The sequence below is a fragment of the Rothia sp. P5766 genome (assembly GCF_048513555.1).
Taxonomy (GTDB): domain Bacteria; phylum Actinomycetota; class Actinomycetes; order Actinomycetales; family Micrococcaceae; genus Rothia.
This window is the reverse complement of sequence record NZ_JBLXXS010000018.1, coordinates 1-44,613: the sequence shown is the minus strand read 5'-3', so window position 1 is coordinate 44,613 and position 44,613 is coordinate 1. Positions and strand designations below refer to the sequence as shown.

Sequence of the window (44,613 nt, the reverse complement as noted above, 5' to 3'; positions counted from 1 at the left end):
CATGCCCTGGGTCGGTGCGAAGGGGTTGTTGCCGGGGCGGGGGCCAGCAGGTTTGCTGGTTTCTGCCTTGTCGGCAGCAGGCTGTGTGGCAGCTTCTGCCTGAGGTTTGGCGACTGGCGCTGCGGCTGACTTGGGCGTTGCGGCAGGCTTGGGAGCTGCGGGTGCAGCGGCAGCAGGCTTGGGTGCAGATGTCTTTGCTTCGGTCTTGGGGCCGGGAGCGGCAGGCTTCTTGGCCTCTGCCTTCTTTTCTGAGGCTTCTGCCTGAGCAGCTGCCTGAGGGAAAGCTGCGCGTAGTTTTTTAACTACCGGAGCTTCCAAAGTTGATGATGCTCCCTTGACGAATTCGCCAAGTTCTTGAAGCTTTGCGACGGCTTCTTTTGAGGGGATTCCGAGCTCTTTAGCGATCTCGTGAACGCGGGGCTTAGCCACTTTTCTCCTGTTCTGGTTCGCACCAGGACAGGGGCGAACCTTCAGTTTGTGTGAGGTTTGAGCTTATATAAAGCTATTTTTTTGCCGGTTGGCGAGCACAGGTTAGTACTCATTGCGCGGCACTCATTGGGTTTCCATCAGTTTTCTGACTCGCTTTCTTACAAGGTAAGTCGTCAAACCCGTTGACTTATATGGTTCGCCAGCCCGAGAAACGGGCCGTGAACCGGTGAGGTCGGCTTATGCTTTGATCACCAGTTCGGCGGTATCCACCCGGGTTCTGAATGCTCTGGCAAAGGCACCCTTTTTGAGTGCTTTGGTCAGACATGCTTCGGTCAGGTGGAGCCAGGCTCCACGCCCCGGGAGGCTTTTGTCCCTATCAAAGACTGCCCTGGGTGGGGCGGTGCCTCTGAGGGCAATTCGTGTGAGGTCAGCTTGTGCTGCGGTGGTTCGACAGCCGATGCAGGTGCGGACGGGGGTGTGCAGCTTTGGTTGCTCCCTTCATGTGTTCGCCCGGCTGTACGCCCTGGGGCCTGGCCGGTTAGCTAGCTGTTACGAGACCAGCATTAAGCACTGGGTCTTGTGACCTCTATAGCCAGTTTAGCCCCCTTGCGGGGGCTAACGGCAATTATGTTAGTTAGCTCTCGTCCGAGCCGTCTCCCTCGGCGGGGGTAGCAGCTGCTTGAGCTGCTGCCATAGCTGCCTCATATTTGGAGGCCGAGATGATGTCAATACGCCAGCCGGTCAGTTTTGCGGCCAGTCGAGCATTTTGCCCTTCCTTACCGATAGCAAGTGAGAGCTGGTCATCGGGAACGATGGCGCGTGCAGAGAAAGTCTTACGTTCGGTCACGGTGACCTCACTAACCCGTGCGGGTGACAGGGCAGCTGCGATGAACTCTTCGGGTGAGTCTGAGTAGTCAACGATGTCTATTTTCTCGTTGTTCAGCTCCCCCATGACAGCGCGCACGCGGGCACCCATTTCACCGATGCAGGATCCCTTAGGGTTAATGCCGGGCTTAGTTGCCCGAACTGCGATCTTGGTGCGGTGCCCGGCTTCGCGGGCAATGGCCATAATCTCTACTGATCCGTCGGCAATTTCGGGCACTTCGTGCTCGAAGAGGCGGCGCACAAGGTTGGGGTGCGAGCGTGACAGAACAATGGAGGGGCCCTTAGGCCCGCGGCGGGCCTCGAGAACATAGGCACGCAGGCGGGTGTTGTGGGTGTAGCGCTCACCGGGAACCTGTTCAGCGGTCGGGAGGACGGCTTCGAGGGTGCCCAAATCAACGTGAATCATCCGGGGGTTGGGGCCCTGCTGGATGACACCGGAAATCAGCTGGCCTTCGCGGTCCTTGTATTCGCCCAGGACGGCGGAGTCCTGTGCATCACGCAGGCGCTGCTGAATGACCTGGCGGGCGGTAGAAGCCGCGATACGGCCAAAGTTTTTAGGAGTATCGTCAAACTCACCGATTATCTGGTCGTTTTCATCGAGCTCAGGTGCCCAGATGGTGACGGTGCCGCTGGAGCGGTCAATCTCTGCTCGTGAACCGCGAATCGCGCCGATCTGCTTCTGGTAAGCCAAAAGAAGGGCACTTTCGATCATTGGGATCAGGTGGTCGATCGAGATATCGCGCTCTTTTTCGAGCAGGCGAAGGTTGCTCAAATCAATGTCCATGGTGGGCCCTTCCGTGTAATACGGTGCCGGGGCTCATAGGCTCCGGCACCGCTTTCGGTGTATGTTCGCACGGCGTACCGTGCGGCCTCAATATGTTGAGAGGTGGTCGTTTTGTTTTTATTCTACCGAGTACTTGCTAACGGTTGAATTCAATTTCTACTTTTGCGGAAGAAATTGTGGCCCAGGGTAGGGTCTGCGCGTCGCGGTAGCTTTCGGGCTGACCCTTTTTGGTCTCTTTCTTGCGGCGCACCACGGGGCCTTCTTCGGTGACGAAGTCGAGCCGGGCTAAGTAGGTTTCCCCGTCGGTCTGGCTGATTGCCAGGAGCCTGTCAATGGAGCGTTTCCAGTGGCGGGTTTCGGTCAGCGGGCTGGTCACTCCCCGTGAAGATACTTCAAGCAGGTAGGGAACCTCGCCGTCATCAGCTGAGTCAAGCGCTTGGGAGAGAGCCTGTGAAACCTCAGCGATAGTGTCAAGGGAAAGGGCGTCTGTGCGATCTTCGGGGTAGTCAAGCACGATTTCCAGGGTGCGGTTAGCTCCTTTACCCCTGAGGGCCAGTTTCTCCAGCACCAGCTTGAACTGACCTTCAACGACTTCGGTTACTACCGGACGAACGCTTTCAAGGCTTACAAAGCTCTCTGCTGGGGCTCTTTGGGTGATACCTTCTTGGGCTCGGGCCGCTGCTCGACGTTCCCGCGCATTGGGAGCCTCTTTCTTACCGGCTTTTGGTCCTGCCATGATCCTTCCCTTTCTGCGAGCGTATCTGGGTCTTCTAAATCCCTAAGCCTACCAGGGTGAGCTGAAGCCAGAATTTTTTTGGCACAATGGTGGGTAGACTCCCCCTCTTGAAAGGCCCGCTCTATGTCTCGTTTTCTCCGCCCGCTCATTACCTTGCTGGCCTGCCTGCTAGCTGTTTTTCTGGTTATGGGCTGGCAGGGCATACAGCGGCAGGAAGGAATCAAAGCTGATCTAGCCGGCCAAATTACTATTGCCCTTGAGCTAAAGACGCTACGTGAGGCCGCTGAAGCCGAAGGCCAAGATATTTTGGTTACTGCCCTTGATGATTCCCTGGCGCAGCTAGCTCCCGCCGCACGTGATTTTGCTGAAAGTTCGCAGGCTGAACCGCTCCCCCAGCAACTTACAGCAAGCGCCGACGCTCTTGTGCAATTTGGTCTTGAAACAGACTCCCTTGAAGACAGAGCTCGCGCGCTGGCTGCTGTCACCCGTTTATGGAGTGCAGCTCTTAGCGAGGGAATAACCGACAATAAGTACCCGGCTGCCCTAGCCCAAAAGATCAAGGAGCTGGAGAACTTCACCTGCACTAGCCCCCAGGGCGAAGCGCCGGAACCGTCATCTTCCCTTGAGCAGATGCAGGAGGTGCTTTACCGGATTAACTATGCCTCTGAGGTCTACGCCGCCCGCGCAGACAAGGGCTACACCGGTCTAGCAGCAAAGGCCCGAGCTCTAGCCCAGCAGAGCGCCGCCCTACGCGATACAGTGACCCCCGTCCTCATCTGTAGCCAGCGCCTTGAAGCAATACAGCCCTCCTACCCCACGGTTGCCCCAGAAGAAGCAGAGAGCCAACTCCGTGACCTGACCGCAACCCTGCCAGCCCTCTCTATGGAGGTTTTTTCCGATCCCGCAGTGAGTACCGCAGAAGACTCCATCGAAGTCCTTGCTCTAGCTCTAGCGCTCCACACCTTGGATTAGCGACCAGCCAGAATATCTGCCCCAAGCTTCAGTATCAGTGCGCTGACCACAATCACCATCATGAAGCGAATAAAGCTGTTACCGCGCGCCATAGCTGTACGCGCGCCCAGGTAGCCGCCGACCATATTTGCTATGCCCAGCATGAGACCAAGCGCCCACACTTGTTGACCTGACGCAGCAAAAAGCACCAGGGCACCTAGATTGGTGGCCGCATTAATAATCTTTGTTTGAGCACTTGCTTGCAGGAAGCTATACCCCATCAGACCAACCAGAACGACCATCAGAAAAGAACCTGTACCCGGGCCTAAGAGCCCATCGTAGAAACCAATAGCCGCACCGGCCCCCAGGCCCACCATCAGGTGTTTAAGGCCCCGGTATTTCAATTCTGTTGAACCGCCTAAGGAGGGCTTAAAAACGGTGTAGAGCAGGACCGCTAAAAGGGCCACCACAATAATAGGTTTGAAGAACTCCTGCGGTAGAGCGGTCGCAAGCACCGCACCGGCCATACTGGTCACAAAAGCTAGGCAGGCAGCTGGCACAGTAGTACGAATATCAATGGGGGTTCTTCGCACATAGGTCACCGCACTGGTCAGGGTACCAAAAACCGACCCCAGCTTATTGACAGCAAGCGCTTGGACCGGGCTTAAGCCGGGCACCAGAAGCAGGGCGGGCAGCTGTATCATGCCACCGCCGCCTACTAGAGCATCAACCCAGCCTGCGCCTAGGGCCGCTACCAGAAGCAAGCAAATGCTCAGGGGGTTAAGCCCCAGCCCATCAAGCCCCAGAGCACCAAGGATATCCACGGGTCGGCGTCCTCTCTACCCCACCGGCATCGGGGCACTTACAGTGCGGGCGGGGCAAAGTTTGCTTTACCCCGCCCAGCAGATTCCTCATAGGCTTCTAGCGACCGACCTCAGCTAGGATTTCAGCAACTGCTTCGTCCAAAGCTACTTCACGGGCTTGCCCACTCCGGCGGTCCTTGATTTCAATCTTGCCATCGGCAAAGCCGCGGCCCACCACAAGGATGGTGGGAACACCTAGGAGCTCAGCATCGCCGAACTTAACACCGGGTGATACCTTGGGGCGGTCATCAAACATGATGTCCAGGCCGGCAGCTTCAAGCTCAGCTACTAGCTTCTCAGCGCCTTCAAGCACCTCAGCGCCCTTACCTGTGACCACCAGGTGCACATCGGCAGGTGCCAGGTTGCGGGGCCAGATCAGGCCACGGTCATCGTGGTTGCCCTCGGCGATAGCTGCCAGTGCGCGGGTGACACCCACACCGTAGGAGCCCATGGTCACGGTCTGGAGCTTGCCGTTCTGGTCCAACACTTTCAGGCCCAGGGCTTCAGCGTACTTGCGGCCCAGAGCGAAGATGTGCCCCATCTCAATACCGCGAGCGGCAATCAGCGGACCGGAGCCATCGGGGGCGGGGTCGCCTTCGCGGACCTCGCAGGCCTCGATGATGCCGTCGGCCTCAAAGTCGCGGCCAGCGACCAGGTTGTAGACGTGCTTTTGGTCTTCGTTTGCGCCGGTAATCCAGGCAGAGCCCTCAACGACGCGGGGGTCAAGGTAGTAGGGAATACCGGTGGCAGATTCTACGCCCAGGAACTTATGATCTAGCGACAGACCGGGGCCGATGTAGCCCTTAACCAGCTGCGGAAACTTCTTAAGGTCCTCCTCAGTGGCGGCCTCAACCTCTACCTCACCACCAACGCCCAGTAGAGCACCCACGTTGGCCTCTAGGCGGCCCATATCAACTGCACGGTCACCGGGTAGACCGATAGCAACTAGCTGACGGCTACCGTCAGGCAGGGTTACGGCAACGATAACGTTCTTGAGGGTATCAGCCTCAGTCCAGGGGCCCTCAGGGCGGGGGTGCAGTGCGTTGGACTGTTGGACAAGAATCTCAATGGTCGGTGAATCAGGGGTATCGAGAACGCTAGCAGCCGGGGTATTGCTTGCATCAACGGGTTCAGGCGCAACGGTAGTGACTGCCTCAACGTTGGCAGCATAGCCGCCTTCAGAACGCACGAAGGTATCTTCGCCAATCGGGGTGGGGTGCAAGAACTCTTCAGAACGCGAACCGCCCATAGCGCCGGACTGGGCCTGGACGATCTCAATTTCAAGACCCAGGCGCTCAAAGATTCGGATGTAAGCTGCGCGATGAGCCTGGTAGGCCTCGTCAAGCCCCTGATCATCGACGTTAAAGGAGTAGGAGTCCTTCATAATGAACTCACGACCACGCAGTAGGCCTGCGCGGGGGCGGGCCTCGTCGCGGTATTTGGTCTGAATCTGGTAGAGGTAGACCGGCAGATCCTTGTAGCTGCTGTAAAGGTCTTTGACCAGCAGGGTGAACATCTCTTCGTGGGTGGGGGCCAGCAGCATGTCTGCCCCCTTGCGGTCTTTGAGGCGGAAGAGGTTATCCCCGTATTCGTCCCAGCGGTTGGTTGCTTGGTAGGGCTCGCGCGGGAGCAGGGCCGGGAAGTGGACTTCCTGAGCACCAATGGCGTTCATTTCCTCACGGACAATGGTCTCAATCTTTCCCAGGACTTTCAGGCCCAGGGGTAGCCAGGTGTACACGCCGGGGGCTGCGCGCCGGATATAGCCGGCACGAACCAGTAGCTTGTGGCTGGCGACTTCAGCATCAACAGGGTCTTCACGCAAAGTGCGTAGGAAAAGGTGGGACAGGCGCTGTACCAAGGTGGCTTGCTTCCGTTTCTCTCATAGGGCAACCTCGTAGAGTTATAGGCTGCGCTAGGCTTCGGGCTCGTCGCCCGCTGACTGGTCCTACCCTAGGATTAAGGGCAGGGCATACTCTCTACCAGCTTACCGCTTCTTGTGAAGCTAAGACATCTCTGCTACCGGGGGACCTGCCGGGCATCGATGGTGACCGGCTACCCCCAGTTGGTCTCTTCCACAGAAGCGAGCTCCGCTTTGTACAGAGGGTAGGCTACCGGGGCGGTTCTTGACGGATCGATCTGCGATCGCCTTAGAAAAGCACAGTAGAGAAAGTGCCTGTTTGCTGCCAGCCGGTGCTCCGGTAGAGAGCCCTGGCCGCACTGTTGTAATCGTTGACGTAGAGAGAAAGCTGGGGAAAACGCCGGCGAATTAGCTCTGCGCCCTGAGCTAGCAAGGTGGGGGCAAGACGGTGCCCCCTGTAGGCGGGGTGGAGCCACACGCCCTGAAGCTGGCAGATTGAACCGTGCGCCAACCCGATATCCGTCTTAAAAATAACGATATTCTCGGAGTTAACACCGACCACGGTGCGACCGGTTCGGGTGAGTTCATCAATGCGGTGGGCATACCCGGAAGGGTCCCGCGTCATGGGGTCATAGCCTACTTCTTGGGTGAACATGGCGATAGAGGCTCTGAGCAGGCTGGGCCTGTCATCGGTGCGGGCCCAGCGCACAGGCTCAATGATAGGTGGAGCGCCCAGCCGCGGGCGAGCCAGCGACTGTTCAGCAAGCGCTGTGAGGTCAGCGTCCACGGGGAGCTCAAGCAAGGGCTGGCTTTCGCGGATGCCGAAGGGGGTTGGCATGCGCCCAGCTAGGTGCCCCCATATACCCAAGACTGCTTGGCGGTGGCCGAAAATTGATGCAATTTTGCGGTTGTGCCGCCAAATATAGTGGGCAACCGTCTCGTAGTAGGGTTCCGGTAGCGAAAGCGGAACGCAGTTAGCTCCAAGCCAGAAAGCGCCCACTAGGCAATCTCTGGGTTCCGCTTCAGGCCCCTCCCCCGGGGCAAGTGTCTCAGCCAGTCCCGGCATGGGGGCCAGGTTCCGCTCAGCCGGGTCGCTAAAGTGCGCCCCAGCCGATCGGCTCACCCAGTCGCTGGTCTTGCCCAGCAGAGTATCTAGGGTGTTTCTGAGGCGTTCCGGAAGCGGCATCTCGATGCCACCGTACCCACCTCCTACTGCGGGTGGTGCCCCCTTGTAGCCGCTCTCTTTCCCGCTGGCATTTCGAGGCACAAAAATACCAATGAAGCCGCTGGGCGTTTTGCGCGAGGTCAATGCGCTCGGGGCAGGTAACCCAAAATGGTGGAGGTGTTCAGCAGCAAAGAGAAAACCCACCGGGTCTGAACTAATCATGGTTTCCAGTTCTACCCGGTCATCGAGGGTGAGGGGGCGGATTATGACATCATCGCTGATGCGCTGGAAGCGTGAAAAGAGAGACACGATGGGTTTCTTCTGAAGGCTTTAGGAGACTGAAACGGTCGGCTCGCCTGACAGGTCAATTTCGCCGCGGTCTTCCATCTCGCGGGCGATACGGTTGGCCTCTTCAATCAGGGTCTGAACGATCTCGTCTTCGGGAACGGTCTTGATGACTTCACCCTTAACAAAGATCTGGCCCTTACCGTTACCGGAGGCGACACCCAAGTCGGCTTCACGGGCTTCGCCGGGGCCGTTGACAATGCACCCCATGACGGCCACGCGCAGGGGAACTTTCATACCTTCAAGGCCCTTGGTGACGTTCTCGGCTAGTTCCCATACATTGACCTGGGCACGGCCACAGGAGGGGCAGGAAACAATATCAAGTTTGCGGGGGCGCAGGTTCAGGGACTCAAGAATCTGGGAGCCTACTTTGACCTCTTCAACGGGAGGCGCGGAGAGGGACACGCGAATGGTATCGCCAATGCCCTCGGAGAGCAGGGCACCAAAGGCTGTTGCCGATTTGATGGTTCCTTGGAAAGCTGGGCCTGCTTCGGTAACGCCTAGGTGTAGGGGCCAGTCACCAGCAGCTGCCAGCTGGCGGTAGGCCTCAACCATGATGACGGGGTCGTTGTGCTTAACTGAAATCTTGAAGTCCCGGAAGCCGTGTTCCTCAAAGAGGGAGGCTTCCCAGACAGCGGATTCCACCAGGGCTTCTGGGGTGGCTTTGCCGTACTTTTCGAGTAGGCGCTTATCGAGTGAGCCGGCATTAACACCGATACGGATTGAGGTACCGTGGTCCTTAGCGGCAGCAGCGATCTCCTTGACCTGATCATCAAATTTACGGATGTTGCCGGGGTTAACTCGGACGGCACCGCAACCGGCTTCGATAGCGGCAAAGACGTACTTGGGCTGGAAGTGGATATCGGCGATCACAGGAATCTGGGACTGCTTAGCGATAATGGGCAGGGCCTCTGCATCCTTATCGGTGGGGCAGGCTACGCGTACAATATCGCAACCGGTGGCCGTGAGTTCAGCAATCTGCTGAAGGGTGGCGCCGATATCGTGGGTCTTGGTGGTGGTCATGGACTGCACGGAGACCGGCGATTCTGACCCTACCCCTACGGAACCGACCTTGAACTGGCGGGTCTTACGGCGTGGTGCCAGAACGGGGGGTGGTGCGGCGGGCATTCCAAGAGCAACCGAGGTCAAGTTTTCCTCCAAAAGTTTCTTACACCTGCCGGTGGGCGCAGGCGTACAGTGTCATCCTCTATTGTGCACCAGTTAGGCCATATTTACTAAGACAGGCCGGGGACTCTTTCGACACAGCTCAGCTAGGATAAACCGTATGGGTACCACTGTGATGACCTTTTCTGCTAGGCCTCGGGTTCTTTCAACCAATATCGCTCAGCCATTTACCTTAGTTGGCAGAACCCCGCGTCAGACCGGTATTGGTAAGGTCGCTGTGAGTTCCCTCGATGTTTTTGCTCCCGACCCGAACTACGGCGATGGCTCCGGTGTTGCCGGTGATTTTATGGGTGATAGTAAGCACCACGGCGGGGCTGAAAAAGCTGTCTACCTTTATGCTCGTGAAGAATTGGATTACTGGGGTGAGCAGGCAGGAAGGAGCTACCCTAACGGCATGTTTGGCGAGAACGTCACAACTGAAGGCGTTAGCTGGTCTGAGATCTTGGTCAATCAGCGGTTCAGTGTTGGCTCTGCTGTACTTGAAGTCAGCTCCCCGCGCCAGCCCTGCAGAACTTTTGCTGACTGGCTGGGGCGTAAAGGGTGGGTTAAGACCTTTACTCAGCACGGTGACTGCGGCACCTAGGCCCGTGTGATTGAGCCGGGCACTATCAGGCCTGGAGATAGTATCGCATGCTCAGTCGAGCTTAGAAGAGGCTGATGGGTTTGAAGATATCGGCGGCCACCAGAATGACGGTCATAAGCAGGAAGGCACCGGCGACCACATAGGTCAGCGGCAGGAGCCTAACCGGGTCGAAGGGGCCGGGGTCTTTTCGACCCAGTAGCTTGGCGCTCTTGCGGCGCAAGCCCTCCCACAGGGCGCCCAGGACGTGCCCGCCATCCAGAGGTAGAAGCGGAATCAGGTTAAAGGCAAAGAGCATGAGGTTCATCTGGGCAATCAGCGACACCAGCGTGGCCGCCTTATCGCGCAGGCTAATTTCATCCTGCGCAGCAATATCACCAGCGATCCGGCCAACACCAACAACCGAAACCGGACTGTTTACATCACGATCCCCGTTGGTCACCAGAGTAACTGCCACACCGTAGACGCGGGCCGGAAGCTTAATCAGAGTTGCGCCAATACGTTCCAGGGACTGCCCAACTGTGGGGAGCACCTCCCCCACGGTGCCGGGGGTCAGCTCAGTAGCGGGGCTAATACCGATAAAGCCCACTTCCTGGGTTTTATAGCTACCGTCGGGGTTGGTCTGGTAAGTGCTGGTGAGCGGATCAACTACCGGGCGTTCAGTCAGCATGGGCGTGATAGTCAGCTCTAGCGTCTGGTCACCGCGCTGGACGGTTAGCGGGACTTCTTTCTCGGCCTTGCTACGGATCAGTTCAGTGAGCTGCTCCCAGCTGGTCACGCTCTGGCCAGCAAATTCGAGAATGGTGTCACCGGGCTTGAGACCTGCGGCACTAGCGGGCGCTAGCGGATCATCAGCCCCACACTCTGCGGAGTTAGCGCTCTTAGCCTTAGTAGCATCAAGGGTTTGGACGCAGTGCGAGACGCTTTGAATGCCGGTGGTTGGCTGGTAGGAACCAAAGCCCGTTACCAAAATTGTGGTAGCTACCAGCCCAATCAGCAGGTTCATGGCGGGGCCACCCAGCATAATAATGATGCGCTTGTAGACCGGAAGCTGGTAGAAGAGCCTGCCTTGGTCCTCGGGGCGGATGCGCTCAACATCAGCCTGGCGAGCTTGGCGGGCTAGCTGTTGCAGAGGGCTAGTTCCACCTGCCTGCCCCTCACTTTGCCCATCTTGACCGGGCGGGTACATGCCAATCATGGAGATGTAGCCACCCAGCGGTAGCGCTTTAAATCCGTATTCGGTTTCACCGCGTTTCCAAGAGAAGACCGTTTTGCCAAAGCCAATCATGTACTGGGGAACCCGTATACCAAAGAGCTTGGCGGGCACCAGGTGCCCCACCTCGTGGAGGGCAATAGAGAAGGCAATACCCAGGGCCATGAGCACTACGCCCACCAGGAAAAGCAAGATTGTCACGCACAACTCCTTGAAACCGGACGTCCGGCTAGAATCAGCCGGATTTAAAGATACAAGCCAGCGTACGCTAAGCCCATCCCAGCCGCCAGTTCAGACCTCTTGGAGTTTGCCCCTAAAACACGCCGGGCTTACTGTGCCCCCCATAGGGGCGCTAAGTGCTATGAGATATTCTGTGGCTACAAGACTGTTTGGGTAACAGCTCTCTCCCTCTCTCCCTCATCTTCTCCCCCCTGGCTACTCGACGAGGTCTCGGGTGCAGTAAAGATACGGCCACGACCCAGACTTTATAGGCTGGGCCCCACCCCGTCTTTGAGGTAGTTTCCACCCTTACTTTTAGGTCAAAAATGCCCTAACTTCACACTTGCGTTATATAACCGGTAATTATGCTTTCCCTAGGTCACACGCCCAGCAGCAAAAGCCCCCAGAAGCCACCCATAAATTTGACTTGACATGGGAAAACATCCTGAGCTATGCAGATTAAATATAATCAAGCATATTTTATGCAGATTTTATTTTTGCCGCACTTTAAGCCACAATCAAAGAGTGAAAGATCATCGAGCGCCCGCTCCCGTGCGCCCGCACCGTCACTTCTGACAAGGAGTACCATTTATGACCGCACAGGTTGAAGCTCCCGCCACCGCTGGAGTCTTTGTCAACGAACATTCTGCGAGCGCCTGGGAGGGTTTTGCACCCGGCCCCTGGCAGGACAGCATCGATGTGCGAGGGTTCATCTTCGCTAACTTCACCCCCTACGAGGGGGACTCCAGTTTCTTAGCTGGCCCCACCGAAAAGACCCTGCGTGTCTGGGACACTCTTGAAAAGAACTACCTCTCGGTAGAGCGCAAGAACCGTGTATACGACGTAGACACCAAGACCCCCGCCGAAATTGATGCTTTCCCCGCGGGCTACATCTCTGAGGACGACGATGTTGTCGTTGGTCTACAGACCGATGTTCCGCTCAAACGCGCCATGATGCCCAACGGCGGCTGGCGCATGGTTGAGACCGCTATCCGCGAAGCTGGCAAGGAACCCGATGAAAACATCAAGAAGATTTTCACCGAGTACCGCAAAACCCACAACGATGCCGTCTTTGATATCTACACCCCCCGCATTCGCGCGGCTCGCTCCTCGCACATCATCACCGGCCTGCCCGATGCCTACGGCCGTGGTCGCATCATCGGTGATTACCGCCGTGTAGCGCTCTACGGTGTCGATAACCTGATTGCCGATAAGGAACGCGCTAAGGACGCTGTAGCTGACCGTGGCTTCAGTGAGCACTGGGCTCGCTACCGCGAGGAACACTCAGAGCAGATTAAGGCTCTGAAACGTCTCAAGAAGATGGCAGCGCTCTACGGCTTCGATATTTCCCACCCTGCCCGCACCGCCCAGGAAGCCGTTCAATGGACCTACTTCGCCTACCTGGCATCGGTTAAGTCACAGGATGGCGCCGCCATGTCTATTGGTCGCCTCTCCGGCTTCCTAGATATCTACTTTGAGCGTGACCTAGCCGCTGGCCTGATTACCGAATCCGATGCTCAGGAAATGATTGATGCCCTGGTCATCAAGCTGCGTATCGTTCGCTTCCTACGCACCATCGACTACGATCAGATTTTCTCCGGCGACCCCTACTGGGCTACCTGGTCCGACGGTGGCTTCACCAGCGACGGCCGCACCCTGGTCACCAAAACCTCCTTCCGTCTGCTCCAAACCTTACGTAACCTGGGCCCCGCCCCAGAACCCAATATCACCATCTTCTGGGACGAGAATCTACCCGCCGGTTACAAGGAATTCTGCGCCGCTATCTCCATTGAGACCTCCTCCATCCAGTACGAGTCTGACCCCCAGATTCGTGAGCAGTGGGGCGACGACGTAGCCATTGCCTGCTGTGTCTCACCCATGAAGATTGGTAAGCAGATGCAGTTCTTCGGCGCTCGCGTCAACGCCGCTAAGGCTCTGCTCTACGCCATCAACGGTGGTCGCGATGAGATGACCGGCAAGCAGGTTGTTGAGGGCTACGAACCTGTCACCGGCGACGGCCCCCTGGACTTTGATGATGTCTGGCTCAAGTACGAAGAGATGCTGGACTGGGTCGTTGCCACCTACGTTGAGGCTCTGAACATCATTCACTACAGCCACGACAAGTATGCCTACGAGTCCATCGAAATGGCCCTGCATGACTCGGATATTATCCGTGCCATGGGTTGCGGTATCGCCGGTCTGTCCATCGTTGCTGATTCCCTGGCTGCTATCAAGTACGCCAAGGTCACCCCGGTTCGTGACGAAACTGGCCTGATTGTGGACTACATTACCGAAGGCGACTTCCCCACCTACGGTAACGACGATGACCGCGCCGATGATATCGCCGCAACCATCGTTCACACCGTGATGGAGAAGATTAAGGCTATCCCGCTCTATCGCGATGCTATCCCCACCCAGTCGGTTCTGACCATTACCTCTAACGTGGTCTACGGTAAGGCAACAGGTTCCTTCCCCTCTGGCCACCGTGCAGGTACCCCCTTCTCCCCCGGCGCCAACCCAGAGAACGGTATGGACACCCACGGCATGGTTGCCTCTATGCTCTCGGTCGGCAAGCTGGACTACGAGGACGCCCTGGACGGTATCTCCCTAACTAATACCATCACCCCCAACGGTCTTGGCCGCACCAAGGACGAGCAGGTAACCAACCTAGTTGGCATCCTCGATGCCGGCTTTATCCCCGAAGAAGACTAAAACTCAATAGATTTAGTGTCCCGGTCGAGGGGTGCCCGCCGATCCTGCACCAGCAGGTTGGCCCCCTCGACCGGGGCGGCAACCCTATCAACACCTCATCACTAAGGAGAAAACCATGGCTGTAAAGACCTACGAAGAGCGTCTGGCTTCTATGAAGGCAAATCGCGCCACCAAGACCGCCCCCAAGGGCCTCTACCACGCAAATATCAATGTTCTCAACCGCGAAACCCTTGAGGACGCAATGGAGAACCCCGATAACTACCCCAACCTGACCGTTCGCGTCTCGGGCTACGCGGTTAACTTTGTGCGCCTGACCCGCGAGCAGCAGCTAGACGTACTCTCACGCACCTTCCACCACGGGGCATAGGTTCCTATGTCTCTCGACGTCACACACGATGTCACCGATACCGCCGGCGAGCTAACTTTTGCTCCGCCGGCGGACCGGCATTCTGGGGCTGGAACCTGGGGCCTGGGTGAGATGACGGAGCTGGAGCGCTCTGCCCAGATTAAGCTCATGCGCGAGGGCCAGCTCGGTTCTATCCATTCCTGGGAACTGGTGACAGCTGTTGACGGCCCGGGCACCCGCATGACTATCTTCATGAACGGTTGCCCGCTCCGTTGCCTTTATTGCCATAACCCTGACACCTTCAAGATGAAGGACGGTCAGCCCATCATGGCCTCAGATCTGATGAAGAAGATTAAGCGCATGCGCAAAATCTTTAAAGCTACCGGTGGCGGTATTACTATCTCCGGGGGTGAGGTGCTCATGCAACGCCCCTTTGCTGAGAATATCCTCATGAGCGCCAAGTCTTTGGGTATTCATACCTGCATTGACACCTCCGGGTTCCTGGGTGCTCACGCAACAGACCAGTTCCTTGAAAACGTTGACCTGGTCTTACTCGATGTTAAATCTGGTTCTGAAGAGGTCTACCAGAAACTTACCGGAAGAGCTCTCCAACCCACTATTGACTTTGGGGATCGGCTCTCAGCGCTGGGTATTAAGACCTGGATTCGTTTTGTTCTGGTCCCCGGCTACACAGATGACCCGGACAATATCGAGAAGGTTGCCGATATCGTCTGCCGCTGGCGCAACATCGTGGAGCGGGTTGAGGTTCTGCCCTTCCACCAGATGGGCACCGACAAATGGGAGTCCCTGGGCTATGACTACCAGTTAGCCGATGTGAAGCCCCCCAGCCGCGAAGACACCGAAGCGGCCCGCGATATCTTCCGGGCACGCGGGCTCGCCGTCTACTAACCGTCTTTTGGGCATGAATGTTGCATAAAAAGAGCGTCACCCCTTTTTCGTTTTCAGAGGGAAGATAGGGGTGGGTTTTTATATGCGCATCGAATTAAACCATCATAATATTATTGCAAAAATTCTATAAAAATCTCTTGACTAGGATTCACCTCATCGCTTAGAATTTTAGGCACCTAACCCAAGCAGATTTCATAAAGAAATCTCCAAGCGTAAGGAAATTCTATGCACACCACGGCGAATTCCTTTCTCATTCTTTTACTCGCCCTGTCGTTGTCAACTCTTAGCATATCGCTGGCTAACGCTTCCTCTCTCACCTCAAGAAAAAAACAACGCTATTTACCAGAAAATAGTAAACTCAGGAACATCAAAAGACCCTCTGGATTCCCTGACGGTGGATGAGCGTCGATTTTTTGAAGACTTTACAGCAGTCGCCAGTGAAAATTCATCAAGTTTTATTGCCGCACCCTCCTTGATGAGAGCTACACCAATGTCCGGTTGTTGGAATGCATCAATTCGAGCCTATCAGAATAATGTATTCGGTAATCTTTTGTTTACGACGACGGTCGAGGGTAAATGGTGCTATGCAAGTGGCCGGATTACCAGTAGCACTGAAACTAACCATTGGGGGCAAACGCATATGCCGGGGTGGTTTCTCACAAGCTCAAAACCATCTTCAGGTATCTATGGGACAGTAAGCGCACGAATGGTAGCTAACAATTATTTCTCTTTTAGGCCACTTGGGTACGAATTACGGGGACACACTCAGTGTGCGAGGCTTATTGGGCACAATAAAGGTGTTAGTGTTGGTGATAATTCGTGTTCAGTCCAATTTTGATAAAATGATATGAATACAAATCATAAAATATTTTATCTTCTGTTGGGGTTCATTATCATTTTTCTTGTGATAGTTATCATCGGCTGGCCTTACGGTGAAGAAATATCGAAGGTCTTGTAATGAGAGTCGGAATCTTCCCCATAGTTTTTGTTCAAGTAATGAGTACCTCACGAGCTCGTATTCTTGCCCAGTTTTATGCATCGAGTACAGCGTCAAGAGCTAGCCAGGGGTTTCAACATTAGTGTTGATGCTCCCATACGACTCTCTAAAACCCAGGTAGGGCTCTGCAACCCACCAATAACTTATGCGATATGCATACTTTCAAGGTCGGCACCTGCTTTTTGCCTGGTGCCGACCCCGTTTTTGCAGGGTTTCTTCATATATACCAAGCCAGGTGTGGCAGAGAACTAATCGGTCAGAATCTCGTGGGCGCGGGTACGAGCCCAGCTCTCTGCGCCCAGGACTGCTTCAAGGGTCAGGGAGCCGCTTTCAGCGCACCAAGCTGACTGGGCATGCTCATCCAGCAGACGGCCGGCAGTCTCAATCATGTCGGTAAAACGAATTTTCCCGGCGTGGAAGGCTGCAACGGCCTCTTCATTAGCTGCGTTGAAAACAGCCGGGAAGGTACCGCCGCGCTTGCCTGCCTCTTTAATGATCTCTACAGCTGGGAAAGCTGTCTTATCCAGTGGCTCAAAGGTCCATTGGCTGGCCTGGGTCCAGTCGCAAGGCTGAGCCACACCAGGGATGCGGTGGGGCCAGGTCAGGCCCAGGGCAATCGGCAAGAGCATGGTCGGCGGTGAAGCCTGAGCAATGGTTGAGCCGTCCACAAACTGCACCATGGAATGAACGATGGACTGGCGGTGAACAGTCACATCGATACGGTCAAGGTCAATACCGAACAGGTGATGTGCTTCAAGAACCTCAAGAGCCTTATTGACCATAGACGCCGAATTAGTGGTAACAACCAGGCCCATATCCCAGGTTGGGTGAGCCAGGGCCTGGGCCGGAGTGACCTCCCGCAGTTGCTCGTAGCTCATACCCCGGAAAGGCCCGCCGCTGGCCGTGAGAATCAGTCGATCAATTTCGCGGTCGCTCCCGGCTGAAAGTGCCTGGGCGAGTGCCGAGTGCTCCGAATCTACCGGCACCATGGGTTGTTCCAGGGGTGAGGCATCAACGGCGGCTTTGACCAGCTCACCGCCAGCGATCAGCGACTCTTTATTAGCTAGGGCAACCTGAGAGCCAGCCGTCAGGGCGGCCAGGGTGGGCCTGAGCCCGATAGAGCCGGTAATACCGTTGAGCACTACATCGGCACCAGCTTCCGATGCCCGGGTAGCGGCATCCTGCCCCCATTCAATCTGCGGGGCGTAGCCCGGTGCAAGTGCTCCCAGAGCCTCACGCAGGGTGCGAGCAGCATCTTCCCCACCGCTTGTTGCCACCAGCTGAGGCCGCAGACGGGCAGCTTGCTCAGCCAGAGCAGCGACCGAACGCCCACCCGCGGCCAAAGCCTGCACACGAACCGGGGCACCGTCTGACCCGCTTTCAGCGCCCGCTAAAGCGTTGAGGTGGTCAATCACCTGTAGGCCCTGAGTTCCGATAGATCCGGTTGACCCCAGGAGGGTGACGGTACGCCCCTGCACCAGAAAATCTTTTAGCTGATCAGTGAGGGCCAAAGCTGAGCTTGGGTGGGACTGACTAGAACCAAATCGCATGGCTTCATTTTCTCACATACTAGTTTTCGAAAGAGGCTCTGAGCGCACTGAGCATGGATGAATAAAAATCACGGATGAGTTGGCTCTCAGGGAAAATCATGTCAGCCGCATGGTACATACCTTGCACCTGGTGAAATTTGCTCTCCACGCCGGCCTGCAATAAGCGCTGATGGTAGTCCCACCCTTCCGGGTAAAAAAGGTCCTGGTCACCGACACCTATCCAGGCTGGAGGGAGGCCAGCCAGGTTTTGCCTGCGCGCTGGTGCTGCATAGGCAGGCAGTGAGGGAGCTCCTGCCTGCCCACCAAGATAGGTGTTCCAGGCGATCTTATTATCCAGGGGGGTCCAGGCATAGGTGCCGCGCCCCTGCCTATCTGATCGGTCGGTAGTACGATCATCGAGCATGGGGTAAATCAAAGCCTGAAAGTTGAGAGGGTTGCCTGCGTCCAAGGCCCGCTGAGCTAAGGAGGCAGCCAGTCCCCCGCCTGCGCTCTGGCCGCATACAGCAATCAATGAAGGGTCAAAGCCATATTTCTGCCCTGAGGCCTGCAACCATTGCAAAGCCTTATAGCAGTCATCTAAGTCTGCTGGGAAAGGTGCCTCACCAGCGTTACGGTATTCAACGTTGAGGACGGGAACACCAAGATCTCGCGCCAGAGCACTAGCATAAGTCTGAGCAGGTCCCGCACTTGATAAAAGATGTCCGCCACCATGAATAAAGAGCACAGCACCTTCGGACTGACGCTGTGCAGGGAGGTTGAGAAAGGAGCTGAGGCTTACCCCAGCGGAAGACAGCTCAATCCGCTCAACTTTAACCCCCGCTACAGGTTGAGCTACCCGGAGGTAGTTGCGCTGGGGCTCAGGTAAGAGGTAGCCAAGACTTGCGTAGAAGCCCTGTAGGGGTGCCAGATAGAGCCGCGGGCCCCAGAACTGAGGGTTAACCTGTTTCTGTGCTTTCCGATGCCAGTAAGCACAGTGACCGGCGGTGGCAAGCCCCAAGACCAGCAAAAATTTTTTCATTCCCCTACCCCGTATCATGGAAGACGTCGCTCAGGCCCCCTGGCAGAGGTCTTAGGGCCTTCAGCAGGGACTATCTTTTTGATGCTACCCAATAATATCGAAGTTTTTTAGTTTCTTAGCTATGGTTTTACCTCCGCTGTTTTGCAACTCAAGTAGCTCTGCGTAGATACCTCCTGAAGCTGCTAGTTGGTCCGGACTGCCGATCTCATCGATCTGCCCATTCTTAAGTGTGACGATGCGGTCTACACGTGCAATAGTTGACAATCTGTGGGCAATGATAAGAGAAGTACGCCCCTGCATCAGCTCCTCCAGGCCCTTCTGCACAGCACGCTCGGCCTTGGTGTCCAGGGCGCTGGTTGCCTCATCAAGAATGAGGATGGGAGCATCTTTGAGGATTGCTCTAGCTATGGCTATCCGCTGTTTTTGCCCTCCTGAGAGCTTGAGTCCGCGCTCACCAATGAGCGAGTCGTAGCCATCGGCAAACTTGGTGATGAATTCGTGGGCATTGGCTTTGATAGCCGCCTCAATAATCTGTTCCCGGCTGGCCTGCGGCTGTGCGTAGGAAATGTTCTCGGCAATAGTGCCCGAGAACAGGGAGGGATCCTGAAAGACCATGCCGATCAAAGAACGAACCTGGGTCAGGTCACTGCCAGCGATATCCATACCGTCAACGGTCACCGAACCAGTACGGGGGTCATAGAGGCCTTCTAGGAGCGACATGAGCGTTGATTTACCGCCGCCGGATTCGCCCACGAACGCAATACGTTCACCGCGCTTGACGCTCAGGTCGATCTTGTGTAGCACATCCTCTTCGCCGTCATAGCCAAAGCTCACCTCTTCAAAGCGAACCAATTCCTGGCCCTCAGATGCAGTGATAGCCGCCGGCTGAGTGTATTCCGGTGCCCCCTCACGGGTAATTGCTAAAGCTCGGGGGTCCGATTCTCGTTCCATGACATCGAAGTAGTCCTTGGATCCGGTAATAGCTCGCTGGGCGCTATCAACGATCCAGGACAGAGAATTGATGGGAGCAACCGCCATAGCTAGAAGCTGAATGAGTAGCACCATGTCACCAATGGAAAAATCACCGGCCAGGGTCCGCAGGAAAATCAGCAGGTAGAGACCGAAAAAGATCAGGTTTAGAAAGCTCAGTCGGGCCACGTCCATGCTGTGCCAGAACCGGGATTGGGTGGCGGTCAAGCTGATGGTATCGCTAAAGAGAGTTTTAAAGCGAGTCAGTTCGCGCTCTTCCTGCCCAAATGATTTAACGACACGAATCTGACCGATGACCTCGGCAAAACGGCCTGATGCAAGATCAATTTTCTGGTTTTTCTGGCCCTCCCAGACCTGCCATTTGCTGCTGGTTTTACTGGTCAGCCAAAAGTAGACGGGGAAGATAAGAATGAGAAGCAATCCCAGTGGCCAGTAGTAGAGGGAGCTAATCACAATCACCGAAACTGTAGTAAGTACCAGGGAGATAAAGGTGTTCGACATGGTCTTGACGAACTGGGTGACCTCGGCAATAGAGCGGTTCAGGCGAGCGATGATAGTGCCGGTCAGTTCCGAGTCGAAATAGGGCAGGGGTAAAGAAAGAAGCTTCTCGTAGTAGCGCACCGAAAGTATGGTGCGCATGCGCTGGCTCATGATATCTCCCAGGTAACCTCCAAGGTTAGTGGTAAGTACACTCACCAGTTGAGCCGCTAGGTATGCCGCCGCCAACCAGACGATTATCGCCCCGGTTGTGGGTGCTGAGCCCTTAAGGTGATTGACTACGGTATCGGTTGCCCCGGAGATGATAAAGGGAGCAAGTAGTGAGGCCGCAGAGGTAAGAACCGCGCAGAGCACGATTCCCAGGAAGAAAGGCCAGAGTTCCCTGGTAGCTCCTATAATTCTGGTAATACTTTTCATGGCATGGCTCTTCCTTGTCTTGGTGGTGCACCACTACCCTAGCGCTGATACCGGTGATTTACTTGAGCTTGACCTGCCTTTTTGCTCACGCATCGGTAGGCTTCAAGCACAAAGAACCCGGTGGTATCCGTCGTCGGAAAACCACCGGGTTCTGCTTCAGGGGCTACCGCCCTCTCAAGTGTGCTACTTCTTAACTACTACCTTCTGGTAGATGAAGAGTACGATCAGCGCGCCAACGACTGCTGTAAAGACAGAGCCGAGGCTGAAGCCATTGACACCATCGGAAAGGAAGGGCAGGAAGCTACCCAGGAAGCCACCCAGCATAGCGCCCACGATACCGAGGGCGGTGGTGACGACAAAACCGCCACCTTGCTTACCGGGCATGATGAGCTTGGCAATTGCGCCAGCGATCAGACCGAGGACAATCCAGCTAATGATGGAAAGAATCATGTTACCTACTTCTATATTTTGCTTAGCGACTATGATCAGCCGCAAGGATAAGCATTACCTATTCTATATCAAATATCAAGATAAAAATAAGTAGGGTGATAGTGTTATTTACAACTATCCCAGCAGAAAAGTCCCGTCAGCGGTAAGCCAACGGGACTTTCAGCCTAAATCAAGCAGGTTAGGCTAGTGGTCAATAGCACCTTCGGCACCTACCCCGGTGAGAGAGCGAACTTCCATCTCAGCCTGGGTTGCAACATCTTCTTTCTCACCACCCAGCGACCCCAGGAAACCCAGCAGGAAGGCCGCAGGAATAGCGACAAGACCGGGGTTAGCCAGAGGGAACCAGGCAAAGTCGGCGGTAGGAATCATTGAAGTCTCAGCACCGGACATGACCGGGGAGAAGATAATCAGAACTACGGAGAGCCCAAGACCCCCATACATGGACCACAGAGCGCCACGAGTCTTGAAGCCTTTCCAGTAGAGGGAATAGACGATGGTCGGCAGGTTAGCAGAGGCAGCCACTGCGAAAGCAAGCGCCACCAGGAAGGCAACATTCTGCCCCTGGGCCCCAATACCACCGGCAATGGCCAGCAAGCCAATAACCACCACAGTCGTCTTAGCCACTCTGATTTCTTTGGCAGGATCAGACTGCCCCTTACATATAACGTTGGTGTAGATGTCGTGGGCGAAGGAGGCCGAGGCTGTAATAGCTAGACCAGCGACCACCGCGAGAATGGTAGCAAAAGCTACCGCCGCGATAACTCCCATCAGCAAGGAGCCACCTAACTCGTAGGCCATGAGCGGAGCCGCTGAATTCACGCCACCAGGAGCTGCCTTAATTGCCTCAGAACCAACGAGTGCAGCAGCGCCAAAGCCCAGCACCAAGGTAAAGAGGTAGAACAGACCGATCAGGGAGATAGCCCAGACCACTGATTTACGGGCCTCTTTAGCCGTGGGGACGGTGTAGAAGCGCATGAGCACGTGGGGCAGGCCAGCAGCGCCGAAGACCAGGGCCAGCGAAAGTGAAATGAAGTCCAGCTTGGTCAAATCGCTCTTACCGTATTTGAGGCCCGGTTCAAGCATCTTAGGGTTACCGGAGGCCTCAACAGCACCACCGAGCAGATCAGAGAGGTTGAACTTGTAGATACCCAGGATCCAGACGGTCATGACAGCAACGCCGCTAATCAAGAGGACAGCTTTAATGATCTGAACCCAGGTCGTACCCTTCATGCCACCGATGAGAACGTACACAATCATCAGGACACCCACAACGACGATGACCAGTGACTGACCGGCCTTGGAGCTAATACCCATCAGAAGAGACACGAGAGCGCCGGCGCCGGCCATCTGAGCCAGCAGATAGAAGAGGGTAACAGCGAGAGTCGAGATGCAGGCCGCGATACGGACCGGGCGCTGACGCAGACGGAAGGAAAGAACATCGGCCATGGTGAACTTGCCGGTATTGCGCAAGGGCTCAGCTACCAACAGGAGGGCTACCAGCCAAGCAACCAGGAACCCGATGGAGTATAGAAAGCCGTCATAGCCCTGGATAGCGATAGCACCAACAATACCCAGAAAGGAGGCTGCTGAAAGGTAGTCACCGGCGATAGCTAGGCCGTTTTGGGTGCCGCTAAAGGAACGTCCTCCAGCGTAGTAGTCGGCGGCAGTCTTATTGTTCTTAGAAGCTCTCAGAACCACCACCATAGTAATCAGTACGAAGCTGCCAAAGACAACCATATTAATCCAGGGAGTTCCAACCACCTGGGTGCTCGCTGCATCGGCGGCCTGCACGACGCCAGTTAGTGAAGAAGTCATTTGTTATATTCCCCTTACGATGCCTTGGTGTGGGCGTAATCGCCGGATTCAATATCCTTGCGTAGGCGGCTAGAGCGAGGGTCTAGTTTTGTGTTGGCAAAGACGATGTACAAAGCGGTAATTCCAAAAGTCGTCACGAACTGACAGAGGCCAAAGACAATGCCTACGTTGATGTTTCCAGCCAGCTTGGTTGCCATAAAACCGGGTGCGTAGACCGCCAAGATGACATAGAGCAGATACCAGACCAAAAAGGCCACGGTCATAGGGAAAACAAACGACCGGTGTGTTTTGCGTAGCTCCTTGAAGCTGTCACTGCTCTGAGCCGCCCTAAAGTCGACGTGTTCGGCATCGACAAGGGGCTGGCCAGATTCTGGTGATGAGTGGGCCATCACTACCTCCTTTGTGTAACTGAGAACACATTAGTATGTAATGTGGGTTACACACAAGTAGGCGGGTCAAAAAAGGCGGGCTCACCGAAATGTTTTCGGGTCGCCCGCCTTATGGCAGCTTAGTAGCTGATCTTTCTATAGGGTGTCCTGCAGATACTCAATGCAACGGTCCAAAAAAGCATCAACCTGCGTTTCTTCATAGCTGAGTTCGCCGGTAGCGGCTGTGAAAGAAACCGCACGAATATCGTCCGGTATTAGTTGATGCTGGCCTTTGAGATGCTCCATCAGCTGGTGGCACAAAGCATCAACATCTTTGACAAAATAGCCCTTGGTCAGCCGCTTGGAGGGCCGGCGGAACCGCTCGCCATCGGGCCTGCGTAACCGCCCCAGCAGAAGCAGGCGCAACTCCGCAATCGCATCGTTCCATGTAGTCTGCCCGTACTTCTGGATGTAGAGACGACGCTCCAACTCAGAGAATCGGTCTTCGACCCGGTCCAGCGCACGGTCCACCTCCGCGGGCAAGTATCCACCGGGTTCTGCTTCAAAGACAGCCCCGCGAATGGTCCGAGAGGTATTCACATCTTTGCTCAGCTGGGCACCGGTCAGCATGAGCTCATAGTCATCGGCAAGCCGAGTGAAGAAAGCGTCCACGCTAGCAGTGCGGTAGCCATTTTCTTTGGGTCCGACCAGAGTAAAAGCACTGTTCGACGCTTTTTTTGCAGCGGGTTTGGAATCCGCCTGCGGGGCAGCACTCTGTGCACGATGTTTCACTGTCATAACTCCCTATATCTGTCGAGCAAATGCTATTAGAAGAGGACGCCCAGCACCGAGAAAATGACATACCCGATAGCAATGGCAAAAACAATCGAATCGAGCCTGTCCATGACCCCACCGTGCCCCGGCAGGATATTCGACATGTCCTTGATACCAATTTCGCGTTTGACCATCGACTCGCCTAGATCGCCTGCAGTTGAGGCTATGACCAAAAAGAAAGCAACAATGAGCCCATACCACCAGGGTTCATCAATCAAGAAAGTGCAGAGAACCCCAACAACCATTGACCCAATCATGGAGCCGGCAAAGCCCTCCCAGGTCTTCTTGGGCGAAATTTTGGGAGCCATAGGGGTTTTACCCCATTTGACACCTGCGATATACCCCCAAGTGTCATTACCAATAGCCATGAGCAAGATCATGAAGACCTTTGCAGGCCCGGAGTCTTCCCGGTAGAGCAGGAGAGCAAGTGAAATCATGAAGGGCACCCAGGACATCACAAAGATGGAGCCCATGATCGACATAATCATGCCGTCGCGCTCCCCCACCAGCCGCCATGCAATCAAGATAAGGATAGAGGCAACAACCGTGAAAATAAGCCACTGCCCTCCCCCGTAGTAGGCGGCAAAGGGCATGAAGAAAGCGGTACCCACAGCGGGGATAATGGGTACGCCCATACCCCGCTTCTGATTGAGGCCGTTAGAAACCTCCCAGGTGCCTACTGCCCCTGCGCAAGCTGACGATACAACAAGAACAAGAGGGGAAATGAACAAGCCCACTGCTATAAGAGCGCCCATTACCAGGCCAACAGCGATAGCAGCGGGCAGGTTCCTACCGGCCTTTGAGGCCCGGGGCTGCTGTTCTTGAGATTGAACAGTCATACCGTTTTAGACCTCTAGCAGCTCAGCTTCCTTGCTCTTGAACAGGGCATCGATAAGGTCGGTGTGCTTCTTGGTCAGTGCGTCAAGCTCCTTTTCAGCGCGGCTGCCTTCGTCCTCACCGATTTCGCCGTCTTTGACGAGCTTATCCAGGGCGGTCTTGGCCTGGCGGCGGGCGTTACGAACGGCAACACGGCTGTCTTCGGCCTTGTGGTTTGCCAGCTTGATGTATTCCTTGCGACGGTCCTCAGTCATTTCAGGCATAACAACGCGTACAACGTTGCCGTCATTGGCGGGGTTGGCACCGAGGTCAGAGTCACGGATAGCCTTTTCGATAGCACCCATGGCGCTCTTATCGTAGGGGGTAATGAGAACAGTACGCGCTTCGGGGGTCTGGAAGGATGCGAGCTGCTGGAGGGGGGTGGGCGAACCGTAGTAATCAGCGGTTAGGTTGGCGAAGAGTGCGGGGTTGGCCCGGCCTGTGCGGATTGAGGCAAATTCGTTTTTGAGGGCCTCGACGGACTTGTCCATCTTCTCGCCAGCTTCTTGCAGGGTTTCTTCAACCATCTCGTGTGTCCTTTGATTGTGCCTAGCCTCCGTGGCTGGGCGCTTATATAGTCTCTTCCTAGTCTAGTGGGCATAAGCTAGAGGGAGCGAATTGCAGGGCGGGTATTTTTGGTTTTGCTTAAGGCAAGGGGCACCTGCTATCAAGCAGGTGCCCCCGTAGGTTGTGTTGGCTGGCCCCTATGCGGCCACCACCTTATGCGGTGACCAGGGTGCCGATTTCCTCGCCGAATGGAGTGCGCGGAAGCGGGTTGAGCTTGCAAGAGCGCACGGAATCATTCGAGGCCAACCTATGCGGTGACCAGGGTGCCGATTTGCTCGCCGAGAATGGCACGAGCCACATTGCCTTCACCCTGCATCCCAAAGACGCGCATGGTGACCTTGTTATCTTTGCAGAGGGAGAAGGCGGTCTGGTCCATCACCCGAATGTTGCGCAGCAGAGCTTCATCATAGGTGAGCTTGGAGAGACGCTCAGCAGCGGGGTCCTTCTTGGGGTCGGCGGTGTAGATACCATCCACACCGTTCTTAGCGACCAGAACCTCGTCAGCGTGGATTTCTAGTGCACGCTGAGCAGAGACGGTGTCGGTGGAGAAATAGGGCAGGCCTGCGCCGGCACCGAAGATGACCACGCGGTCTTTCTGCATGTGGCGGATGGCGCGACGGGGAATGTAGTTTTCTGCCACCTGCTGCATGGAAATTGCTGACTGAACGCGGGTATCGATGCCGGCCTGCTCCAAGAAATCCTGCAGGGCCAGGGAGTTCATAACTGTACCGAGCATACCGATGTTGTCAGCGCGAGAACGGTCCATGCCGGCTTCAGACAATTCAGCACCGCGGAAGAAGTTTCCGCCTCCCACAACAACCGCAACCTCAACCTTGCCGATAGTTGATGCAATCTGCTCTGCTATTCCGCGAACGACCTCGGTGGAAATACCAACTTCTCCGCCGCCAAAGACTTCGCCAGAGAGCTTAAGCAGGACGCGACGCCTACCGGTGTCGTCCTTGTGGATCTTGCTGGTTGCCTCTGTCATGAGGGCCCTCCCTGAAAATAGTCAAAATTTTTTTGCGGTACCCGGTTGGATACACGCTTTTCTTCTAGCATACGGCAAAGGGGAGCCTCCTTGCGGGGGCTCCCCTTTGTTCAGGGCATTTTTGGTGCTCAATCACATGCCCTTACAGGCTTAGGTTGGGGCACCGCCCGGTGGCGGGCTTTAGGCGCCGACGCGGAAACGCTCGAAAGCGGTTGCGCTTGCACCGTTTTCGGTCAGAACTGCAGCAACAGACTTGGATGAATCCTTGGCGAAGTCCTGGTCGAGCAGGGTGTTTTCCTTGTAGAAGGACTTGAGCTTACCTTCCACAATCTTGGGGATGATCTGCTCGGGCTTGCCTTCACCGCGAGCGGTTTCTTCGGCAACGCGCTTCTCAGCTTCGATGTCCTCAGCGGAGATGGAGTCTGAGTTGAGGTACTTGGGGCTCATAGCCGCAATGTGAACAGCGACGTCGTGAGCGACCTCGTCAGTGTTCTCACCGGAGACAGCCAGCAGAACGCCAACCTGCGCGGGCAGGTCCTTGGAGGTCTTGTGCAGGTAAACTGCTACGTTTTCACTTTCAACGCGTGCTACGCGACGAACAACGATCTTCTCTCCAAGCAGTGCGCCTGCTTCGGTGGTGAGCTCCTCAACGGTCTTACCCTCGAAAGAAGCTGCCTTAAGCTCATCCAGGGTAGAAGCGTTTGCTGCGATAGCGGCTTCGAGAACATCGTTACCGAACTTGATGAAAGGCTCGGACTTAGCAACGAAGTCGGTTTCTGAGTTAACTTCGATCATGAAGCCAACGCCGTTTTCAACGCGAGCGGCAACCAGGCCCTCAGCGGTGGCGCGGCCTTCGCGCTTGGTAACGCCTTTGAGGCCCTTAACGCGGATGATCTCCATTGCCTTCTGCTGGTCGCCGTTAGCCTCGTCGAGAGCCTTCTTGACGTCGAGCATGCCAGCGCCGGTCTTTTCGCGCAGAGCCTTGATGTCTGCTGCGGTGTAGTTCGCCATGTGAACTCCTTGGTGTTTGAACAGATTGGGATAAATCTATTGTCCCCGGGGGCCGGGGTGAAAGAACGGCACCCACCGAATGTGGGCGGGTGCCGTTATCTCTATGATGCTGTCTTACTTAGCTTCTTCAGCGGGAGCTTCAGCCTTGGTAGCTGATTCGTGCTGCTCCAGCAGTTCGCGTTCCCATTCAGCCATGGGCTCTTCGGAAGCGGTAGCTGACTTGCCGGCCTTCTTGTTTTCGCGTTCCAGCAGGCCTTCGGCAACTGCATCGGCGATAACGCGGGTCAGCAGGTTGACGGAGCGGATAGCGTCGTCGTTGCCGGGGATGGGGAAGGAAACCTCATCGGGGTCGCAGTTGGTATCCAGGATAGCTACAACGGGGATGCCGAGCTTCTTGGCTTCGTCAACAGCGAGGTGCTCCTTCTTGGTGTCTACGATCCAGACCAGGGAAGGAGCCTTGGTCAGGTTGCGGATACCACCGAGGGTCTTTTCCAGCTTCTCGTGTTCGCGACGCAGAAGGAGCAGTTCCTTCTTGGTGAACTGTGAGCCTGCGACATCATCGAAGTCGATCTGCTCAAGTTCCTTCATGCGGTCGATACGCTTTGAAACGGTGGCAAAGTTGGTGAGCATACCACCGAGCCAGCGGTGGTTAACGTAGGGCATGTTCACGCGGGTAGCCTGTTCAGCGATGGCTTCCTGAGCCTGCTTCTTGGTACCAACGAACAGAACGGTGCCGCCGTGGGCAACGGTTGCCTTAACAGCTTCGTATGCCTGGTCGATGAATGCTAGTGACTGCTGCAGGTCGATGATGTAGATGCCGTTGCGCTCGGTGAAGATGAAGCGCTTCATCTTGGGGTTCCAGCGACGGGTCTGGTGACCAAAGTGGACACCTGAATCGAGAAGCTGGCGCATAGTTACGACGGGCATGTCGTCTCCTTATATTGAGGTAAGTGCCGGGCGGGCCCCTGATTCCAGGCTAACCGCGCACCGTGCATAGTAGTTATCGGTTTACATGTGGAGCCTATGAGGCTCTTGCCTCGCTCCCCTGGTAACGCCCCGATTCAGCCGCTGGAGCGGCGGCTGATTCTCGGACCTTCACCGACCCATGAGGGCCGGACCGAAAGTTCCTTATCAACTCGGGTGAGCTGCTGGGTGTTACGCGACGTCAGATCCGGTTGAATGCCGGGCAGGTAAACCTGTCAGGCTTCAGCGGAGGAGTCACCATGTAAAAAGGCTTCCCCTTACCGTTTTGTGTTCCGCTCAGGGCGGGGTGACAAACGGCAAACTGCAATCTACGACTATACCGCATTTTTGAGCTTTAAGCACAGGGGTTTGGGGGCTTGCGGTGGCAGTTTTCCAGTGGTAGATATCGGATTACTCCTAGGGAGCAGGTACCGGGGTAAGGGGTGCTTCTTCTAGGGAGGTTATAGCCCGTGATTCTTTGTGCACCGCGCGGCAAGCCGGAATTCAGAACTATCTACTTACGGTCGGGTTGGCAGTGGCTGGCCTACTGCCTGTGTGCCCTCTTAGGGGTCATAGTCTCTAGTCCCTGTGCGGAGGCAGGCAACACCGTGTGGCAGGCACCGCTAGCGGGCCAACTAACGGTGGTGAAGGCTTTTGAGAAGCCAGCCGCCAAGTGGAGCGCCGGGCACCGAGGGGTAGACCTAGCTTTAGAAGCTGACGGAAAGGTTCTAGCTCCGGCAGCAGGGACGGTTGTCTTTTCGGGCACCGTAGTGGACCGGCAGGTCATAACACTGGAACACCCCGATGGCCGCAGGTCAAGTTTTGAACCGATCACCGACCCGCTACCTGTCGGCGCCACTGTAGCCGCCGGAGATCCTATCGCCCGCCTTGACCCGCTTATTCAGCACTGCCCAGAAGGCTATTGTTTACACTGGGGCGTCCGAGAGCCGACGAGCACTCAATCCACTGCAGCTCACGGCATGGGCTACATTAACCCGCTCCTCTTACTGGGGTTGGAGGAGCCCAGTATTCTCCTACCCATCGGGAGTGACTTCGCGGCCTAGACGCCAAAAGCTCCGGGCCAGTGGGCCCGGAGCTTTTGAGTAAGGCTAAGGTGGCTCAATAGCTAGAGCACCGCAGGCCTATAGTCTAGTTCCTCTGCATTGCAGTTGAGCTAGCCATACGAGCGCCTAAGCGACCGGTGAAGGAGGTGATGCAAGCTGCAAGGAGCAGACCCACAAAGGCCCACAGGGAGTACTTAGCTGCCTGGTTGCTAGCGTCCTCAGCAATCTGAGCGCTCTTCTCTACAGCAGAATCCAGCTGATCTGAGATGTCATTAAGAGCCTGCTCAGTTTTAGTGCTGGCTTCCTTGAAGGACTTTTCGATGTTGTCAGCTGCTGACTGAGCTTCTGCGGGGGTCAGATCGGTGTTGCGGCTAAGCTCAGCAACGATCTCGTCCTTGTCGATACCATCAGAAATTTTAGAAGCACGGTCGGTAATCTTCTTACCCAGGTCGTCGGTAACAGTGCCCAGGTCTTCGCCGTCGACGATTACGCGCTTACCGGCGTTCTGAAGGTCGGTCAGTGATTCCTGGAGCTGGTTGTTGAGGTAGTCAGGCTGGAGCTCTTCGATCTGGGTCTTTTTGAGTGCCGTAACGACATCATCGCTCAGACCGGATGCCTTGACGGCCAGTTCATCGCCGCTAGGAAGATCAACGGCATCCCCGAGCAGGTCAGCAGCGGAGCCACTAGCGCTGGCAACGCCTGATCCTACGGACCCAACGACACTGCCGAGGGTGTTAAAGGCGCTAGTAACGGAGGTGGAAATCATGACCAGGGCAACGATCAGACCAAGTGCCCAGGTCAGGAAGCCGTGGATTAAACCAGCGCGGCTTGCCGTCAGGCCGGAAATAAAACCTGCTGCTGCCAGAGAAAGAATCAGTGAGAAAATGGACCACACCAGTAGGCCAGTGCCTACACCCTGCGTGGGATTATCTGAGGTGAAGTCCACCCCGCCTAAGCCGATAGCAACGCCAACGAGGGAAAAAAGAACGCTAAGTGCAATGAAGGTGATAACACCGGCAAAGATGCTGGGCCAGGAAAGATTTTCTCCTGCCTCATTGCGAATTAGGCTTGAAAAACGGTGGGATGAGGCTGGCGAGACCACAGCGGTCTTCTCAGCGAGCTGCTTATCAGGGGACATAGAAAGTTCCTAAAATTAAGGGGACAGTAAAGAATTTCAGTTTGCCCTGGCATTAAGCAATCGAAAAAATGTTGATACTTATTTGTATTCTCCATACAACCTATAGGGATACTGAGAATTAAGCAAGTAAAATTATGTGTATTTGGCCACTAAAGCCTTCCTTCAGCTATAGCGACCTCTAGCCCCCCCTACGCCCACCCAAAACTCATCTGGCCCACCTAGGCAACCAGGGCACCGAAGAGCTGCTGAGCCGTCACCCTGAAATCTTCCAGGGCCGCATCAGGCCACAGCAGATCATGGCTTTCACCGGCGCTAAAGCCCCGCCCCAACCCAGCCGGTATCCGAGCAAGGACCCGATAGCCCATCTCGGTCAAGGCACACACATTACTCTCTTCGATGTAGCTAGGTTGGGCAGGCCAGGAGCCAATGATAAGGCCCTCCACCGGAAGATTGAGCTGACTCAGGTACGAAACGGTGAGCTGGCAGTGGTTAAGGGTTCCCAGCCCGCTTCGAGCAACCAGGAAAGTTTTTGCTCTGTGCCCGGCCTGGGTAAGAAGCTCAATCAAGTGGGCATGGTTGTAGGGCCTGTAGGTGGAGCCAGGCTCCCCCTCAGCCATATCCACAGTGACACCGCCCGATCCTTCGACAATAACAGCATCATAGTCGGCTGAGAGAAGGCCGATACGTTCAGCATGTTTCTGCAGGCTCGGTAGGGTAAAACCGTCAAGCCTGGCGGCGGCTACCGGGGCCAGAGGGCGGCTTGCTCTGCTTCCCTCAAAGGCCCTTGCACCCGACAGATAGGCGGCAAAATCAGCGTCACCGGGCTGGCCCGGTCCAACACCCGTTTGGGCTGGCTTGTAGATAGCGACCCGTTTGCCGGCCTGTTCCAGGGCAGATGCTAGGCAGGCGGTTGCCAGGGTCTTGCCCACATCGGTATCCGTACCGACGATATGGTAAATCACGGCACTAGAACTCATTTCTCACCTCAAATTTCAGCTCCAGCGGAGCGCGGTAGGACAGCAGATCAAGCCAGCGGGGTTCCTCAGCCAGGTGCAGGCTCAGCTTTTCGTGCTCAAGCCAGCAAGCCAGCTCATGAAGCATCCAGGTAGATTCTGACTCGGCTAAGAGGGCACCCAGGCAACGGTGGGCACCCCAGCCGAAGGCCAGGCGGTAGTCATCACTCTGCTGGCCGCTAACCTCTAGCAGGACCTCCTGCCCCGCATGGACAGGGCACCCTCCGATGGAACTGTCGGCGGTAGCTACCCGTCGCCAAGTCGGCACAGAAGATTCCGCCTGGAGCACCGCACGCACCAGCTCTTGAGCCCGAGAAAAGTCGGTGCACTGCCCCAGGGTAATGCCCCACTGCTGAATGACTCCGGCGTGGAGGATTGAGTTCATGAGCAGGCAGGTGGTGTACTGGCCTGCTATGGCTAAGAAATAGGCCAGCGAGACAATCCGCGCGCTCTCAATCTTCTGGTTGGCAAGCGCACCGAAAAGGGTTTCTGGCCGCTCAGCACACCCAGCAACCAGAGCTGAAAGCTTGCGGTGGAACTGCCCTGCCCGGTGGGCCAGTTCCTGCTGGCGTTCAGGTTCTACCCAACCCCAGAAGAGTTCGAGTGAGTCCAGGGAATAACGAGCAAGTTCAGCTTCATCGAGTCCCTGGGCGAGGTAGTCCTGGCTGGGTACACCGGTGAGTTTCTGCATCAGAGCCACTGGCAGCAGGTGAAAAACCGCCAGCTGCCCCCTACCCGGTGCCCGCTCAGCGAGCACCTCTTTCATCCGGGCCCGCACCCCTTCCTCCTGGGCGCGTACCTTCTGGGGCGTGAAAAAAGAAGCCACCAGCTGACGCACCGAACGGTGAAGCTCTCCCTTTGCGCTGGCTAAGACCTCCGGCAGAGAGAACCCATAGGACAGCAGGATCCGCAAGGAGGCCGGCTCCAAATGAGTAACAGCGGTGAGTGCATTATCGGGGGCAAGAGTTTCGGTGTCGCCCATAACCTGCCGAATAGCCTCAGAACCACCCACCAGCAGGTAAGGGTTCTCCCCCGGAACAGGCCAGTACCCCTGCGAAAGTTCAGCCCTGCTAACCAATTTTTGCCCATTGGTTGGCAGACTCATATCCCAGACAAACGACTCATACTGGGAGTGCTCTAGTGGCGCGCTCAAAGGGCCACTTCCTCTCCTACTAGGTCAAGTGCTCTCTGCAAGACTTGAGAATCGAGGCCTGCCTGAGCAGTCAGTCTCAGACGAGCTATACCATCGGGCACAGCAGGTGGACGAAAACAGCCTACTGCCAGACCGCGTGAAGCAAGACGCTCCTGTATCTGACGGGCGCACCCCGACCCCTGCCTGATAGGTAGAGACTGCACAGCACCAGCAGCTGGTTCCAGCCCCAGCTGGCCGCTGATGAGCTGTGCGCAGACCAGCACCTCGGCGCTTAAAGGCTGGCCCTCTTCACGGATAAGGCGGACACTCTCCAAGGCTGTTGCAGCGTTCACCGGGGAGAGAGCAGTATCAAAGATAAAGGAGCGAGCGCTATTTACCAGGTAATCTCGAATCCCCGCACGTGCAAGCACTGCCCCACCCTGGGAGGCAAGGGCCTTACCGAAGGAGAGGGTCACCGCGATATGTTCAGACCCGGCAAGACCGAACTCAGCCACCAGCCCCCGGCCAGCGCCACGTACCCCTATTGAGTGGGCCTCATCAACCACCAGCAGGGCATCGTAGCGCAGCGCCAGTTCAGAACAGGCCACTAGATCGGCGCTATCCCCCAACACCGAATAGATACCCTCAACCACCAGCAGCTTCACGGCATGAGAACTAGCTGCTAAAACCTGCTCAGCCTGGACCAGGTTGTTGTGTTCAAAAAACCTCACCTGCCCCTGCCCCAAACGAGCGGCATCGTGCAGGGAAGCATGAACGTGCTCATCCATCACCAGCAGGGTGTTGGGTCTGCTCAGCGCAGCCAGAAGCCCCAGGTTAGCAGCGTAACCGCTTGAAAAGACCAGGGCTGATTCTGCTCCAAGCAGGTCAGCCAAGGCCTCTTCTAGCTCACGGTGCACCGGCAGAGTACCGCTTACCACCCGCGAGCTACTGGCAGAAGCTCCGTAATCTGACAGCGCCCGATGACCCGCTTGGATCAGCCGGGGGTGATAGCGCAAACCCAGATAGTCGTTAGTTGCCAAGTCACAGGCGACCGGCCCCAAGACGGCAGCCTGACGTTCCAGCCCACGCGCCAGCCGTACCCTCTGTGCCTGTTCCACAAGACGCCGGTAACCGGTTGCCATCAGCCATACACCCTCTCAAGGGCACTACAGATACCCGCACCAATACGCTCCACATCGTGCGGGCTACTAATATAGGTCGGCATGGTATAGACCGTCTTACGGAAGGGGCGCACCCACACGCCGGCGTCTAAGGCACACTCGGTTACAGCAGGGATATCAACCTCCTGCACCAGCTCCACCACACCGATAGCACCCAGCACACGCACCTCCTGAACAATCTCAAGCTCACGGGCAGGGGCAAGGCCCTTATGCAGATCCTCACCAATGATGGGAACCTTATCCGACCACAGGGAGCTGGGGTATCCCTCCGCGGCGGGCAGGGTACCCGTCAGCAAGTCAAGGGAAGCGCAGGAAACCGCGCTCGCCAGTGGGTTGCCCATAAAGGTTGGCCCGTGCATCAGTGCCTTATGCACAGAATTGCTGATCACATCGGCCACAGGACTAGTCACCAGAGTTGCCGCCTGCGTTAGATACCCGCCGGTCAAGGCCTTGCCCACCGTCATCACATCGGGAGTCACCCCAGCCCACTCAGCAGCAAACAACCGCCCCGTTCGCCCAAAACCGGTCGCAATTTCGTCAAAAATCAGCAGAAGACCGTGCTCATCAGCTAGGGCACGCAGATGATTGAGACACCTGGGGTGGTAGAAGAACATGCCGCCAGCTCCCTGAACCACAGGCTCAAGAATCAGGGCAGCAGACTCTTGTGCGTAGCGGCCTACCAGGGTGCTCACTGTTTCTTCCCACTGCATTTGCTCGGTCTCATCGCATTCCCAGGTATCACTCTGGGGCAGGTAACGGGCGGCAGGTGGGCGGGGCACAAAGAACTGAGAAGTAACCAGGTGGGAAAAATCGCGGTGCATACTCCCAGCGGGGTCGCTGACTCCCATGGCGCCGATGGTGTCGCCGTGATAACCGCCCTCCAGAGCAATAAAACGGCGACGCTCAGGCTTACCCAGAGCGCTCTGGTACTGGACAGCCAGTTTGAGAGCAACCTCCACAGAGATGGAACCTGAATCAGCCAGAAAGACGTGGTTGAGCCCCTCGGGGCTCAGTGCGACCAGCCGCTCAGCTAGCTCAATAGCAGGCTGATGGGTTAGCCCACCAAACATCACATGAGAAAAACGGGTTGCCTGTTCAGCCAGCGCCCGGTCAAGGGCAGGGTTGCGGTAGCCGTGGACCTGGCACCACCAGGAACTCATCGCATCGAGTGCGGAATAGGTGACTCCTTGAGCGCTTTGTAGCGTAATGACACTCCCCTGCGCTTCTGTTACGGCATATAGGGGGCGTGATTCCAAGGGAGCATAGGGGTGCCAGAGGAGGCCACGATCACGTTCAATCAGCGACTTTGCTGGAGCATATGTTTTTTTGAACACTGTTCAATTTTAGGTGATTGATTGGGCAAGCTCCAAACAAGAAACCTGCGAAAAGGAACTACCCCAAGTCATACGCCATAAGTGATACACACCTCATTCTATGCTGAAGCTCTCACCAGATCGTGCTAGCTAGCCAACAAAAGGATGCCCATAGAGGAGGTATAGATGCTGAAAATCCTAGCTACTGCAATTGCTGCCATCCTCATTTTCAACCTGCTCTTCGCCCTCTTTCTCCTCTACCACTACTTCTATTTGACCCCAAAATGGCAACGCGAAAGAGCGGAGTCCATAAGAGCCCAAGAGGAAGAAAACCAAAAACAACCATCATGAAAAGCCACCGAAAAAGAGAAACCCCTTGCCCCACAGCAGGTGAGACAAAGGGTTCGTGAGTAGGGCCTGCGGGGCTTGAACCCGCGACCAAGGGAATTGAAGTAAAACACCCACACCAATCCACACCAACCAATATAAGCCCATGTCAAAAACAGGTTGCGCTCGCTGGCTGATTATTTCAGCTTGTCAAAAAGTGCTTATTTTTGCCTCACACTAGATGACCATTAGATGACTTACGCGAGGACATCGAGCACGCTAGTGACGTTCGGTGCGACCTTCTGCTGGACAATGTAATTACGAATGGTAACTTCCTCACTGGAATGCCCGAGCAGTGATGCTGCGACTCCGGCTCCGGCGCTTTCGGCAACGATGGTGGCCACGGTTGAGCGTGCTGTGTGCGGGGTGACCCAGTCCAGTTCTGTGCCTGCCAGCATTTTGCGTAGGCGCTTGCGGTAGTTGTTGCCGTTCATCACGGTGCCGGCAGTTGAGGGGAAGACCCACGGGCACCATTGCTTGCGCTGCAGGAGCATGTGAAGGGTGAAGGTTGGCAGGTAGATGGTTTGCAGGGAGCCTTCGGATTTGGGCATGGGCTCCCAGGCTGTTTTGCCGCTGCTTTCTTTGACCGCCCCGGCGATGGTGGCTGTTCCTGCGATGAGGTCGATATCTTCCCAACGCAGGCCCAATGCTTCAGAGATGCGACAGCCTGTGCCGAGCATGAGGTCAAATACATCAAGCACATCCCCGTTCAGTATGGTGCGTAGTTGCTTGACCTGCTCGGCAGTGAGGGCTCGGGTGACTTTCTCGCGCTTGACGGTGACTGTTGGCACTCCGTCTACTGGGTTGCGTAGTAGGGCATCATGCATGACAGCCAGACCGAATATATTTTTGAGGATCATGCGCAGGTGCTTGGCGTTGGTTGCACCGTGGTCTTTGTGCACGCTGGTGATAAAGGCGGTGAGGGTTCCGGTGGTGGCTTCAATCAGGAGGGCGTCACCGATAGCTGGTATGAGGTAGGAGTCGATGAGGTAGCGGTAGCGGTGGATTGTGCCGGCGGTTTTGTCACCTTTGGCTGTGAAGTCTTCCCACCATTGTTCGGTGGCTTGCGCGATAGTGCTTTCGCCGGTAAGGTCTTTTGATCCAGTGGTGAAGTTTTTGAGCTTGGCCAAAACGGCTCGTGATGCGTCTGACCGGGTGGAAGCGGTGGCCTGAACTAGGCGTATCTTGCCATCTATATGGCGGTAGCGTACCCGTGCCCTGTATTTCTTTTGGGCTAGGCGGGTAACGGTCACCTCCCCGTGCTCCCCTAGTCTGAGCCTGCTGGTCATGCGCTCCCCTTGGTTGGGTAGAAGATTTGTTCGATTATTGTTAATGGTAGCTGAGGTGGGGAACTATGGGGCTTCACCCCATTCGGCTAAGGGTTTGGCTCCACTATCATCTGGAGCCCTGATGACCTAAAAGTCTCGCAGTAAATTCTCAGCTTTTTCTCTCCTCCAAAACTTCTATGTGTCCAACAAGGTCTTACCTAGATAACCTAAAGTAAGTTAGACTTCCGATATAGACTGTTCTATTCGTGTCCCCGCCTCAGCGCATTCCAGGAGAAAGGAGAAGGCAATGGCCAAGCCTGATGAGAAAACTCTCGTTTACCAAGCAGCCAGAGAAGAGGCCGCAAAAGCCCTCGAAGCATTCGGTAGCGCTCTTACCTTCCCTGTTGACCTCTCGGTGATTTCTGAGCTGATGTACGCCGAGTGGCAACTGGATGACCAGCTGGGAGATATCTCTGGGATGATTCTCAAAGAACCAGGTCAGCCGGCACAAATCCTTCTTAATAAGAAGGACTCGGCTGAGCGTCAGCGCTTTACCTGGGCACACGAGCTAGGCCACCTAGCCGAACGTACCACGCTAGCTGAAGACTTCGATTACTCATTCGTTGACCTACGGAAGCCTGGTAGCTACTACAGCATCCATGAGTTCTATGCTGATGAGTTTGCGGGTTCTTTACTCATGCCTGCCTCAAAAGTTGACCAGCTCCAGAAGGATGGTAAAAGCCTGGTGGAGATGGCTCGCTTCTTTGGGGTTTCATTGCCTGCCTTGAATATGCGTTTGCATCGTCTAACCGTAAACCCAGAGTAGGGTGTAGCACTATGGCAGCAGCAGGTGGTAACTGGAATCAATATCGCGACTATGCTCAAGCATCATTGGGTGGTTCGGAGGTTACAAAAGACCTCCCCAAAGACCCCGAGGTACAGCGCAAGCTTAAGCTCATCAATGACGGTCTTGATCAGAATCTATCTCATCAGAAGACTATATTCAGGGTTATTATCTGGGTAGTCATTGGCTCCCTAATAACTATCGTGGTGCTCAACGCTTCTGCCGCTATGTGGGGAACCCACCTTGAGCCGGCTGTACTTATCTCCTTTAATGCGTCAATTGCGGTACAGTCTTTCCTCCTACTTGGTGTTATTGCCCGCTCTCTCTTCCCTGCACCCGGCAAGCAGGCTGAGGAAAAAACTGAGAATTAAGTATTTAGACGCAGTCAAGCCCCGGCTACTCATTAGAGTGACCGGGGCTTTCTTGTGCCTATTTATCCTCAGTAGATGCTTTGAGGTCGGTGCGTGCTCCCCTGCCTGGGCGTGAGGCTATCCAGGCATCTATGGTTTCTTCCGTCCATCCTTTGTATCTGTTGCCTATGATGACGTCTGGTTCTGGGAGTTTGTAGTGTCCCATGGCGCCTTGGGTGATGCCGAGTTTTTTGGCGATGTCTCCGGTGGATAGGTAGTGTTTGGTCATTTTCTTTGTTTTTTCCAGGTTTTGATAGCTAATAGGGCTAGCCCAGTGTTCGCAATGGTTACGGGTATGAACCAGGCCGCCCGTCCGCTGGTGGCTAGGAAGGCGAGGGATAGTGTGAGGAGTACTGTGAGGGTTGTGTACTGTGTTTTCATGGTGTAGGTTTTTTCCTAGTGGCCTGCTGGCCTTGAGGTAGTTGCGTTATCTCAAGTCCAGCAGGCTGTTTTATTTGTCCCAGTCTTTGATGATCTTGGCTATTTGCAAGACCCCTAGGACTATGGCCACGAGGTAGGCCATGTTTTCTAGGTTCAAACCGTTTCCTCCTTTCTTCACTTATAACTATACAGTAAAACATGTATTAGCTCAATCTGGGGAGGCACAAAATTTCCACAAAACCAAAAAATATCCCGGCCACTCTAATGAATGACCGGGGAACCTGTTGAGACTTAGGCTTGTGAGGCGAGGGCAGCAATAATGAGTGCACAGGCTTCGGCATCGGAGTCTGCGTCGTGATGACGGAGGTTGAACCCTGGCACTAGGGCTTGAGTTACGGTAGGGAGTTTGTAATTCTGCAACCCAGGCACCAGTTTTTCTGCTGTTCTGTAGGAGCAGAAAAAGCGGGCTGGAAGCGTATCGGTTCCATAGAAGTCATCAAGAGCACGCCACACGTCGGCATCGAAAGATGCGTTATGTGCGTATACGGGCAAACCATCACAAAATTCTTGTACCCAGGTGGCGATGTCTTGCCATGTTGGGGCACGTTTAACATTGCGTGCTGAGATTTTGTGGATGTGGGTGTATTCGAATTGATCGAGACCTGTTGGAGGTTTGATCAAGGAGCTTACTTTTTCAACGATTTTTCCTGAGGAGTATTTTACGAGAGCAATCTGGCATGCTGATGCCCCATGCTGATTTGCAGTTTCAAAGTCAACAGCGACAAAAGATGGGCTGGATAGAATCTCGGATGGTGCCACCCAGCTAGATCGGCGGCCCCGACTAGCAGATTGGCGACCCTGACTAGCATAAGGAACCTGAGGTGAGACTGCTGATTTCCCGCTAGATGGTGCCTTCGACTTCTGCCCTTTGGTTGCTTTTTGGTGCTCTTTTTCTAGCTCGAGATAGTGTTTCCACCGGGCCCGATGTATGCTTGGGTCTTCGCCTCGTTGCTTAGCTAGTAGTTCTTGCGCTCTAGCTAGGCGTTTCTGTAGCTGAATGCGTTTATCCTCCCGGGGCGGCGGAAAGTTCAAAGCTAGCCAGCCTTCAATTGTCTCAACCTCGCTCTGGTAGTCCTTTTGCTTGTGCTGAATTGTAGCTACCTGTAAAACGTAGAACTCCATAACATTGACTGGGTTCTGGCGAGATGCATTGACCATTGCCTCCATACAACCATTAGCGAGACTGAGCGCCTGAGTCAGGTGACCGTCTCGTTTATGGGCATTGATATCATCCACCCAATCGCAAATGTTGCGCCCCTTATACTTGGGCATGAACCAGCCGTCAGAATCCTCGCTAAGTTCTTTGCCGGTGGCATAGGTATTGAGGGTCTTTTGAGCTGGTTCCGCGAGAGGACTTGGCCGGGGGTTCTCATCTTTTCGTGCGGTATTGGCTGGAGCAGGAGTATGTGTTCTAGTCTCCGCTGGAGCTGTCTGTAACTTCGCTTGTGTGTTCGAGACAGCTTCTGTCTTTTTCTCTTTTCTAAGGGATGCACGTTCTTTGTGCACGGCGTGCATTGCCGCTTCAGTAATTTGGCTGACCCGTTCTTGTGCTTCTATCTCAGCTCGCTGGCCTTCTAACTTGATGTTCTCTAGCTCTCTTCGAGCATCAAAGACGTACCTTGATAGGTCGAGAGCTTCTTTGCCACCGTAAGATTCAATAATTGATTCTAGGTGTGCGATATGTTGCAAGAGCTCTGCTTGTTTGTTGGCCAAGCCAGCGATCTCTTGGGCCATGGCTTTTAGGCGGGTACTTTTGAAGCCTTTCTTGAAGGCTACCAATACCTGTTCAGGAGTATATGGTTGTTGTGTCATGGTTAAAAAGATACGGTTATTAACCCTTACTCCCCGGTAACTTACGGCTTTTAGGTAGTAAAAAACCTGCTCCCTCTGTAACAAAGGAGCAGGTTTCACCCACAGGAGTAGCTCAAGCCACCAAGTCCTCACCGATGATGCTCATTGGGTGCGCTCGCACCCAGGCGTTCAGGAGCCGGTCGGTGATGCCTAGTTCGCGGGCTACTTTTGCCCCGTCGTCGGGGTACATGGCGGCAGCCTGCCGGAAGGCTGTGGGGTCGATGAGCAGTTCAGCTGCCTGTAGGTCGCGCTTAGCTTCAATAGCTGGGGAGTTGAGAACATGGAGGTAGGGCTCATCACCGGCTATGACATGCATGAGGTCGTGGGTGAGAGCGCAGCGTTCTTGTGTCTGGGATAGGCGGGTATCGACGATAATTCGTGCCCCGTCCCAGTAGGCGTGTAGGCCGCCGGCTAGTTTGCGGTAGATGATTTGGATTCCCAGTTCGTCGGCAAGGGTATAGGGGTCTTTAGTCCTCGATGTAATCAACGCCCTTCTCCTCGTCTGAGTCGTAGGCGGCCAGGGAGTAGCCGGCGCGGGTTTCGGGGACCCACTCCCCTGCCTGGTTGTAATGACCGCCAGGACGCTGTTCGTTGACCTGGTTTCGTCGGGCAGCAAGGACGGCACGCTCGGCATCAAGGACTACCTGTTGAGGTGACACACCCAGAACTTTGCAGATAGCCTCAAGCTCATTTAGGTTCAATGGCTGAACATTGGTTCCGATCAATCGACTCAAAGTAGATTTTGGAATGCCAGCTAGCTCACCCAACATGCGTTGAGATATATTTCGCCTTCCCATCCAGCCACGAATTTCGGCGTGAACGGCTGCGCTGAAGGCGCTTGGTGGGTCCTGTTTTCTCTGTACCATGTCTCAAAATATAGCCCATCTAAAAAATAAATTCCATAAATAGTTGACACTGTCCCAAATAAGGAACTATGGTTGAGCTATCGAAAGGAGGGGAAAGATGCTCAACAACCTAGCCTCAAACAACATTAGAGCAGAACTTGCACGCCGAAACATTTCCGCCTCACAAGCCGCTGAGGTTCTCGGCATTTCAAAACAGGCATTCTCAAATCGCATGACAAACAAAAAGCCCTTCAACATCGAAGAGCTCGAGAGGCTTGCGAATCATATGAATTGTCACATCTTTGAGCTACTCAAGTCGCCAGAGGAATCAGCACTAGCAGCCTAATTTTTTACCCAAAGTGTCCCAAATAAGGAACTTTCTGCGCTCGCAACTCCCCAGTAGCCAAGAGCTACCCGCTACTTCACAACCACATAGAGAAAACAAAACACAAAGAAAACCCCTCCCGCCAAAACAGGCAGAAGGGGCAACCATACATAGAAAGGAGGTGAACCCTGCAATGGCCAGGTTCACCCAAAAAACAAAACTCATCAAACACATGACCACAGATGAGCTCTCTGCTTTCCGTAAGTTACTTGAAGAACGTATCGCAGGGCATGTCTACCGCGTAAACGACGAAACGACATTCAAGACACCTATCAAAAAGCTCATCACCATAACACTCAACTCAGTCACCCTGCGGCTCTTTATTGAAAGCGGCGCTGAACTAAGAGAACGGCAAAAGGGCTCTTCTAAGACCCGGTGATCTGCTGAGCCATCTCTCCCGCTGTTAAAGCTAACGTCCATGCGCTGCCACCAGCCGCGCCCATGAAACCAGATGCGAAATGTCCAGCAGCCGTGTTAGCCCAGTCTTTCCAAGCACTAGCATTCTTCGAATTCTTAGTCTGATTGGCGGCTAATCCCAGAGCCATAGCTAGCTCGCTCAAGGCCCGCTCTTGTTCAAAAGTCGAGGCCACAGAATCAACAGAAAGGACCTTATAAGCGTGATGAAGAACCGTTTTCACATACCGCTTCAAATCATCGTTCAAATTACCGTCGGAATCTATTTCCTCAATCAAGCTCGGAAGAGCATCCGTCACCGACTGCATGGCACTAGCAGCAAGATCTCCGACCTGGTTTACCGGGTGATAACGGAAGTCATGTAAAAGACCGATGACATCTTCGTCAAGGTAATTGCTGTTGCCGTGGTTATTCCAGTTGTGCTGCGCATAAATCCAGTTCCAATATTTTGGAATCGCCCTGCGCAGCGGATGATCTTTTGGGAATGACCCATCTGCTTCTAGCAAATCCTCGATTTCTGTTAGGTAGAGAGTGGCTTGCTGGGTTTCACGAACCCTATCACCTAACAAGGACGACCTGCTATTGCTGGGCAGGTTTCCACTTTCCCACCAGGTCATAAGCAGCTCATACAAGAGCTCCGCAGAATTCTTAGTCAATACAACCTCCGTCAATCATTCAACGGTTAACAAGTATCTCGTTAACCCGCCCAGCGCGGAAGAACCGCCCCGGCCACTGTAGCCAAGAGCTACCCGCTACTTCACAACCGCATAGAGAACAAAACATAAAGAAAACCCCTCCCGCCAAAACAGGCAGAAGGGGCAACCATACATAGAAAGGAGAAGTCTCCATGGATTCACATAACCCATTTGATCGGCCATTCCCATACTGGAACATCTCGGACCTCTGGAAACCAAAATACTCTCTGCCCTATCAGGTAGAGCTTTCTATTCAAAAACAGCATCCAGGGCTAACAAAACGGCAAATTGCTGATATCTACCAGGTTACCTACCCGTTCGCTCTGCACTCAGCTATCCGCCATGCGAAAGCCATCGTCCTTAATGATCTGACAAACAGTCAGGGCAAGGTTGAACTGAGTACGCGCCTGCTCCGCCGTTGGGTTTCCTGGGGTCTGCCCATGATGCCCAGGCTCGTACGGCATCATCTTCAAGAGTTCAACAAACTTCAAGACAGACTCTTCGGAGCTATTGGCGGGGATTGCTGAAACCCACTTATGCGGAGCCTGCCTGATATCCCGAATCATCGAAGAAATTGTTGCCCGAGTGTTATTGGGGCTAACAATCGGATGCAACAGGAACTCAACCGCCTTCCGCGAAGCAGCCCAAGCCTCACCAGGGTCACCGTTATGGCCATAAGCATTTGCAAATGCCTGATGCAGATACTCGGAGCAAGCCTGATCAACACTCTTGGCCAGGTTCTCATAATGCTCCTGGGTTTCAGGAAGAACTCGGCGAACAAGACGCTGAGTTGCAGTATCGAAGCGCCAGTTGACGTTGTAGTGCAAGCATAAGGAATTTAGCGCTGCAGGAACTCCCCTATTTCTAGACTTAGCAGCCAGATATTCCACTGTATTGAGCAGTGGGATTTCGTCGGAAAAAGCGTATTCGAAAACCCTCCTAGACGCAGCCAACGGACGGTTGTATTGGTCCTTGTAAACAGGAATATTGCAGGCGCCAATGAGCGGTTCAAAATCAGGGCTGTATAAAGAGCCAATACCGTTTCCAAGCCAGTCGCTGACCGCCTTCAAAGTAACGGGGTCTTCGGAAAACTCATTCTTCAGCCGAACTGGTTCCTGCACTCCCATTCGAACCCCAAACGGCACCCACTGTTCTGACATTTCTTACCTCCAGATACTCATTCAACGGTTAACAAGTATCTCGTTAATCCACTGATTGATAAATCCTTCACCCGTATTCAACACCACTATCCCCAAGGAGACCCAATGCCCTGGACCGACCTACTCACTCCATTCCCTGGCGGAAACCGCCGCCTAGCGCTCACCGGGTTCCGAGCTTCCCTCAAGAAACTCGACTCGCTAGTAGAAGCTGTCATCAGTGATGAAGAAGCCCTCGATAACTATTGGGCAGACATCGTTAAAGAAACTGCCCTGCTCAAGGGCCTGCTGATTAGCACCGAGGAGCGGGAATGGAATCGCACACGACAACGGGATGCCAGGAATCCCCGCTTAGTCCACATAGTCCGAGAACGTGATGGGGACATCTGCCGCTACTGCGGGGTCACCGTTGACTGGGTTCACCGCGGTTCCAGCAACGCTGCCTGTTACTCCCACATCAATGTGGGGCAAGGGGCCAAAACGCCCGATGACATGGTTGTCTCCTGCGTAGCGTGCGACAAGCTGCGTTCACAGGACTACGCAGAAGGCAAGC

General features: G+C 55.0%; 44 protein-coding genes. 11 read left to right on the top strand and 33 right to left on the bottom strand.

Features of this window, described 5'->3' with window-relative positions; genetic code table 11:
- From ACN08V_RS09575 to rimP, 4 genes are all read right to left on the bottom strand, one after another.
- The coding region (locus tag ACN08V_RS09575) for a translation initiation factor IF-2 N-terminal domain-containing protein (RefSeq protein WP_419105383.1) at positions 1-429 on the bottom strand (429 nt) is incomplete at its 3' end.
- Positions 430-666: 237 nt separating this feature from the next.
- Positions 667-888, bottom strand: coding sequence for a YlxR family protein (locus ACN08V_RS09570; protein WP_419105385.1), 222 nt, complete (start codon positions 886-888; stop codon positions 667-669).
- Between the two features lie 175 nt (positions 889-1,063).
- Entirely contained in the window at positions 1,064-2,098 is a 1,035-nt protein-coding gene (nusA, locus tag ACN08V_RS09565) for a transcription termination factor NusA (RefSeq protein WP_419100196.1), read from the bottom strand.
- A 136-nt stretch (positions 2,099-2,234) separates the two neighbouring features.
- Entirely contained in the window at positions 2,235-2,834 is a 600-nt protein-coding gene (gene rimP, locus ACN08V_RS09560) for a ribosome maturation factor RimP (protein WP_419100197.1), read from the bottom strand.
- Between the two features lie 123 nt (positions 2,835-2,957).
- Between rimP and ACN08V_RS09555 the strand changes: the two genes are divergently transcribed.
- Positions 2,958-3,806, top strand: a complete 849-nt coding sequence (locus ACN08V_RS09555; RefSeq protein WP_419105382.1) for a hypothetical protein — start codon at positions 2,958-2,960, stop codon at positions 3,804-3,806.
- Here the strand turns inward: ACN08V_RS09555 and ACN08V_RS09550 are convergent.
- The 4 genes from ACN08V_RS09550 to ispG form a co-directional block, all read right to left on the bottom strand.
- Positions 3,803-4,609 (bottom strand): TSUP family transporter, encoded by an 807-nt coding sequence (locus tag ACN08V_RS09550; RefSeq protein WP_419100199.1) that lies wholly within the window; start codon positions 4,607-4,609, stop codon positions 3,803-3,805. The genes ACN08V_RS09555 and ACN08V_RS09550 overlap by 4 nt on opposite strands.
- 97 nt (positions 4,610-4,706) lie before the next feature.
- Positions 4,707-6,506 (bottom strand): proline--tRNA ligase, encoded by a 1,800-nt coding sequence (locus ACN08V_RS09545; protein ID WP_419105381.1) that lies wholly within the window; start codon positions 6,504-6,506, stop codon positions 4,707-4,709.
- A gap of 289 nt (positions 6,507-6,795) precedes the next feature.
- Complete coding sequence (locus tag ACN08V_RS09540) at positions 6,796-7,980, bottom strand: GNAT family N-acetyltransferase (RefSeq protein WP_419105380.1); 1,185 nt, start codon at positions 7,978-7,980, stop codon at positions 6,796-6,798.
- A 21-nt stretch (positions 7,981-8,001) separates the two neighbouring features.
- The gene (ispG, locus tag ACN08V_RS09535; protein ID WP_419100202.1) at positions 8,002-9,165 is read right to left on the bottom strand and encodes a flavodoxin-dependent (E)-4-hydroxy-3-methylbut-2-enyl-diphosphate synthase; all 1,164 of its coding nucleotides are present in this window, start codon (positions 9,163-9,165) and stop codon (positions 8,002-8,004) included.
- A 136-nt stretch (positions 9,166-9,301) separates the two neighbouring features.
- Between ispG and ACN08V_RS09530 the strand changes: the two genes are divergently transcribed.
- Positions 9,302-9,784 (top strand): MOSC domain-containing protein, encoded by a 483-nt coding sequence (locus ACN08V_RS09530; RefSeq protein ID WP_419105379.1) that lies wholly within the window; start codon positions 9,302-9,304, stop codon positions 9,782-9,784.
- Positions 9,785-9,845: 61 nt separating this feature from the next.
- Here ACN08V_RS09530 and ACN08V_RS09525 read toward each other — a convergent pair whose 3' ends face one another.
- The gene (locus tag ACN08V_RS09525) at positions 9,846-11,195 is read right to left on the bottom strand and encodes a M50 family metallopeptidase (RefSeq protein ID WP_419105378.1); all 1,350 of its coding nucleotides are present in this window, start codon (positions 11,193-11,195) and stop codon (positions 9,846-9,848) included.
- A 609-nt stretch (positions 11,196-11,804) separates the two neighbouring features.
- On the opposite strand from ACN08V_RS09525, the gene ACN08V_RS09520 reads away from it, so the two are divergent.
- The 3 genes from ACN08V_RS09520 to pflA all read left to right on the top strand — a co-directional run bounded on the left by ACN08V_RS09520 (position 11,805) and on the right by pflA (position 15,180).
- Positions 11,805-13,925, top strand: coding sequence for a pyruvate formate lyase family protein (locus ACN08V_RS09520; RefSeq protein ID WP_419100205.1), 2,121 nt, complete (start codon positions 11,805-11,807; stop codon positions 13,923-13,925).
- 115 nt (positions 13,926-14,040) lie between these two features.
- Positions 14,041-14,292 (top strand): autonomous glycyl radical cofactor GrcA2, encoded by a 252-nt coding sequence (gene grcA2 / locus ACN08V_RS09515; protein ID WP_419100206.1) that lies wholly within the window; start codon positions 14,041-14,043, stop codon positions 14,290-14,292.
- 6 nt (positions 14,293-14,298) lie between these two features.
- Entirely contained in the window at positions 14,299-15,180 is an 882-nt protein-coding gene (pflA, locus tag ACN08V_RS09510) for a pyruvate formate-lyase-activating protein (RefSeq protein WP_419105377.1), read from the top strand.
- A 1,245-nt stretch (positions 15,181-16,425) separates the two neighbouring features.
- On the opposite strand, the gene dxr is transcribed toward pflA, so the two are convergent.
- The 12 genes from dxr to rpsB all read right to left on the bottom strand — a co-directional run bounded on the left by dxr (position 16,426) and on the right by rpsB (position 28,486).
- Positions 16,426-17,655: a 1-deoxy-D-xylulose-5-phosphate reductoisomerase gene (dxr, locus tag ACN08V_RS09505; protein ID WP_419105384.1), complete on the bottom strand. Its 1,230-nt coding sequence runs from the start codon at positions 17,653-17,655 to the stop codon at positions 16,426-16,428.
- A 91-nt stretch (positions 17,656-17,746) separates the two neighbouring features.
- Entirely contained in the window at positions 17,747-18,745 is a 999-nt protein-coding gene (locus tag ACN08V_RS09500) for an alpha/beta hydrolase (RefSeq protein ID WP_419105376.1), read from the bottom strand.
- An 84-nt stretch (positions 18,746-18,829) separates the two neighbouring features.
- Entirely contained in the window at positions 18,830-20,650 is a 1,821-nt protein-coding gene (locus ACN08V_RS09495; protein WP_419105375.1) for an ABC transporter ATP-binding protein, read from the bottom strand.
- 183 nt (positions 20,651-20,833) lie between these two features.
- Complete coding sequence (locus ACN08V_RS09490) at positions 20,834-21,100, bottom strand: GlsB/YeaQ/YmgE family stress response membrane protein (RefSeq protein ID WP_419100211.1); 267 nt, start codon at positions 21,098-21,100, stop codon at positions 20,834-20,836.
- Positions 21,101-21,283: 183 nt separating this feature from the next.
- Positions 21,284-22,837: a cation acetate symporter gene (locus tag ACN08V_RS09485; RefSeq protein WP_419100245.1), complete on the bottom strand. Its 1,554-nt coding sequence runs from the start codon at positions 22,835-22,837 to the stop codon at positions 21,284-21,286.
- 92 nt (positions 22,838-22,929) lie between these two features.
- Entirely contained in the window at positions 22,930-23,304 is a 375-nt protein-coding gene (locus tag ACN08V_RS09480) for a DUF485 domain-containing protein (RefSeq protein ID WP_419100212.1), read from the bottom strand.
- Between the two features lie 135 nt (positions 23,305-23,439).
- Positions 23,440-24,081 (bottom strand): DivIVA domain-containing protein, encoded by a 642-nt coding sequence (locus ACN08V_RS09475; protein ID WP_419105374.1) that lies wholly within the window; start codon positions 24,079-24,081, stop codon positions 23,440-23,442.
- 29 nt (positions 24,082-24,110) lie between these two features.
- Entirely contained in the window at positions 24,111-24,956 is an 846-nt protein-coding gene (locus ACN08V_RS09470; protein WP_419105373.1) for a phosphatidate cytidylyltransferase, read from the bottom strand.
- Between the two features lie 6 nt (positions 24,957-24,962).
- Entirely contained in the window at positions 24,963-25,520 is a 558-nt protein-coding gene (frr, locus tag ACN08V_RS09465; protein WP_419100215.1) for a ribosome recycling factor, read from the bottom strand.
- 287 nt (positions 25,521-25,807) lie between these two features.
- The gene (gene pyrH, locus ACN08V_RS09460; RefSeq protein WP_419100216.1) at positions 25,808-26,548 is read right to left on the bottom strand and encodes a UMP kinase; all 741 of its coding nucleotides are present in this window, start codon (positions 26,546-26,548) and stop codon (positions 25,808-25,810) included.
- A 180-nt stretch (positions 26,549-26,728) separates the two neighbouring features.
- Complete coding sequence (gene tsf, locus ACN08V_RS09455; RefSeq protein ID WP_419105372.1) at positions 26,729-27,559, bottom strand: translation elongation factor Ts; 831 nt, start codon at positions 27,557-27,559, stop codon at positions 26,729-26,731.
- 114 nt (positions 27,560-27,673) lie between these two features.
- On the bottom strand, positions 27,674-28,486 hold the full coding sequence (gene rpsB, locus ACN08V_RS09450) for a 30S ribosomal protein S2 (protein ID WP_419100218.1): 813 nt from the start codon (positions 28,484-28,486) through the stop codon (positions 27,674-27,676).
- Positions 28,487-28,992: 506 nt separating this feature from the next.
- Here rpsB and ACN08V_RS09445 point away from each other — a divergent pair.
- On the top strand, positions 28,993-29,586 hold the full coding sequence (locus ACN08V_RS09445; protein WP_419105371.1) for a M23 family metallopeptidase: 594 nt from the start codon (positions 28,993-28,995) through the stop codon (positions 29,584-29,586).
- An 85-nt stretch (positions 29,587-29,671) separates the two neighbouring features.
- Here the strand turns inward: ACN08V_RS09445 and ACN08V_RS09440 are convergent, their stop codons facing one another.
- From ACN08V_RS09440 to ACN08V_RS09415, 6 genes are all read right to left on the bottom strand, one after another.
- A complete protein-coding gene (locus ACN08V_RS09440; RefSeq protein WP_419105370.1) occupies positions 29,672-30,724 on the bottom strand; it encodes a hypothetical protein in 1,053 nt (350 codons plus the stop codon).
- Positions 30,725-30,942: 218 nt separating this feature from the next.
- Positions 30,943-31,701 (bottom strand): dethiobiotin synthase, encoded by a 759-nt coding sequence (gene bioD, locus ACN08V_RS09435; RefSeq protein ID WP_419105369.1) that lies wholly within the window; start codon positions 31,699-31,701, stop codon positions 30,943-30,945.
- A complete protein-coding gene (locus ACN08V_RS09430) occupies positions 31,691-32,890 on the bottom strand; it encodes a cytochrome P450 (RefSeq protein WP_419105368.1) in 1,200 nt (399 codons plus the stop codon). The genes bioD and ACN08V_RS09430 overlap by 11 nt, the downstream gene beginning before the upstream one ends.
- Positions 32,887-34,011, bottom strand: a complete 1,125-nt coding sequence (locus ACN08V_RS09425; RefSeq protein ID WP_419105367.1) for an aminotransferase class I/II-fold pyridoxal phosphate-dependent enzyme — start codon at positions 34,009-34,011, stop codon at positions 32,887-32,889. The genes ACN08V_RS09430 and ACN08V_RS09425 overlap by 4 nt, the downstream gene beginning before the upstream one ends.
- A complete protein-coding gene (bioA, locus tag ACN08V_RS09420) occupies positions 34,011-35,384 on the bottom strand; it encodes an adenosylmethionine--8-amino-7-oxononanoate transaminase (RefSeq protein ID WP_419105366.1) in 1,374 nt (457 codons plus the stop codon). The genes ACN08V_RS09425 and bioA overlap by 1 nt, the downstream gene beginning before the upstream one ends.
- A gap of 563 nt (positions 35,385-35,947) precedes the next feature.
- Entirely contained in the window at positions 35,948-37,039 is a 1,092-nt protein-coding gene (locus ACN08V_RS09415; RefSeq protein ID WP_419105365.1) for a site-specific integrase, read from the bottom strand.
- A gap of 286 nt (positions 37,040-37,325) precedes the next feature.
- Here ACN08V_RS09415 and ACN08V_RS09410 point away from each other — a divergent pair, with 286 nt between their 5' ends.
- Positions 37,326-37,844 (top strand): ImmA/IrrE family metallo-endopeptidase, encoded by a 519-nt coding sequence (locus tag ACN08V_RS09410; protein WP_419105364.1) that lies wholly within the window; start codon positions 37,326-37,328, stop codon positions 37,842-37,844.
- A gap of 11 nt (positions 37,845-37,855) precedes the next feature.
- Positions 37,856-38,233 (top strand): hypothetical protein, encoded by a 378-nt coding sequence (locus tag ACN08V_RS09405; RefSeq protein WP_419105363.1) that lies wholly within the window; start codon positions 37,856-37,858, stop codon positions 38,231-38,233.
- 58 nt (positions 38,234-38,291) lie between these two features.
- On the opposite strand, the gene ACN08V_RS09400 is transcribed toward ACN08V_RS09405, so the two are convergent.
- From ACN08V_RS09400 to ACN08V_RS09385, 4 genes are all read right to left on the bottom strand, one after another.
- Complete coding sequence (locus ACN08V_RS09400) at positions 38,292-38,501, bottom strand: helix-turn-helix transcriptional regulator (RefSeq protein WP_419105362.1); 210 nt, start codon at positions 38,499-38,501, stop codon at positions 38,292-38,294.
- A gap of 443 nt (positions 38,502-38,944) precedes the next feature.
- Complete coding sequence (locus ACN08V_RS09395) at positions 38,945-40,624, bottom strand: 3'-5' exonuclease (protein WP_419105361.1); 1,680 nt, start codon at positions 40,622-40,624, stop codon at positions 38,945-38,947.
- Positions 40,625-40,637: 13 nt separating this feature from the next.
- On the bottom strand, positions 40,638-41,051 hold the full coding sequence (locus tag ACN08V_RS09390; RefSeq protein WP_419105360.1) for an ImmA/IrrE family metallo-endopeptidase: 414 nt from the start codon (positions 41,049-41,051) through the stop codon (positions 40,638-40,640).
- Complete coding sequence (locus tag ACN08V_RS09385; RefSeq protein WP_419105359.1) at positions 41,032-41,430, bottom strand: helix-turn-helix domain-containing protein; 399 nt, start codon at positions 41,428-41,430, stop codon at positions 41,032-41,034. The genes ACN08V_RS09390 and ACN08V_RS09385 overlap by 20 nt, the downstream gene beginning before the upstream one ends.
- Positions 41,431-41,527: 97 nt before the next feature.
- On the opposite strand from ACN08V_RS09385, the gene ACN08V_RS09380 reads away from it, so the two are divergent.
- Together ACN08V_RS09380 and ACN08V_RS09375 are read left to right on the top strand one after the other, a co-directional pair.
- On the top strand, positions 41,528-41,755 hold the full coding sequence (locus ACN08V_RS09380) for a helix-turn-helix domain-containing protein (protein ID WP_419105358.1): 228 nt from the start codon (positions 41,528-41,530) through the stop codon (positions 41,753-41,755).
- Positions 41,756-41,927: 172 nt separating this feature from the next.
- Positions 41,928-42,173: a hypothetical protein gene (locus tag ACN08V_RS09375; RefSeq protein ID WP_419105357.1), complete on the top strand. Its 246-nt coding sequence runs from the start codon at positions 41,928-41,930 to the stop codon at positions 42,171-42,173.
- Here ACN08V_RS09375 and ACN08V_RS09370 read toward each other — a convergent pair.
- Both ACN08V_RS09370 and ACN08V_RS09365 read right to left on the bottom strand, forming a co-directional pair.
- Entirely contained in the window at positions 42,160-42,864 is a 705-nt protein-coding gene (locus ACN08V_RS09370) for a hypothetical protein (protein ID WP_419105356.1), read from the bottom strand. The genes ACN08V_RS09375 and ACN08V_RS09370 overlap by 14 nt on opposite strands.
- A gap of 368 nt (positions 42,865-43,232) precedes the next feature.
- Positions 43,233-44,063: a hypothetical protein gene (locus ACN08V_RS09365; RefSeq protein ID WP_419105355.1), complete on the bottom strand. Its 831-nt coding sequence runs from the start codon at positions 44,061-44,063 to the stop codon at positions 43,233-43,235.
- Between the two features lie 105 nt (positions 44,064-44,168).
- Here ACN08V_RS09365 and ACN08V_RS09360 point away from each other — a divergent pair.
- A partial coding sequence (locus ACN08V_RS09360; protein WP_419105354.1) for a hypothetical protein occupies positions 44,169-44,613 on the top strand: 445 nt, incomplete at its 3' end.

Bases quoted from the DNA above. Each gene is read 5' to 3' on its own strand.
- nusA (WP_419100196.1), bottom strand. From the start codon at position 2,098: ATGGACATTGATTTGAGCAACCTTCGCCTGCTCGAAAAAGAGCGCGAT.
- rimP (WP_419100197.1), bottom strand. From the start codon at position 2,834: ATGGCAGGACCAAAAGCCGGTAAGAAAGAGGCTCCCAATGCGCGGGAA.
- ACN08V_RS09555 (WP_419105382.1), top strand. From the start codon at position 2,958: ATGTCTCGTTTTCTCCGCCCGCTCATTACCTTGCTGGCCTGCCTGCTA.
- ACN08V_RS09530 (WP_419105379.1), top strand. From the start codon at position 9,302: ATGGGTACCACTGTGATGACCTTTTCTGCTAGGCCTCGGGTTCTTTCA.
- ACN08V_RS09520 (WP_419100205.1), top strand. From the start codon at position 11,805: ATGACCGCACAGGTTGAAGCTCCCGCCACCGCTGGAGTCTTTGTCAAC.
- grcA2 (WP_419100206.1), top strand. From the start codon at position 14,041: ATGGCTGTAAAGACCTACGAAGAGCGTCTGGCTTCTATGAAGGCAAAT.
- pflA (WP_419105377.1), top strand. From the start codon at position 14,299: ATGTCTCTCGACGTCACACACGATGTCACCGATACCGCCGGCGAGCTA.
- ACN08V_RS09500 (WP_419105376.1), bottom strand. From the start codon at position 18,745: ATGAAAAAATTTTTGCTGGTCTTGGGGCTTGCCACCGCCGGTCACTGT.
- ACN08V_RS09495 (WP_419105375.1), bottom strand. From the start codon at position 20,650: ATGAAAAGTATTACCAGAATTATAGGAGCTACCAGGGAACTCTGGCCT.
- ACN08V_RS09490 (WP_419100211.1), bottom strand. From the start codon at position 21,100: ATGATTCTTTCCATCATTAGCTGGATTGTCCTCGGTCTGATCGCTGGC.
- ACN08V_RS09485 (WP_419100245.1), bottom strand. From the start codon at position 22,837: ATGGTTGTCTTTGGCAGCTTCGTACTGATTACTATGGTGGTGGTTCTG.
- ACN08V_RS09480 (WP_419100212.1), bottom strand. From the start codon at position 23,304: ATGGCCCACTCATCACCAGAATCTGGCCAGCCCCTTGTCGATGCCGAA.
- ACN08V_RS09475 (WP_419105374.1), bottom strand. From the start codon at position 24,081: ATGACAGTGAAACATCGTGCACAGAGTGCTGCCCCGCAGGCGGATTCC.
- ACN08V_RS09470 (WP_419105373.1), bottom strand. From the start codon at position 24,956: ATGACTGTTCAATCTCAAGAACAGCAGCCCCGGGCCTCAAAGGCCGGT.
- frr (WP_419100215.1), bottom strand. From the start codon at position 25,520: ATGGTTGAAGAAACCCTGCAAGAAGCTGGCGAGAAGATGGACAAGTCC.
- pyrH (WP_419100216.1), bottom strand. From the start codon at position 26,548: ATGACAGAGGCAACCAGCAAGATCCACAAGGACGACACCGGTAGGCGT.
- tsf (WP_419105372.1), bottom strand. From the start codon at position 27,559: ATGGCGAACTACACCGCAGCAGACATCAAGGCTCTGCGCGAAAAGACC.
- rpsB (WP_419100218.1), bottom strand. From the start codon at position 28,486: ATGCCCGTCGTAACTATGCGCCAGCTTCTCGATTCAGGTGTCCACTTT.
- ACN08V_RS09440 (WP_419105370.1), bottom strand. From the start codon at position 30,724: ATGTCCCCTGATAAGCAGCTCGCTGAGAAGACCGCTGTGGTCTCGCCA.
- bioD (WP_419105369.1), bottom strand. From the start codon at position 31,701: ATGAGTTCTAGTGCCGTGATTTACCATATCGTCGGTACGGATACCGAT.
- ACN08V_RS09425 (WP_419105367.1), bottom strand. From the start codon at position 34,011: ATGGCAACCGGTTACCGGCGTCTTGTGGAACAGGCACAGAGGGTACGG.
- ACN08V_RS09415 (WP_419105365.1), bottom strand. From the start codon at position 37,039: ATGACCAGCAGGCTCAGACTAGGGGAGCACGGGGAGGTGACCGTTACC.
- ACN08V_RS09410 (WP_419105364.1), top strand. From the start codon at position 37,326: ATGGCCAAGCCTGATGAGAAAACTCTCGTTTACCAAGCAGCCAGAGAA.
- ACN08V_RS09405 (WP_419105363.1), top strand. From the start codon at position 37,856: ATGGCAGCAGCAGGTGGTAACTGGAATCAATATCGCGACTATGCTCAA.
- ACN08V_RS09400 (WP_419105362.1), bottom strand. From the start codon at position 38,501: ATGACCAAACACTACCTATCCACCGGAGACATCGCCAAAAAACTCGGC.
- ACN08V_RS09385 (WP_419105359.1), bottom strand. From the start codon at position 41,430: ATGGTACAGAGAAAACAGGACCCACCAAGCGCCTTCAGCGCAGCCGTT.
- ACN08V_RS09380 (WP_419105358.1), top strand. From the start codon at position 41,528: ATGCTCAACAACCTAGCCTCAAACAACATTAGAGCAGAACTTGCACGC.
- ACN08V_RS09375 (WP_419105357.1), top strand. From the start codon at position 41,928: ATGGCCAGGTTCACCCAAAAAACAAAACTCATCAAACACATGACCACA.
- ACN08V_RS09365 (WP_419105355.1), bottom strand. From the start codon at position 44,063: ATGTCAGAACAGTGGGTGCCGTTTGGGGTTCGAATGGGAGTGCAGGAA.